The following is a 57,671-nucleotide window of genomic DNA, read 5'->3' as shown; positions in this document are numbered from 1 at the left end:
CCAGTTCTGCTGCATGAACTACCCCGAAGGCATGTCAATGCTCAGCCAGGAAGGCATGCCGCTGTTCACCCTCAACGGCATCCAGACGATGTCCGGCGAGGCCAGCAACCTGCTGGCGGACTACGCCTCGCTGCGTGACTGCGGTGCCGATCTGCTGCGCCTGAGCCCCCGTGCCGAAGGCATGGTGGAAGTGGTGCGAGCCTTCGACCGCGTGCGCAAGGGCGCCACGCCGCCGCTGGCGGTGGAGGGTTGCAACGGATACTGGCATGGCCGCCCAGGCATGCTGCGCAGCGAAGAGGTGAACCTGTGCTGACACTCGAAACCGGCGCCCTGCGCGTCGCCGACCGCCTGCTGCCCCTGGCCGCGCGCGTCCCCTCGGGGCTGCAGCGCGCGGTACTGCAGCGCGCCGCCAACCGCCTGTTCGCCGATCCGCTGGCGGACGGTGCCTTCGACATCCTCGACGGCCACTGGCTGCGCCTGGAAGTCAGCGATCTCGGTCTGGCCTGGAGCTTCACCCACGACCGTAATGGCCTGCGCTTTGCCGATGCCTGCACGCCGAGCGTGACCATCCGTGGCAGCTGGCGCGACTTCCTGCTGCTGGCGGGGAGGCAGGAGGACCCGGACACGCTGTTCTTCCGGCGTCGTCTGGTGATCGAGGGCGATACCGAGCTGGGCCTGGCGGTGAAGAACCTGATCGACAGCCTCGACCCGGACAGCCTGCCGGCGTGGTTGTGGAGCGCCATGCGCCGCGCCAGCCGGGTGGTGCAGGAGAGCGCCTGAGTCGCTCACCCTCTGCGATATCCATGCTGTTTTGGGGCGCCAATCGATGGGTATCGCTTCGCTCCACGCCATCCTACGCTGGAGCCGTCCTTCGGCTTTGAGCCGGGTCTGGGCGACTGACTAAGGCTCAGGCCGGGACGCGGACGAGGAACTGCAATTCCTCGTAGAGCATCTCGAAGTCCTGCACCGGCGCGTCCTGGCCGTAGCGCTTCTTCAGGCCGTACTCGGTCAGGGTGATCTCGTGCTCGGCCTTCACCCCGTGGCGCGCCAGGCAGTTCTGCACGCAGTGCAGGTGGCAACCGTCCACGGCGATGATCGGCCGGCCGGAGCAGGCCTTCTTCACCAGCGCCGGCACGTCGCCGCCCACTCCCGCGATGCAGGACATCTCCGCCAGGCCGTCACGGTCCAGGCGCAGGGCGAGGTCGTTGGCCAGCTGCGCGAGGTTCGAGCAGCCGGAACAGGAATAGACAAGGGGCAGGTGCGGCGAGGGCGGCATGGGGACCTCCAGGGTGAGTCCCGCAGTGTCCTGCCGCGACGGCTTGTCGCGACATGATCTGAATCAAGTCGGCGAGTGGACTACTACCTGGTAGGTAGGGCGAATAAAGCGGAACGCTTTATTCGCCGTCGCAGGCAGTTGGCGGATACCGCCTGGGGCGTTATCCGCCCTACGTACGGGATCAGCTTTTCGTAGGGGGGGAAGTGTGGTCAGACGAGGTGGTTCTCCACCGCCCACACCGCCGCCTCGACGCGCGAACGCATGCCCAGCTTGTGCAGCACGCGCTTGACGTGGACCTTCACGGTGCCTTCGGTGATGTCGAGTTTGCGCGCGATCATCTTGTTGCTGTAGCCGTGGGCGAGCTGGCGGAGGATCTGCCGCTCGCGATCGGTGAGCTCCTCGATGCCCTTGGGGCGGTCGTCGCCGCGCAGGGCCTGGGCCAGTACCTGGGTCAGCTGCGGGCTGATGGTGAGCTGGCCGGTGGCGGCCTGGCGGATGTGCTCGAGCAGGCGCTCGGGCTCCATGTCCTTGAGCAGGTAGCCGTCGGCGCCGGCGCGCAGCACGTTGATCACGTCGTTGCGGTCGTCGGAGACGGTGAACACCACGATGCGCGCATCTTCGCCGTTCTCGCGCATGGCGCGCAGGGTATCCAGACCGGTCATGCCCTTCATGTTGAGGTCGAGCAGGATCATGTCCGGCTCCAGCTCCGCGGCCATGCGCAGCGCTTCCTCACCGCTGCCGGCTTCGCCCACCACTTGCAGGTCCTCTTCGAACTCCAGCAACTGGACGACACCCTTGCGCATCATCGGGTGGTCGTCGACGAGCAGGATGCGTGCGCGGTCATCGGTGGGGGTGGCCGTCATGGGTGGGTCTCCGGGTGTTGCGACAGGGGTTTGTGGGTGAAGCGCACGCTGACACGGGTGCCCTTGGGCTCGCGCGGGGCGATGTTGAAGGTGGCTTCCAGGGTCTGACTGCGCTCCCGCATGATGCTAAGCCCATAGTGCCCATTGCGGCTCTGCGCTGGGTCAAAGCCGACTCCATCATCGTCCACGGTGATGCACACCTGGTCCTCGGCGTCCTCGAACAGGATGACCTTCGCGTGATGTGCCTGGGCGTGGCGCACCACATTGGACAGCGCCTCGCGGACGATCTGCAGGATGTGGATTTCCTCGTTGGGGTTGAGCGGGATGTGCGCCAGGCGGTTGTCCAGCTCGATGGACAGGTCGCCGCGCTCGCCGAACTCCTCCACGGTTTTCACCAGTGCCGCTTCCAGGCTGGATTGCTCCAGGCTCAGGCGGAAGGTGGTGAGCAGCTCGCGCAGCTGGCGGTAGGCGCTGTTGAGGCCCTCGCGCAGCTCGTCGATTGTCTCGTCGATCTTCTCTGCTGGCACGTCTCGCTTGAGCAGGGTGGCCAGCCGGCTGACCTGGATCTTCAGGTAGGACAGCGACTGCGCCAGCGAATCGTGCAGTTCGCGGGCGATGGTGCTGCGCTCGGCGAACAGCGCCAGGCGGTTCTCCTGTTCCTGCTGCAGTGACAGGGCGAAGGTGCGCGCGATGTTGTCGCAGAAGCCTTCGACGAACTGCTGCTGCCAGTCTTCCAGGTGGCCGTCGGGGGTCTCGATGAACAGCTCGCCGAAACGGTGCTCGCCGATGGACAGCGGCTGCATCAGCAGCGGGTTGATGCCGCGGATCGGGTTGTTGCAGTGGTCGGCCTGGGCGCGGCACTCGCCGCAGTTGCCCTGCAGGCAGAAACTGCCGGTGATGCCGTCGGTGGTCAGCGAGGAGTAAGCGCGCTCGACGCCGTCCTTGTTCAGGCACAGCGTCACCTTGCCGGCCTGCAGTACCCGTTCGAGCTGGTTCAGCAGCGGCTGCAGCGAGCGCTCGTCGTACGGATCCTGGCCCAGGCGGCGGGCGCTGTCGTAGAGCAGCTCCAGGCGCTGGTGGCTGTTGGAGAGGTCGCGGGTCTTGTCCTCCACCCGCGCTTCCAGTTCGCGGTAGCTGGTCTGCAGTTCCGCGGCCATCTGGTTGAAGCGCTCGCCAAGCTGGCTCAGCTCGTCTTCGCCGCTGCTGCTGACGCGCGCGTCGAGGTCGCCTTCGCCCAGGCGGCGCGCGGTGGTGGTCAGTTCGCGCAGCGGGCCGACCACGTGGTAGCTCAGGTCGTAGAGGCTGATGAACACCACCAGCAGGCTGAGGAACAGGCACAGGCCCTGCACCGTGCTGAGCATCTGCGAACGGTACTCGGCGTTGCGTTGCAGGGTGCCGACGAAGCCGTCGATGTGCCCGACGAAGGTGTCCAGCGTCGCCAGGGCCGGGGCTTCGGAGAGGTCGAGGTTCTGCAGTTCCTCGCGCAAGCGGTCGTGCTGCTGGCGGATCGGCGCGTCGGCGTCGGAGCGGCGCAGCAGACGGGTGATCTCGTCGTTGTCCAGGCGCGCGGCGAGGGTCGATTGCAGGGCCTGGCGGTTGATCGGCGACGGGTCCAGCGCCAGGCGGTAGGTGAGCATCCGCAGCGAGCCGGCCTGGTTGATCACCGCCGCATCCTGGTGTGAATAGTCGGCGAACAGCAGGGCGCTGAACATCCCGGCCAGGGCCAGCGATACCAGTAGCGTGAGGTAGCAGCCGAAGCGCACGACGATGGATTTGCGCAGGGAAGGGCGTCCGGCAGGGGGACTACCCACAAAGAGTCGGTCGTTGCCGGCAGGGTCGGCAGTGCGTGCCGTATTCATAGAAAATGCCTTTTAAAACAATAAGTTAAGCATTCATTTCGGTGATACCCACAAGGAGGTAGCGGCGCGCATCTGCTCATGAATCGCCGTTTGGCTCATTGATGGCGATCAAGAGAAGGCGGCTAGTCCTTACCTAACGTGCGGGCAAAGGCCGTCAGGAAGTGAGCTTAGCCATGTTGTCCCACCGTCAGAAACAGTACTCCGTGCTCGGCATGAGCACACTGGCGTTCGCCGTGAACTTCGCGGTCTGGACGATGTTTTCGATCATCGGTATCCGCATCAAGGAAGAGCTGGGCCTGTCCGAGGCGCAGTTCGGCCTGATGGTGGCGCTGCCGATTCTGACCGGTTCGCTGGTGCGTCTGCCGCTGGGGCTGATCACCGACCGCTTCGGCGGTCGCATCGTGTTCTTCATCCATATGCTGCTGGTGGCCATCCCGATCTACGGCCTGGCCTTCGCCACCCTCTACTGGCACTACCTGGTGCTGGGCCTGTTCGTCGGCCTGGCCGGCGGCTCCTTCGCGGTGGGCATCGCCTACACCTCCTCGTGGTTCGAGAAGGAACGCCAGGGCACTGCCATGGGCATCTTCGGCGCCGGTAACGCGGGCGCGGCGATCACCAACCTGGTGGCGCCGATGATCGTGGTCGCCTTCGGCTGGCGCATGGTTCCGCAGATCTACTCGGTGGCCATGCTGGTGACCGCGCTGCTGTTCTGGTTCTGTACCTGGACCGACCCCGCCCACACCAAGGGCGGCGACGCCGACCCGAGCCGTCCGCGCCCGACCCTGGCCAAGCAGCTGGCGCCGCTGGGCGAGCTGCGCGTGTGGCGCTTCGGTCTGTACTACTTCTTCGTCTTCGGCGGCTTCGTCGCCCTGGCCCTGTGGCTGCCCAAGTACTACATCGCCGAGTACGGCCTGGACCTGCGCACCGCCTCCTTCATCACCATGCTGTTCACCCTGCCGTCGGGCCTGATCCGCGCCCTGGGCGGCTGGTTCAGCGACAACTACGGCGCCCGTGCGGTGAACTGGGGCGTGTTCTGGATCTGCCTGGTCTGCCTGTTCTTCCTCTCGTATCCGCCGACCACCATGACCATTCATGGCATCAAGGGCGACGTCAGCCTCGGCATCGGCCTGAACGTCTGGCTGTTCACCTTCCTGGTGTTCGTCGTGGGCATCGCCCAGGGCTTCGGCAAGGCCAGCGTGTACCGGATCATCCACGACTACTACCCGCAGAACATGGGCACCGTTGGCGGCATGGTCGGGGTCATCGGCGGCCTCGGCGGCTTCTGCCTGCCCATCCTGTTCGGCTACGCCGCCGACCACATCGGCGTGCGCTCCTCCTGCTTCATGTTGCTGTTCGGCCTGACCGTGATCTGCATGGTCTGGATGCACTACGCGATCAAACAGCAGCAACGCCTCGATGGCCAGGCTCACGCGGCTGACGTCGACGCTACCCCCATTCCTTCTCGTCAATCCTGAGGTAGTGCCGTCATGGGCATGATCAACTCCCAACTCAAAGCCGCCAGCGGTCCGCTGCTGATCGACTGGCGCCCCGAGGACTCCGAGTTCTGGGCGCGCAACGGCAAGCGCATTGCCGCGCGCAACCTGTGGATCTCGATCCCCGCGCTGCTGCTCGCCTTCGCCGTCTGGATGATCTGGAGCACCGTCACCGTGCGCCTGAACGCCGCCGGCTTCAGCTTCAGCAACGAGCAACTGTTCCTGCTTGCCGCGCTGCCGTCGATCTCCGGCGCCACGCTGCGGGTGTTCTACTCCTTCATGGTACCGATGGTCGGTGGTCGTCGCTGGACGGCGCTGTCCACCGCGTCCCTGCTGATCCCCTGCCTCTGGCTGGGTTTCGCCGTGCAGGACCCGACCACCCCGTACTGGGTGTTCGCGACCATCGCTCTGCTGTGCGGTTTCGGTGGCGGCAACTTCGCATCGAGCATGTCCAACATCAGCTTCTTCTACCCGAAGAACCAGCAGGGAACCGCCCTGGGCCTGAATGCCGGCCTGGGTAACCTGGGCGTCTCGGTGATGCAGTTCGCCGTCCCCCTGGCCGTGGCCGGCGGCCTGTTCGGCGCCTTCGGTGGCGAGCCGCAGCAGCTGTCCGACGGTGGTCGGCTGTTCCTGCAGAACGCCGGCTGGATCTGGGTGCCCTTCATCGCCGTGGTGGCCATCGCTGCCTGGTTCGGCATGAACGATATCGCTGACTGCAAAGCCTCGTTCCGCGAGCAATCGGTGATCTTCAAGCGCAAGCACAACTGGCTGATGTGCTGGCTGTACGTGGCCACCTTCGGCTCGTTCATCGGCTTCTCCGCCGGCTTCGCCATGCTCAGCAAGACCCAGTTCCCGGACATCAACCCGCTGCAGTACGCCTTCCTCGGCCCGCTGGTGGGCGCCCTGAGCCGGCCGCTGGGCGGCTGGCTGGCAGACAAGTTCGGCGGCGCGCGCATCACCCTGTGGAACTACGCGGCGATGATCGCCGGCGTATTCGCAGTGATCAGCTTCCTGCCGGGTGCGAATGGCACGGGCAGCTTCTTCGGCTTCCTCGGCTCCTTCATCGGCCTGTTCTTCTTCGCCGGCATCGGCAACGGCAGCACCTTCCGCATGATCCCGGTGATCTTCCGCAACGAGTGGGCCGCACGCCTGAAGCAAGGCGGCTTCACCGAGGCCCAGGCGACCAAGAACGCCAGCATGGAATCGGCCGCGGTGATCGGCTTCTCCGCCGCCATCGGCGCCTTCGGCGGCTTCTTCATTCCCAAGGCGTTCGGCACCTCGCTGGCCATGACCGGCAGTGCCGAGGGCGCCCTCTACGTCTTCGTCGCGTACTACCTGAGCTGCATCGTCGCCACCTGGTGGTGGTACGCCCGCAAGGGCGCTGAAAGCCCCTGTTGATTGCTGCGGCGGGGCGCCCTGCGCCCGCCGCCAAACCGTTCCGCGAGCTTGATTAGCGTTTGAACGCCCGGCGCAGACCGGGTGAGGAGATACAGATGAGTTACCTGCTCGACCGCCTGCAATTCTTCAAGAAGAAGCAGGGTGAATTCGCCGATGGTCATGGCGAGGTCACCAACGAAAGCCGTGCCTGGGAAAACAGTTACCGGCAGCGCTGGCAGCACGACAAGATCGTTCGCTCTACCCACGGGGTGAACTGCACCGGCTCGTGCTCCTGGAAGATCTACGTGAAGAACGGCCTGATCACCTGGGAAACCCAGCAGACCGACTACCCGCGTACCCGCCCGGATCTGCCCAACCACGAGCCGCGCGGCTGCCCCCGTGGCGCCAGCTACTCTTGGTACATGTACAGCGCCAACCGCCTGAAGTACCCCAAGGTGCGCAAGCCCCTGCTCAAGCTCTGGCGTGAAGCCCGCGCCACCCACAACGACCCGGTGGACGCCTGGGCCAGCATCGTCGAGGACAAGGCCAAGGCCAAAAGCTACAAGAGCGAACGCGGCCTGGGCGGCTTCATCCGTTCGAGCTGGAGCGAGGTCACCGAGATCATCGCCGCGTCCAATGTCTACACCGCCAAGGTCTACGGCCCGGACCGCGTGGTCGGCTTCTCGCCGATCCCGGCCATGTCGATGGTCAGCTACGCCGCTGGCGCCCGTTACCTGTCGCTGATCGGCGGCGTGTGCCTGTCCTTCTACGACTGGTACTGCGACCTGCCGCCGGCCAGCCCGCAAATCTGGGGCGAGCAGACCGACGTGCCGGAGTCGGCCGACTGGTACAACTCCAGCTACATCATCGCCTGGGGCTCGAACGTCCCGCAGACCCGTACCCCCGACGCGCACTTCTTCACCGAAGTCCGCTACAAGGGCACCAAGACCGTGGCCGTTACCCCGGATTATTCCGAAGTGGCCAAGCTCACCGACCTCTGGCTCAACCCCAAGCAGGGCACCGACGCTGCGCTGGGCATGGCCTTTGGTCATGTCATCCTCAAGGAATTCCACCTCGAGAAACCCAGCGCTTACTTCGTCGACTACTGCCGCCAGTACACCGACATGCCGATGCTGGTGCTGCTCGAACCGCACACCGACGGCGTACTCAAGCCGACCCGCTACCTGCGCGCGGCAGACCTGGCGAACAACCTCGGCCAGGACAACAACCCCGAGTGGAAGACCATCGGCCTGGACGAAATCTCCGGCGAGCTGGTCTCCCCCACCGGCGCCATCGGCTATCGCTGGGGCGAGTCGGGCAAGTGGAACATCGAGGAAACCGAAGGCGGCGAGAAGCGTGAGACCCGCCTGGCCCTGACCCTCATCGACGGCCCGGAAAAAGCCTGCGACGTCGGCTTCCCGTACTTCGCCGGCCAGGAACACCCGCACTTCAAGGGCGTGGAGAACGACGAGGTGCTGGTGCGCCGCGTACCCTTCCGCGAAGTGACCGGTGCCGAGGGCCAGACCCTGCGCGTCGCCACCGTGTATGACCTGCAGATGGCCAACTACAGCGTCGACCGTGGCCTGGGTGGCCGCAACGTCGCTGCCTCCTACACCGACGCCGACGTGCCCTACACCCCGGCCTGGCAGGCCCGCATCACCGGCGTACCGGCTGCCCGCGCCATCCAGGTGGCCCGCGAGTTCGCCGACAGCGCCGACAAGACCCACGGCAAGGCCATGGTCATTATCGGCGCGGCGATGAACCACTGGTACCACATGGACATGAACTACCGCGCGGTCATCAACATGCTGATGATGTGCGGCTGCATCGGCCAGAGCGGTGGTGGCTGGGCGCACTACGTGGGCCAGGAGAAACTCCGCCCACAGACCGGCTGGGTCCCGCTGGCCTTCGGCACCGACTGGAGCCGTCCGCCGCGCCAGATGAACGGCACCAGCTTCTTCTACCTGCACAGCTCGCAGTGGCGCCACGAGAAGATCTCGATGCACGAGGTGCTGTCGCCGCTGGCCGACACCAGGCAGTTCCCCGAGCACGCGCTGGACTACAACATCCGCGCCGAACGCATGGGCTGGCTGCCGTCCGCCCCTCAGCTCAACCGCAACCCGCTGCACATCGCTGCCGACGCCGAGCGTGCCGGCATCCCGGTACAGGACTACGTGGTCCGCGAGCTCAAGTCCGGCAACCTGCGTATCGCCAGCGAGCAGCCGGATGATCCGCAGAACTTCCCGCGCAACATGTTCATCTGGCGTTCCAACCTGCTCGGCTCCTCGGGCAAGGGCCACGAGTACATGCTCAAGTACCTGCTGGGTGCTAAGAACGGCGTGATGAACGCCGACATCGGCAAGGACGGCGGTCCCTGCCCGGGCGAAGTGGACTGGGTCGACGAAGGCGCCGAAGGCAAGCTGGACCTGGTCACTACCCTGGACTTCCGCATGTCCTCCACCTGCATGTACTCGGACATCGTCCTGCCGACCGCGACCTGGTACGAGAAGGACGACCTCAACACCTCCGACATGCACCCCTTCATCCACCCGCTGTCGGCCGCCACTGACCCGGCCTGGGAAGCCAAGAGCGACTGGGAGATCTACAAGGCGATTGCCAAGAAGTTCTCCGAGGTCTCCGTCGGCCACCTGGGCGTGGAGAAGGACCTGGTCACCGTACCGCTGTTGCACGACACCGCCAACGAACTCGCGCAGCCGTTCGGCGGCAGCGACTGGAAGAAGGGCGAGTGCGAACCGGTTCCCGGCCGCACCATGCCGACCCTGCACGTGGTCGAGCGTGACTATCCCAACACCTACAAGAAGTTCACTTCCCTCGGCCCGCTGCTGGACAAGCTCGGCAACGGCGGCAAGGGCATCGGCTGGAACACCGACAAGGAAATCAAGCTGCTCGGCGAGCTGAACCACAAGGTTACCGAGACCGGCATCAGCGAAGGCCGCCCGCGTATCGAAAGCGCCATCGACGCCGCCGAGGTGATCCTCGCCCTGGCACCGGAAACCAATGGCCAAGTGGCCGTGAAGGCCTGGGATGCGCTGTCGAAGTTCACCGGTCGCGACCACACCCACCTGGCGCTGCCCAAGGAAGAAGAGAAGATCCGCTTCCGCGATGTCCAGGCGCAGCCGCGCAAGATCATCTCCAGCCCCACCTGGTCGGGCCTGGAAGATGAGCACGTGAGCTACAACGCCGGCTATACCAACGTCCACGAGATGATCCCGTGGCGCACCATCACCGGTCGCCAGCAGTTCTACCAGGATCACCCCTGGATGCAGGCCTTCGGCGAAGGCTTCGTCAGCTACCGGCCGCCGGTCAACACCCGCAGCACCGACAAACTGTTCAACAAGAAGCCCAACGGCCACGCCGAGATCACCCTGAACTGGATCACCCCGCACCAGAAGTGGGGCATCCACTCCACCTACAGCGACAACCTGCTGATGCTCACCCTGTCGCGCGGTGGCCCGATCATCTGGATGAGCGAGCACGACGCGAAAAGCGTAGGCATCGAGGACAACGACTGGGTCGAGGTCTTCAACGCCAACGGCGCCGCCACCTGCCGCGCGGTGGTCAGCCAGCGCGTGAAGGACGGCATGGTGATGATGTACCACGCCCAGGAACGCATCGTGAACCTGCCGGGCAGCGAGACCACCGGCACCCGCGGCGGCCACCACAATTCGGTGACCCGCGTGGTCCTCAAGCCCACCCACATGATCGGCGGCTACGCCCAGCAGGCGTGGGGCTTCAACTACTACGGCACCGTCGGCTGCAACCGCGACGAATTCGTCGTGGTGCGCAAGATGAACAAGGTCGACTGGCTCGACGAGCCGGAGCAGGGCGGACTGGGCGGTGACGCTCTGCCGCAACCGCTGCCCCAGGACATTTGAGGATTACTGCCATGAAAATTCGTTCGCAAGTCGGCATGGTGCTGAACCTCGACAAATGCATCGGTTGCCACACCTGCTCCATCACCTGCAAGAACGTCTGGACCAGCCGCGAAGGCGTCGAGTACGCCTGGTTCAACAACGTCGAAACCAAGCCCGGCATCGGTTACCCGAAAGAGTGGGAGAACCAGGAGAAGTGGAAAGGCGGCTGGAAGCGTAACGCCGACGGCTCCATCGTCCCGCGCATCGGCGGCAAGTTCCGCGTGCTGGCGAACATCTTCGCCAACCCGGACCTGCCGGAAATCGATGACTACTACGAGCCCTTCGACTTCGACTACCAGCACCTGCACACCGCGCCCAAGGCCCAGCACCAACCGGTTGCCCGTCCGCGCTCGCTGGTCTCCGGCCAGCGCATGCAGAAGATCGAGTGGGGCCCCAACTGGGAAGAAATCCTCGGCACCGAGTTCGCCAAGCGCCGCAAGGACAAGAACTTCGACCAGGTCCAGGCGGACATCTATGGTGAGTACGAAAACACCTTCATGATGTACCTGCCGCGCCTGTGCGAGCACTGCCTGAACCCGGCGTGCGTGGCGTCGTGCCCGAGCGGCGCGATCTACAAGCGCGAGGAAGACGGCATCGTCCTGATCGACCAGGACAAGTGCCGCGGCTGGCGCATGTGCATCAGCGGCTGCCCGTACAAGAAGATCTACTTCAACTGGAAGAGCGGCAAATCCGAGAAGTGCATCTTCTGCTACCCGCGCATCGAGGCCGGCCAGCCGACCGTCTGCTCGGAAACCTGCGTGGGCCGTATCCGCTACCTCGGCGTGCTGCTGTATGACGCCGACCGCATCCACGAAGTGGCCACCTGCGAGAACGAGCGCGACCTTTACCAGAAGCAGCTGGAGATCTTCCTCGATCCGTTCGACCCGAAAGTGATCGAGCAGGCCCGCAAGGACGGCGTACCGGACAGCGTCATCGAGTCCGCGCAGAAGTCGCCGGTGTACAAGCTGGCCATGGACTGGAAACTGGCCCTGCCGCTGCACCCGGAATACCGCACGCTGCCGATGGTGTGGTACGTGCCGCCGCTGTCGCCGATCCAGAACGCCGCTTCCGAAGGCCACATCGGCAACGACGGAGTGATCCCGGATGTCGAGTCCCTGCGCATTCCCGTGCAGTACCTGGCCAACCTGCTGACCGCCGGCGACACCGCCCCGGTGTTGCTGGCCCTCAAGCGCCTGCTGGCCATGCGTGCCTACAAGCGCTCCGAACACGTGGAAGGCAAGCAGGACCTGGAAGTGCTGAAGAAGGTCGGCCTGACCGTGAACCAGGTGGAAGAGATGTACCGCTACCTGGCGATCGCCAACTACGAAGACCGCTTCGTCATCCCCACTGCGCACCGTGAAGAGGCGCTGTCGGATGCCTTCGCCGAGCGTTCGGGTTGTGGCTTCAGCTTCGGCAACGGTTGCTCCAGCAACTCCGGCGTGAACCTGTTCGGCGGCAAGGCCGTGGACAAGCGCAACGTCATCCAGACCGTGCAGATACAGGAGTGATCGATATGGACACTCACAGCCAACTGCTCAAGCTCAGCGCGCTGATGCTCGACTATCCGCGCGTCGAACTGCGCGAGGAAAGCCTGGCGCTGCATGCCCTGATCCGCACCTGCGACCTGCCGGAAAAGCAGCGCGACGGCCTCGCCGCGCTGCTCAACGAGCTGTGCAAGGGCGACATCCTCGATGTCCAGGCCCGTTACGACGGGCTGTTCGAGCGCGGCCGCTCGGTCTCCCTGCTGCTGTTCGAACACGTGCACGGCGAAAGCCGTGACCGTGGCCAGGCGATGGTCGACCTGATGGACCGCTACACCCAGGCGGGCCTGGTCATCGACGTCAACGAGCTGCCGGACTACCTGCCGCTGTACCTGGAGTTTCTCGCTCTGCAGGACGCCGATTCGGCCCGCGTGGGCCTCGCCGAAGTCGCCCACATCCTCGCGCTGATCGCCCTGCGCCTGGAAGAGCGCGGCAGCAGCTATGCGGCGATCTTCAACAGCCTGCTGGAGCTGTCCGGCGAGCAGCCCGACCTCGGCGCGCTCAAGCGTGACCGTGAGCAGGAAGTGCGCGACGACAGCCTGGAAGCCATCGACAAGGCCTGGGAAGAAACCCCGGTGAGCTTTACCGAGCCCGCCGCCGGTTGCCCGTCCACCAGCGCCCGGCGGATTTCCTCCGCCGCAGAACAACCCATGCAGTGGGTCGCCCAGCCGGTGCCGCAGATGCAGTACCGGGCGGCCAGAGAAGGAGTCTGAACATGTCCCTCGATCTTCTAGCGTTCGGGATCTATCCCTACGTCGCGCTCGCCATCTGCCTGATCGGCAGCTGGGCGCGCTTCGACCTCTCGCAATACACCTGGAAAGCCGGCTCCAGCCAGATGCTGAGCAAGAAGGGCATGCGCGTCTACAGCAACCTGTTCCACGTCGGTGTGCTGTTCATCCTCGCCGGTCACTTCGTTGGCCTGCTGACCCCGCACTCGGTCTACGAGCACCTGATCAGCACCGAGCAGAAGCAACTGCTGGCGATGGTCTCCGGTGGCTTCTTCGGCATCCTCTGCTTCATCGGCCTGACCGGCCTGATCCTGCGCCGCCTGACCAATGAGCGCGTGCGCGCCACCGGCAATGCGTCGGACCTGATGATCCTGCTGGTGCTCTACGTCCAGCTGATCCTCGGCCTGTCCACCATCGTCGCCTCCACCCATCACCTGGATGGTTCGGTGATGGTCATGCTCGCCAACTGGGCGCAGTCCATCGTCACCTTCCAGCCGCTGGCCGCCGCCGAAGCGATCGCGCCGGTCTCGCTGGTCTACAAGCTGCACGTGACCCTCGGCCTGACCCTGTTCGTGCTGTTCCCCTTCACCCGCCTGGTGCACATCGTCAGCGCCCCGGTGTGGTACTTCGGCCGCCGCTACCAGGTGGTCCGCACCAAGCGTCGCGCAGCGTGATGAAGCGGCGGATGGCGCTGGTGCGTTATTCGCCCAACCCAACCTCGAACCCGTGGGGCGGATAACGCCATCGGCGTTATCCGCCATCCGGAGGTGATCGAAATGAGTTGCTCCCACTACGAAGCCAAGGTCGAACACGTCGACCTGCCGAAAATCGAAGTCAACGGCGTCGCCATCGCCGAGGACGAACTGGCCCGCGAGCTGCAATACCATCCCGCGTCCAGCCACGCCGAGGCGCTTTACTCCGCCTGCCGCGCGCTGGTGGTACGCCAGCTGCTGGTGCAGCGCGCCGATGCGCTGGGCCTTGAGGCTGAAGCGGAAGAGGGCGAGGCCCTGGAAGAAGCGCGCATCCGCACCCTGATCGACCGTGAAGTCGGCGTGCCCGAAGCCGACGAAGCCAGTTGCCGCCAATGGTACAAAGCCAATCCCACCCGCCTGACCGCACCCTGGCGCATGCGCCTGCGCCATGTCCTGCTGGGCTGCGCGCCGGACGATCTGGAAGGCCGCGCCAAGGCCCGCGAACAGGCCGAGGAGCTGCTGGCCGAACTGCGTGAACATCCCGAACGTTTCGCCGAGAAGGCGATGCGCTTCTCCGACTGCCCGTCCAAGGACGACGGCGGTGAACTGGGCTGGATCGAACCGGGGCAGACCGTCCCCGAGTTCGAGAAACGCCTGCTGCAACAGCAACCCGGCCTGCTCGGCCATCCGCTGGAAAGTCGCTACGGCCTGCATGTGGTAGAGCTGATCGAGCGTGATGGCGGTGAGCCGCTGGACTTCGCGCAGGCGCGCCCGCGCATCGCCGCCTACCTGCGCGCCCAGGTGCTGCAGCGCGCGGTCAGCCAGTACATCAGCGTGCTGGCCGGCGAGGCCCGGATCGACGGCTTCGTCTTCGACGGGGCGGAGTCGCCGCTGGTGCAGTGAACCGGTTCCGGGCCCCTCTCTCCCAATTCCTCCCCCAGAGGAGGGAGGGGCTTCGGAAACGGCCATGAATTTCGGCTTTCACCGTGGATAGTGAAGGCCGGCCGGAGTGAAACACCATGTCCGAATGGATCGACGGCCAGGGCCGCAAGATCGACTACCTGCGCCTGTCCGTAACCGACCGCTGCGACTTCCGCTGCGTCTACTGCATGTCGGAGAACATGCGCTTCCTGCCGCGTCAGCAGGTGCTGACCCTGGAAGAGATCGAGCGGGTAGCGCGCCTCTTCGTCGAACGCGGCGTGAAGAAGCTGCGCCTCACCGGCGGCGAACCACTGGTGCGCCCCGGCATCGTCCATCTCTGTGAACGCCTCGCGGAGCTGCCCGGCCTGCGCGAACTGTGCATGACCAGCAACGGCTCGCAGCTTGGCAAACTGGCCGGCGACCTGCACGCCGCTGGCCTGACCCGCCTGAACATCAGCCTCGATACCCTCGATGCGCAGCGCTTCGCCGCCATCACCCGCACCGGGCGCCTGGAGCAAGTGCTGCGTGGAATAGACGCCGCCCAGCAAGCCGGGTTCGAGCACATCAAGCTGAACTGCGTGGTGATGAAGGGCCGCAATGCCGACGAAGTGCCGGCGCTGGTGGATTACGCCATCGCCCACGGGCTGGACATCAGCTTCATCGAGGAGATGCCGCTGGGGCAGGTCGGCCGCGAGCGCGAGGAGAGCTTCTGCTCCAGCGACGAAGTCCGCGCGCTGATCGCCGAGCACCACGAGCTGCTGGACAGCACCGAATACAGTGGCGGTCCGGCGCGCTACGTGCGTCTGGCGCAGCATCCGGGCACGCGCATCGGCTTCATCTCGCCGCACTCGCACAACTTCTGCTCCACCTGCAATCGCCTGCGCCTGACTGCCGAAGGCCGCCTGCTGCTGTGCCTGGGCCACGAGAACTCCCTGGACCTGCGCGGGCTGCTGCGCCGCCATCCGCTGCACGACGAACCCATCCTCGAAGCTCTGCGCGGCGCCCTGCAGCGCAAGCCGGCGCGCCACGAGTTCACCGTCGGCGACGTACAGGTGCTGCGCTTCATGAACCTCAGCGGCGGCTGAAGCCGACCTCCCTCGGCGGGCCTCGCGCCCGCCCTTTGCCTTGCCTGCCTTGCTCCCGGAAGCGGCAGATGATGCCCAGCGTCATCTGCCGCTTTCGCATCTTTCGCCAGGCAAAAGAAAAGCCCCTGCGACATGAGCGTATCGCGGGGGCTTCGGGCATCTGCCAAAGGTATAACCGTGGAAGCTACGGTAAATCATGCGAAAGAATCGTTTCGAATCCTCCTCGGATCGCTTCGGAACGCTTCCAGACTAAGGCGCCAGCCCGGTGCGAGACATTCCTCCGAAGGAGTAGCGCAGGGCGCGCAAAGGGGAGTGTGCCGTGCGGTCGCAGGGCGATTGACGTTGTGTACTTTTTAGTCCAGATTGGATTTTAAGTTTACGCGCGCCCGCGTGTGGACGGACCAGAACAAGCCAGAACAAGCCAGAACAAGAAGTCGTTCGCCTGGGTCAGGGCAAGGCAATGCCGCCGCAACCTCCCGCGTTGCGCCCCGGACGAACCCAGACATGCCGTACTCACTGCCAGGACGTACCGGCCGGCGCTCGCCCCGGCGACCACACAACGGAGTTCATCGATGAATCGCAAAGCCCTGCTGGGCGGCCTGATGCTGGCCGCCTTCGCCACCTTCTCCCACGCCGACGACAAGCCGCTGCGCATCGGCATCGAGGCGGCCTACCCGCCCTTCGCCTACAAGACCCCGGAAGGCGGCATCGCCGGCTTCGACTACGACATCGGCAATGCGCTGTGCGAAGAGATGAAGCGCAAGTGCCAGTGGGTCGAGCAGGAATACGATGGCCTGATCCCCTCGCTGAAGGTGCGCAAGATCGACGCCGCGCTGTCCTCCATCACCATCACCGAAGAGCGCAAGCACTCGGTGGACTTCACCCACAAGTACTACTTCACCCCAGGCCGCCTGGTGATGAAGGAAGGCTCGCAACTGGACGAGCAGTTCAGCCAGCTCAAGGGCAAGAACATCGGCGTGCAGCGCGGCTCCACGGCTGACCGCTTCGCCACCGAGGTGCTGGGCAAGGCCGGCGCCAACGTGGTGCGTTACACCAGCCAGGACGAGATCTATCTGGACCTGCTGGCGGGCCGCCTGGACGGCACCTTCGCCGACTCCATCCCGCTGGAGATCGGTTTCCTGGAAACCCCGCGCGGCAAGGGCTTCGCCTTCATCGGGCCGGAGTTCAAGGACCCGAAATACTTCGGCGAGGGCGCCGGGATCGCGGTACGCAAGGGCAATACCGAGCTGGTCGGCCAGCTCAACGCCGCCATCGACGCGCTGCGCGCCAATGGCAAGTACAAAGCCATCGAGGGCAAGTACTTCAAGAGTGATATCTACGGCGATTGATCTTCCGCCGAGTCGTCGAAAAGGCCGCCTTCGGGCGGCCTTTTTCGTTGGCGCTGGCGTCTTCCTGTAGGAGCGAACCATGCTCGCGAACCGAGCTCCCACCCACGCTAACCTCACGGCGGAGCACGAACGTAGGATGGTGTAGAGCGAAGCGATACCCATCATTTCCCCTGCCACGTCTGCATGGGTATCGCTGCGCTCCACCCATCCTGCGCAAGCGTTCGCCGGGGACGTCGGCAGGATGCGTTCCGCGAGCATCGCCAAGCTTCCTTGTAGGGGCGAACCCTGCACCCGATCCGCCAGCAGGGCCGGCGTTTCAGGTGAGTTCGGAGGCGGGGAGCGCCGTCCGCGATTGCGCGAGAAAGCAGAAGAAGAGAGTCCCCTCAGACCTCCTCCTTCAACTCCTTCAGGTGCTTGTACACCGTCGCGCGGCCCATGTTCAGCACGTTGGCCACATAGTTCGCCGCGCTCTTGCCCTTGAACGCGCCCTCGGCGTGCAGCGCCAGGACCAGTTCGCGCTTGTGGTCGCGGCTGAGGGTGGAGAGGCTCAGCTGGCGCTGCTGCAGCCAGCCGTGCAGGAAGGTGTTGATGCGCTCCTGCCAGTCGTCGCGGAACAGTGCGTCCGGTTGCGGGATGACCTTGCTGGAGGAGAGGAACAGGTCGAGCGCCGCCTTGGCGGTCTCGAACAGGGTGATGTTGAGGTTGATGCACAACACCGCCAGGGGGTCGCCCTTGCCGTCGCGCAGCACGGTGCTGATGGAGCGGATCTTCTGGCCGTCCCAGTTGAGTTTCTCGTAGGGACCGATGTTGCGCTCCTCGCTGCCGCCTTCGAGCATGTCTTCCAGCGCCGAGTCGTCGCCGATCTCGCGTTTGGAGATGTTGTTCGCCAGGTAGGCCACGCGCTGGTTGCGCAGGTCGTGGATGACCACTTCGGCGTGGGGGAAGAACAGCGCGGCGATGGCGTCGGCGATGGCCTTGTAGTTGTCCAGCGGATCAGCGGCGGTCATGGGCAAGGCTCTCGGGGCGATTAGGCGGGCGATGGCACGGGCGCTGGCGAGTGTGCCGCAAGCGCCCGCAGGCTGTCACGAACGACGGCTCACTCGGCCAGCAGGCGCGCGGGGGACAGCATTTCGGCGGTGAGGCCATGGCGGGTGAGGTGCTCGGGCAGGGCCTCGCGGCGGATCAGCGCGGCACTGGCCTCGCCCATCGCCGCCGAAGTCTGGATGCCATAACCGCCTTGCCCTGCGACCCAGTACAGGTCGGGCGTGGCCGGGTCATAGCCGGACACCAGGTCGCCATCGGCGAAGAACGAACGCAGGCCCGCCCAGGTGTGGCTCGGGCGGCGGATGCTGAGGGTGGTGTGCTCCTCGATCTGGTAGATGCCCAGGGCGATGTCCAGCTCTTCGGGCTGCACGTCGTGGGGCTCCACCGGGTCGGCGTTGGCCGGCGAGCCGAGCAGCAGGCCGGCATCGGGCTTGAAGTAGAAGGATTCATCCAGGCTCACCAGCACCGGCCAGGCGTGGCTGTCGACACCCTCCGGCGGGCTGAACAGGAAGGCGGCGCGACGCTTGGGCGTGAGGCCCAGGGGAGTGGCGCCGGCCAGTTCGGCGATCTTGTCGGACCAGCTGCCGGCGGCGTTGACCAGCACCGGCGCACGGTAGGTCTGCTGTGCGCAGCGTACTTCCCAGGCGTCATCGATGCGGCGGATTTCCAGCGCTTCGCTGTCCAGCTGCACGCTGCCGCCGTTTCGCCGGATGCCGCGTAGGTAGCCCTGCAGCAGGCCGTCGGTGTCGATGTCGGCCGCGCTGGGGTCGAGCATCGCGCCGTGGACTTTCTCGCGGCGCAGCACCGGGACGATGGCGCAGGCTTCGTCGGCATCCAGCAGGCGCATTTCCGGCACGCTGTCGCGGGCGCTGGCGAACTGGCGCTGGAGTTCTTCCGGGTTGCCTTCGAAGTCCACGGTCATCTCACCGCGCGGGGTGAGGATCGGGTGCTCGACGAAGCCCTCCGGAGGGTTGTCGAAGAAGGCGCGGCTGGCGGCGGTCAGGGCGCGCACCTGCGGCGTGCCATAGGCGACGGTGTAGAGCGCTGCCGAGCGTCCGGTGGAGTGGTAGCCGGCGTGGGACTCGCGCTCGAGCACGGCGACCTTGCCGTGGCGGGACAGAAAGTAGCCGGTGGAGGCGCCGGCAATACCGCCGCCAATGATGAGGAAGTCGACTTCGATCATGTTCGTCTCCGGCTCAGGCGTTGTCGCGTTGCAGATGGTAGAGCGCATTGGCCAGGGCGACGTCTTCCAGGCCCAGGCCGATGGAGCGGAAGAAGGCGTGGCGCTGGTAGTCCGGTTTGGCGGCCTGCCCGCTGACCAGCTCCGGCAGGTCACCGCGGATGGCGCCGTCCCAGCCGTGCTCGTCGCGGGCCAGGCGCATCTCGCCGGCGGAGGCCGGGGTGGTGGCGCGGTAGTCGCAGTACACGTCCATCTGCGCCAGCCACTGCGGCGGAACTTCGTGGGCGCGGGCGACGTTGGTGCTGATGGAGGTGATCAGCGCCGGTTTGGTCAGGATCGCCGGATCGAGCACCGGGGTGCCGGACGAGGTACACAGCAGCACCACATCGGCGTCTGCCACGGCGGCTTCGACACTGGTGGCCGGTTCGGCGCGGGAATCGATGGCGCCGAACTGGGCCAGTACGCCAGCGCTCAGGTTCGGCGAGTAGACGCGGATGCTCTGCCAGTCACGCAGGCCGGCTGCGTAGCGCAGGTGTGCACGGGCGATCGGGCCGCTGCCGACGATGGCCAGACGCCTGGCGTCCGGGCGGGCCAGCTCCTGCACAGCCAGGGCGGTGGTGGCGGCGGTGCGCGCGGTGGTCAGACTGCCGGCGTCGCACAGCAGCAGCGGTTGGCCGCTGTCCATGGACATCAGCAGGCTCCACGCGGTGACCAGCGACTTGGGCTGGCGCACGATGTACGGCGAGGTCTTGACGCCGTAGACCTTCTGCGAGGCCAGCACGCCCAGGTAGTTGATGAAGTCGCCACCGCCGTTGGGGAATTCCACCAGTTGCTGTGCCGGCTGCACGGCGCTGCCAGCGGCCAGCTCGACGAACATGTCGCGCATCGCCTGGAGCACGTCGACCTGTGCCAGCAGGCGTTCGGCGTCAGCCTGATTGAGGGTGAAAGGCGTGGCGGCGGACATGGTGAGACTCCAAGTATGGATTTATTTTTCCATTCTGGACTCGATTGTCTTGATCGGCAAGGGTAGGTGGTCGGGTGGTGTATGTGTTTTCGCAGGGCTCAAACCGGTAGCGCTGGCCTGTAGGAGCGCCCCATGGGCGCGATCGCGGGCATGGCCCGCTCCTACAGGGAATGACGCAACTTACAGCTTGAACTGCGCCACCAGTTCTTCCTGGCTGCCGGCCACGCGGCGCAGGTGCTCGCCGCAGTCGCGGGTGTGCGCGGCGGTCTTGCGGTTTTCCACGGTCATGTCGCTCAGGCGGTGCATGTGCTGGTTCACTTCCTGGGTCGTGGCGGCCTGCTGTTCGGCGGCGGCGGCGATCTGGAAAGCCATGGCGTGTACGCCCTGCAGCGAATCGTCCAGCGCGCCGAGGGCTTCCAGCACGGCCTGGGTGTCCTGCTCCAGGGTATGGGCCTGTTCGCTGGCACCACTCATGCTCGACTGCGCCTGGACGGAGGAGTCGCCCAGGCTGCCAACGATGGCGACGATCTCGTCGGTGGCGCTGCGGGTGCGCTGGGCCAGACTGCGCACCTCGTCGGCGACTACGGCGAAACCACGGCCCGCCTCACCGGCGCGGGCGGCTTCGATGGCGGCGTTGAGGGCGAGCAGGTTGGTCTGTTCGGCGATGGAGCGGATCACGTCCAGCACCGAGCCGATCTGCTGGCTCTCGCCGGCCAGGGTCTGCACCACGCCGTCGGCCTGGCGCAGGCCGACCAGCAGTTGGTCCTGGCGGCCGATCATGTGCTGCAGGGTGCCCTGCATGGCGACGAAGGCTTGCCGCGCGGCGGCGCTGCCATCGGCGCTGCGGCTGGCGCTGCCGGCAATTTCCTGCACGGTGGCGGCCATCTGGTCGACGGCGCTGACCACCATTTCCAGTGCTTCCTGCTGCTGGTCGAGGTGGTGGCTGGTGCGCCCGGCGGCGTCGAGAATGTCGCCGCTGGCATCACCTACAGCCTCGCTGGCCTGGCGCAGGCGCTCGACCACCTGGCGCCAGGCCGTGGTCATCTCGCGCAGGGCCTGCATCAGGCCGCTGCTGGCGCTGGCGTCGTCGCTCAGGCGCAGCTCGCCGCTGGCCAGGCGCTGGGCCAGGGCGGCCATGCTGGCCGGCTCGCCACCCAGCGGGCGCATCACGCTGCGGCTGACCAGCCAGGTGCCGGCGGCGACGCCGAGCAGGGTCAGCACGCCGAGCACGAGGATCTGCCACATCAGCTTGCGCACCGGGGCGAAGGCCTGGGCCTGGTCCATTTCCGCCACCAGCGCCCAGTGCAGGCCGTCCAGGTTCAGCGGGACGAAGGACTTGAGCGCCGGCTCGTTGCTCAGGCCCGTCTCGGAGAGACGACCCTGCTCGCCGGCCAGGGCTTTCTCGATGGCCTGGCCGGGCAGGGCGGTGGGGCTTTCCTTGTCGCGGCGCACGTGGTGATCGGCAAAGCGCACCGAGTCCGAGCGCAGGCTGCCGTCGCCGCCGACCAGGTAGGTCTCGCCGTCGTCGCCCAGGCCCTGGCGGTTCTGCATCACTTCGTTGATCGAGGCGAGCGGCAGTTCCAGCACCAGCAGCAGTTGCAGCTTGCCATTGTCCTTGATCGGCGCGGCCAGCCATTGCACCGGTTGCTGGTCGTTGGGCGCCTGCTCCAGGTCGCTGATGCTGGCCTTGCCGCTGTCCAGAGCCTTGCGGATGAACTGGCCGAACGGCGTGTCGCGCCACTGCGGATCGCCGATGTTCTGCTGGTAGTCGACGCCACGGCCGAGGCTGAACACCACCTTGCCGTCGCCGGCCACCAGGCGCAGTTCGCGGTAGCCGAAGGTCTTGATGAAGTTCTCGAACACCGGGCGGTCGTAGTTGGCGGTGGTCACCAGGGATTCGCTGTCCAACCCGGCGTAGTTGCTGCCCAGGTTGGTGGCGAGGCTGCTGAGCTGGTCGTTACGGGCCTTCCAGGCGTCCATCAGCTGCCGCTGCTTGATGCTGGCGACCGCCTCTAGGGCGTTCAGGCTTTGTTCTTCGAGGGCACGGCTGGCCTGGAGATAGACCACGATGGCCATCACCAGCACGGGAATCAGGCCGACCGAGAGGAAACTCAGAGCAAGTTTGGCGCGCAAGGGCATGGGAGGATTCCGACGAGTTCTTGGAATTGTTCTCGCGTGCTTTGCAAGAAGCGTGCGAATTTTTTTACGTCTGTAAATAAAACTGAGCAGAAACGGCCGGGGGCAGGCCTATTGCGCGGATAATGGCGCGTGGCCATTGTTTGCGGGGGGATGCCGCACGGTCGTCCCAGCGGGTCCGGCAGGAGGAATGGCAGGCTCTAGGAAAGGGAATTCGTCACCCGCGGTAACGCCGGTGGAAACAAAAAAGGCGAAGCCATGTGGCTTCGCCTTCTTCTGGTGCAACAAGCGATCAGTGCTTGCGCGGTACCGGCTTGAGCAGCTCGGTGGGCGGCATTTCGCAGTTGATCTTGCGGCCCAGCAGTTCCTCGATCGGCGGCAGGGCAAAGGCATCGTCCTCGCCGGCGAAGCTGATGGAGGTGCCGGTACTGCCGGCGCGGCCGGTACGGCCGATGCGGTGCACGTAGTCGTCCGGGTCTTCGGGCAGGGTGAAGTTGATCACGTGGCTGATGCCGTCAACGTGGATGCCGCGGCCGGCGACGTCGGTGGCGACCAGGACGCGGATCTTGCCTTCACGGAAGCCTTCCAGGACCTTGATGCGCTTGTGCTGCGGCACGTCGCCGGACATCTGGGCGGCACTGATGCCGTCCTTGGTCAGGCGTTCCTCGATGCGACGCACCTCGTCCTTGCGGTTGGCGAAGACCATCACGCGGGTCCAGTCGTTCTGCGCGATCAGGTTGTACAGCAGCTTGTACTTGTCGCTGCCGGCAACGGCATAGACGTGCTGCTCGACGGTATCGCTGGCAACGTTTTCCGGCTCGATCTCGACGATGGCCGGGTCGACGGTCCACTGCTTGGCCAGGTTCATCACGTCGTCGGTGAAGGTGGCGGAGAACAGCAGGGTCTGGCGCTCGCCCTTGTACGGGGTCTGGCGGATGATCTGGCGGACCTGCGGGATGAAGCCCATGTCGAGCATGCGGTCGGCTTCGTCCAGCACCATCACCTCGACCATGTCCAGGTGCACCTCGCCGCGCTGGTTGAAGTCCAGCAGGCGGCCGGGGGTGGCGACCAGGATGTCGCAGAAGCGCGATTCCAGGGTCTTGAGCTGCTTGTCGAAGTCCATGCCGCCGACGAAGCTCATGACGTTCAGGCCGGTGTACTTGGCCAGGCCCAGGGCGTCGTTGGCGATCTGCACCACCAGCTCGCGGGTCGGCGCGATGATCAGCGCACGCGGTTCGCCCATGTAGCGCTCTTTGGGCGGCGGGGTCTGCAGCAGCTGGGTGATGATCGAGATGAGGAACGCGGCGGTCTTGCCGGTGCCGGTCTGGGCGCGGCCGATGGCGTCCTGGCCACGCAGGGTGAAGCCCAGTACCTGTGCCTGGATCGGCGTGCAGTACGGGAAGCCCAGGTCATGGATGGCATGCATCAGGCGCGGGTCGAGGTTGAAGTCGTGGAAGCGCGTCTTGCCTTCGGCCGGTTCGACCACGAAGTCTTCCAGCTTCCAGTTGTCCACCACCGGCGGGCGCGGCTTGCGCTCGCGGCGCGGTTTCGGCTCGCGGGGCTTGTCGGCCCCCTCGGCCTTGGCATGCTCCTGCTTCGGCGCGTGCTCGCGTTTTTCGCCGCGTTCGCCTTTGTCGGAACGCTCGGTGCGGGGTTTGTCGCTTTTCGGACCGCGGGCCGGCTTCTCGCCGTTGTCGCCTTCGGGGCGCGGATTGCGCGGTTTGCGCGGACGCTTTTCGCCGCTCGGGGCGGGCTGGGAGGCAGCGGGTGCGGGGGCTGCCGGCGTGGTGACGGGCTGCTCGCCATCACCCTTGCTGAAGATTTTCTTGAGTGCTTTGAGCACGTTGGTCTCGTACTGGTTAAGGAATGAACGGCCGCCAGTGTAATGCAAGATGCCCGCAGGGCGAAGTGCCACGGGCATTCTGCCTATTGACTTGGGCTACGGAAGGTTCTCCAGCAGCAGCCGGCGGACGTTTCCGCCCATGATGGCGGCGATGTCCTGGTCGCTGAAGCCGGCTTTCGCCAGGCCCTGGGTCAGTTGCGCGAGGCCGGTGGTGTCGAAGGGCGCATTCACCGCGCCGTCGAAGTCCGAACCCAGCGCCACGTGCTCGACGCCTACCTTGTCGGCGGCGTAGCGCATGGCCTTGACGATGGCCTCCATCGAGGTTTCGCAGACCGCGCCGTCCCAGTAACCGATGCCGATCACCCCACCCGTGTTGGCGATGCCCCGCAGGTGGGCGTCGGTCAGGTTGCGCGGGCCGGGGCAGGTGCCGGCGACGCCGGTGTGGGAAACGATCACCGGGCGCCTGGCGATGGCCAGCACGTCGTCGATCAGCGGGCGAGAGGCGTGGGCCAGGTCGATCAGCATTTTCTTGTCTTCCAGGCGCGGGATGACCCCGCGGCCGAACGCGGTCAGGCCGCCTTTCTTCAGACCGTGGGCGGAGCCGCCGACCTCGTTGTCGAAGAAATGGGTCAGCCCCATGATGCGGAAGCCTGCGTCGTACATGCGGTCGATGTTCCCGAGCTTGCCTTCGAGCGGATGCAGGCCTTCGGTGGCGAGCACGGCGGCGAGCTGCTTCGGGTCTTTCTGCCAGGCGGCGAGGTAGCGGGTAAGGTCGTCGCGGCTGCGCACCAGGGTGAGCTTGCCCTGGCTGTCGGCGGCGGCCTTGTCCAGCAGTTCGCCCTGGTAGAGCGCGCGTTCGAGCAGGCTGTTCCAGGTGCGTGCCGGCCAGCGCTGGGCAATGACCAGCGGGGTGATGTTGTCGCTGTCGGCGCTGTTGCTTTCGTAGTTCAGGCCGCGCGGGGTCTTGGTGACGGTGGAGAAAACCTGCAGGCCGACATGGCCTTCGAGCAGACGCGGCAGGTCGGTGTGGCCGTGGTCGTGGCGTTCCAGCAGGTTGCGGTCCCAGAGCAGGGCGTCGTCATGAAGGTCGGCGACGAACAGGGTCTGATGTAGCGCCTGGGCCTGCGGCGAGGCGGGGTAGGGCGGCGGGCTGGCCACGGTGTTCATCTTGCGGTCCATGTAGCCCGGCAGGTTGAAGAAGATCCCCAGGCCAACGGCCAGCAGGACGAGCAGGATGATCAGCAGTTTGCGCATGTCAGCTTCCCAGCTTTGTTATTGGTTTTCTTGCTGGGGCGCAATCTAACAGAAGGGCAGGTGAAGGGAAGCGGCCTCAGCCGCAGAGGCAGTTGCGGCCCTTCTGCTTGGCTTGGTAGAGGGCGCCGTCTGCCCGCAGGATCAGGCTCGGCAGGTTTTCCTGGATGTCCATCTCGGCCAGCCCCAGGGACACGGTGACGCCGGGCAGCACGCCCACCGGCGAGTAGAAGGAGGCGACCTGCTCCAGGCTCTGGCGCAGGCGATTGCCGATGCGCCGGGCTTCATCGATGGCGATTTCCGGCAGCAGGATGACGAACTCCTCGCCACCATAGCGCGCCATGCTGTCCTTGGGCCGCAGCTGGCTGCGCAGGGTGTGGGCGACCAGGCACAGCGCGTAGTCGCCGGCCAGGTGGCCGTGCTCGTCGTTGTAGTTCTTGAAGTGGTCGACATCGAGCATGAGCATGCACATGGGCTGCTCGTTGAAGGCACAGCGCGTGCTCTCGCGGTCGTAGATGTGCTCCAGCCAGCGCCGGTTGAACAGCCCGGTGAGGGTGTCGATGTTGGCGTTCTGCTCGGTGTCGAGAATGATCCGGTTGCCTTCGCGCACCCGTTCGCAAAGCACCGAGAGGAGGTTCTGCATCACCTGCGGGGAGTGCTCGAACAGGCCGATCAGCGCTTCGCGGTGCAGACGCAGGACGGTGGTCGGTTCACTGGCGACGACATAGGCAGAAGGATGGTCGCTGTCGATGAAGCTGATCTCGCCGGCGCAATCACCCGGATGCAGGGTGCTCACCGGCTGGTTGTCCAGCGACCCCAGGTACACCGTCAGGTGCCCGGAAAGGACCATATAAAGGAAGTGGTTGCGGTTGAAGGGCGACAGCAGGATTTCGCCGCGCTCCAGTTCGCAGGCGCGGAAATCCTTGAGCAACTGCTGCAGGTTGGCCGCGGCCACGTTCTGGAACAGGCGCAAGTGCTGGAGTTGGCGGATGTCCTCTTTCCACTGCGCGGCTTTCATGGCACAGCGGACGTCGGGTGGCGGCTGATGATGTGCACGACTGACTCTCCCTGTAGTCCTCTTCGCACATTGAGCCATCAGTATTAGTCAGATTTGACTACTGGCAATTCGCGGTCAGACCCGGCCGACCGGCGGTCGGCCGGGTGTTTCATCAGCTTTCCAGCAGCTCCACGTGCACGGCATAACCGCCCAGGCGCTCGGCCAGTGCGGCGCGTGAGTCTAGGTCGAGGCCGCCAACGAAAAGACGCGCTTTCTGACCAACGCGGTCATCGGCGATCACCTCGATACGCGGTGCCGGGGACAGGTGCCGGGTCTCGTCCTCGAACACACGACGAATGGCATCCAGGCGCAGTGCCGGCTTGAAGGTCTTGCCCACTGCTGTGACCGGGATGGCGTCCAGCAGCCAGACGTCCTTGGGCACCGCCGCGCGTTCGGGTACATGTTGCGCGGCGTGCTCCAGCAGCTCCGCCTCGCTCGCCTGCATGCCTGGCTTGAGCTGGATGTACACCACCGGCAGCTCGCCGGCCTTCAGGCACGGCTTGCCCACGGCGGCGGCCATGGCCACGGCGGGGTGGCGGTGCAGGGCTTCCTCGATCATCTGCGGGTCGATGTTGTGGCCGCCGCGGATGATCAGGTCCTTGCTGCGGCCGGTGAGCCAGATGTAGCCGTCGGCGTCGATGCGGCCCAGGTCGCCGGTGTTGAACCAGTCGCCGTCGACCCAGATGTCCTTGTTCTTGCTGGCCTGCAGGTAGCCCTTGAAGACAGTGGGGCCGCGCAGGCAGATGTTGCCGATCTCGTCCACGGCGGCGTCGCGCAGGTACTGGCCGTCACCGTTGAGAACCACCGATTTCAGCTCGCAGTAGGGCAGGCGCAGACCGATGGAGCCGGGCCGGCGCTCGCCGCCGCGCGGGTTGCAGCTGGTGCCGCAGGTGCCTTCGGTCATGCCATAGCCTTCGATGACCGTGAGGCCGGTCTTGGCTTCGAACTGACGGATCAGCTCCACCGGCATCGGCGCCGCGCCGCACAGGGCGAAGCGCAGGCTGGAAAGGTCGCGGCCCTCGCTGGGTACCTGCAGCAGGGCTGCGTAGATGGTCGGCACGCCGCTGAAACTGGTGACCTTGTAGCGCTCCACCAGCTTCCAGAAGTCCTGGATCAGCGTCGGGTTGCGATAGCCCTGGGTGCCGGCCAGCAGCACCTCGCCGCCGCGCATGAAGGGCGCAAGGCCGGTGACCATCACGCCATTGACGTGGAACAGCGGCAGGCCGCAGAGCAGCACGTCGTTGCCGTCATAGTCGGAGTTCAGGCCCATGATCTCGGCCATCGCCACTTCGTTGAAATGGCTGTGCGGCGCGAGTTTGGGCGTACCGGTGGTGCCACCGGTGTGGAAGTAGGAGGCGACTTCGTCCGGGCCGATCACCCGGCCGCTTTCCAGGTGGTCCGCCGGGCACTGGGCGAGCAGTTCGTCGAAGTCCAGCACGCCTTCGGGCAGTGCGCCGCGGGCGGTCTTGATCGCCGAGCGCTGCGGCTCGGGCAGCAGGTTGGCGATGTCGACGGTGACGATGGCGTTCAGTTCGGGCAGGTGCTCGCGCAGGCCGGCGACCTTGTCCCACAGGTCCGTCCCGGGGAAGGGCGCCAGCGTGACCAGCACGCGGGAATCTGCGGCGCGCACCAGTTCGGCGATGTGCTCGGGATCGAGCAGCGGGTTGATCGCGTTGACGATCCCCGCCGCTTCGCCGCCCCAGATCACGTAGTGGGTCTGCGGCAGGTTGGGAAGCAGGAACGACACCGAAGTGCCCGGCCGCACGCCCAGGCGGTGGAAGGCATTCGCCGCCTGGGTGACGCGGGCGAACAACTGCTCGTAGCTGACCTTGACCGGTTCCTCGGCCGCCGAACCCTGTAGCAGGAAGCTCAGGGCGGTGGACGGGCCGTACTGCTGCGCCGAACGACGCAGCAGTTCATAGGTGTTGGGCGGCAGGTCGCGGTCTTGCAGGGGGACCTGTTCCAGGGCTTCGACGTCACGCAGGCTGCTGATCGGGGCGTTCATGCTTCTTCTTGTTCTCCGCAGGGTCAGGGGATCACAGGCGCTCCCGCAGCCAGGCGCCGATATCGCCAAGTTCCTCGTTGCTCACTTCGTGGCTCATCGGGTAGGTGCGCCACTGGGCGGGCACCTCGTTGGCCTGCAGGAAGTCGTAGGCGGCGCGACCCATGGCCGGCGCCACCACGTCATCGAAAGTGCCATGCAGGCAGAGGGCGGACAGTTGTCTTTTTGTAGCCGGCAGGCTTATGCCTTCGCTGAATGTCGGGCCATAGGTGGAGAGGGCCATGACCCCGCCCAGTTCGCCGTCCCAGCGCAGGTAGCCGGTGTGCAGCACCACGGCGCCGCCCTGGGAGAAGCCGGCGAGGATGATGCGTTTGGGTGCGATGCCCTGGTCGATCTGCCCCTGGATGAGTGCGATCACGCTGTCGGCCGAGGCTTCCAGCTGCGCTTCGTCGATGGCGCGGGCCGGGGCCATGGCGAGGATGTCGTACCAGCTGGGGGCGGGCATGCCGTTGAACACGGTGACCGGGCGGGTCGGCGCCTGGGGCAGGATGAAGCGCGTAGAGGTGAAGCTGCGCTGCAGCAACTGTGCTACCGGTTCGAAGTCGTAACGGTCGGCGCCCAGGCCATGCAACCAAATGACGCAGGAGTCGACGCTCTGGCTGGGTTCGAGGATCAGGGGCTGGGTCATGGAGGCTCCAGGATGGGGCAGGCGCTCTAGGAAGGGGCGCTGCGCGGGAAAAAGGGTAGAGGGGCGATGCAAGAAGATGTCGCATGGCCATAACTTGTGGGACTTGACTGCACGAATTTGCACGAACGTTCCTAGGCTGGTACGCCCCTTGCTATCGCTACTGACAGGCTGTGCGGCCCCACTTCCGGTAACACTCTACCGACCCCATCCGGAAAGCTGTACCGGAAGTGGTGCCGCGACAACCTTGGGCTGCTTCAGGGCCCGCCGCGCCGGCTGCGGTCAACAGCCGGCGCGGCGGGCCTTCGCCTTCACGCAATGATCCCTTGATGACCCGTTCCAGCGTGCAAGACCTGCGCGCTCGAAGGTGTGTTCGTGGCTTGCCGAAGGAAATTTCGCAAGCCGTCTAGACTCACTTTCAGGTCTCCATCCCGTTTGTTGTCTTGCTGGTGCCTCACGAGGGTACGGCGGTGGAACCGGGACTCCAAAACACTAAAAAAGCAACGGAGAAGATCGATGAAGATGGTGAAATCCACCCTGGCAGTGCTGACCACCGCCGCCGTGTTCGGCATCAGCGGCCTCGCGCATGCCGGCGCCACCCTGGATGCAGTGAAGAAGAAAGGCTACGTGCAGTGCGGTATCAGTGACGGTCTTCCCGGCTTCTCGTATGCCGACGCCAAGGGCCAGTACAAGGGCATCGACGTGGATGTCTGCCGCGCCGTGGCGGCGGCCGTGTTCGGCGACTCGACCAAGGTCAAGTACAGCCCGCTGACGGCCAAGGAGCGCTTCACCGCGCTGCAGTCCGGCGAGATCGACATCCTCTCGCGCAACACCACCTGGACCAGCTCCCGCGACAGCGCGATGGGCCTGAACTTCGTCGGCGTGACCTACTACGACGGCCAGGGCTTCCTGGTGAACAAGAAGCTCGGCGTCTCCAGCGCCAAGGAACTCGACGGCGCCACCGTGTGCATCCAGGCCGGCACCACCACCGAGCTCAACCTGTCCGACTACTTCCGCTCCAACAACCTCAAATACACCCCCATCACCTACGACACCTCCGACGAGAGCGCCAAGTCGCTGGAGTCCGGCCGTTGCGACGTGCTGACCTCCGACCAGTCGCAGCTCTATGCCCAGCGCATCAAGCTGGCGGCGCCGGATGACTACGTAGTGCTGCCCGAAGTGATCTCCAAGGAGCCCCTCGGCCCGGCCGTGCGCCAGGGTGACGAGGAGTGGTTCGACATCGCCCGCTGGACGCTCTTCGCGATGCTCAACGCCGAGGAACTGGGCATCAACTCGAAGAACGTCGAGGAACAGGCCAAGAGCACCAAGAACCCGGACGTCGCGCGCCTGCTCGGCGCCGAGGGTGACTACGGCAAGGACCTCAAGCTGCCCAAGGACTGGGCGGTACAGATCGTCAAGCAAGTGGGTAACTACGGCGAGATCTTTGACCGCAACGTCGGCGACGGCAGCGACCTGAAGATCAAGCGTGGCCTCAACGCCCAGTGGAACAAGGGTGGTCTGCAGTACGCACCGCCGGTGCGCTGACCTGACCCGCTCCGGCGCCCGGAGTGTGGGCGCCGGACTGTTTCGAACGACGTGAAGCCTTCCGGGCGATCTCGGGCGTAGCCCCCTGGTCGCCCGGCGGCCTTCCGAGAGGGCTTACATGCAGAATTCCGTCAAGGCCCAGCGTCCGCGGGGGGTATCGCTCAACGATCCCGTCGTGCGCGGCTGGGCATTCCAGGTCATCGCCGTCATCCTCGTCGTGGCGGTCGGCTGGTTCCTCTTCGACAACACCCAGACCAACCTCGCCCACCGTGGCATCCAGTCCGGTTTCGGCTTCCTCGACCATAGCGCCGGCTTCGGCATCTCCCAGCACCTGATCGACTACAGCGAAAGCGACACCTACGGACGGGTGTTCATGGTCGGCCTGCTGAACACCCTGCTGGTCACGGTGATCGGCATTGTCTTCGCCACCATCCTTGGCTTCATCCTCGGCGTGGCGCGGTTGTCGCCCAACTGGCTGATCCGCAAGCTGGCGACCCTGTACATCGAGACCTTTCGCAACATCCCGCCGCTGCTGCAGATCTTCTTCTGGTACTTCGCCGTGCTCGGCCCCCTGCCGAACCCGCGGCAGAGCATCAGCTTCGGCGACCTGTTCTTCATTAACAACCGCGGCCTGCAGATGCCCGCGCCGATCGCCGCCGACGGCCTCGGCCCGTTCATCGTCGCGGTGATCCTGGCGCTGGTCGGCTGGGCGGTGATCTGGAAGTGGGCCAAGGCCCGTCGCCATGCCACCGGAAAGGCCTTCCCGGTGTTCCTCAGTGGCCTGGCGTTGCTGGTCGTGCTGCCGGGCCTGGTGTCGCTGGTGGCCGGCGCGCCGTTCCACTGGGACATGCCGGTGCTGCAGGGCTTCAACTTCCGTGGCGGCTGGGTGGTGATCCCGGAGCTGGTGTCCATCGTGCTCGCGCTGTCGGTCTACACCGCCGCCTTCATCGGTGAGACGGTGCGCGCCGGCATTCAGGCGGTCAGCCACGGCCAGACCGAGGCCGCGGGCTCCCTGGGCCTGCGTCCGGGACAGACGCTGCGCCTGGTGATCATCCCGCAGGCGCTGCGGGTGATCATTCCGCCGCTGACCAGCCAGTACCTGAACCTGGCGAAGAACTCCTCGCTGGCCGCCGCCATCGGCTACCCGGACATGGTCTCGCTGTTCGCCGGCACGGTGCTCAACCAGACCGGCCAGGCTATCGAGACCATGGCCATCACCATGAGCGTGTACCTGGCCATCAGCATCAGCATTTCGCTGCTGATGAACTGGTACAACAAGCACATCGCGCTGGTCGAGCGGTAAGGGGATATCCATGACAACTCATACCTTCAAGCCCGACCTGCCGCCCCCCGCGCGCAGCGTCGGCGTGCTCGCCTGGCTGCGCGGCAACCTGTTTTCCAGCTGGTTCAACACCCTGCTGACGCTGGTCGGCCTCTACCTGGTCTGGCTGATCCTGCCGCCGCTGCTGGAGTGGGCGATCATCAAGGCCGACTGGAGCGGTACCACCCGTGCCGACTGCTCCCGCGAGGGCGCCTGCTGGGTGTTCATCGGCTCGCGCTTCGGCCAGTTCATGTACGGCTTCTACCCCGAGGAACTGCGCTGGCGCGTGGACCTCACCGTGCTGTTCGTGGTGTTCGGCGCAGCGCCGCTGTTCCTCAAGCGCTTCGCCTACAAGGTGAAGTACGGCCTGGGCTTCCTCGTGGCGCTGCCGATCGTGGCCTACTGGCTGCTGCACGGCGGTTTCCTCGGCCTGGAAAGCGTGCCGACCAGTTCCTGGGGCGGACTGATGCTCACCGTGGTGATCGCCGCGGTCGGCATCTGCGGGGCGATGCCGCTGGGCATCCTGCTGGCGCTCGGGCGGCGTTCTAAGATGCCGGCGATCAAGGTCATCTGCGTCACCACCATCGAGTTCTGGCGCGGTGTGCCGCTGATCACCGTGCTATTCATGTCCTCGGTGATGCTGCCGCTGTTCCTCCCTGAGGGGATGAACCTGGACAAGCTGCTGCGCGCGATGGTGATGGTGGTGCTGTTCGAGGCCGCGTACATCGCCGAGGTGGTGCGCGGCGGCATGCAGGCCATTCCGAAGGGGCAGTACGAAGCCGCGGCCGCCATGGGCCTGGGCTACTGGCGGACCATGGGCCTGGTGATCCTGCCACAGGCGCTCAAGCTGGTGATCCCCGGCATCGTCAACACCTTCATCGCGCTGTTCAAGGACACGAGCCTGGTGATCATCATCGGCCTGTTCGACTTCCTCAATAGCATCAAGCGCGCCACCGCGGACCCGGCCTGGCTGGGCATGGCCACCGAAGGCTATGTGTTCGCCGCGGTCGTCTACTGGATTTTCTGTTTCGGCATGTCCCGCTACTCCATGCACCTGGAGCACAAGCTGGACACGGGCCACAAGCGTTAGGAGCGATTCATCATGTCTGAAGCCACCAACAAGACCGCACAGCCGGCCATCGGCGATCACGTGATGATCACCATGAAGGGTGTGAACAAGTGGTACGGCCAGTTCCACGTGCTCAAGGACATCAACCTGGAGGTCAAGCAGGGCGAGCGTATCGTGCTCTGCGGGCCCTCCGGCTCGGGCAAGTCCACCACCATCCGCTGCATCAACCGCCTGGAGGAACACCAACAGGGCAGCATCGTGGTCGATGGCACCGAGCTGACCAACGACCTCAAGCAGATCGAGGCGATCCGCAGCGAAGTCGGCATGGTGTTCCAGCACTTCAACCTGTTCCCCCACCTGACCGTGCTGCAGAACTGCATCCTGGCGCCCATGTGGGTGCGCAAGATGCCCAAGCGCCAGGCCGAGGAAGTCGCCATGCATTACCTGGAGCGCGTGCGCATCCCGGAGCAGGCCAACAAGTTCCCCGGCCAGCTCTCCGGCGGTCAGCAGCAGCGGGTGGCGATCGCCCGCGCGCTGTGCATGAAGCCGAAGATCATGCTGTTCGACGAACCCACCTCGGCGCTCGATCCGGAAATGGTCAAGGAGGTGCTCGACACCATGATCGGCCTGGCGCAGAGCGGCATGACCATGCTCTGTGTGACCCACGAGATGGGGTTTGCGCGCACCGTGGCGAACCGGGTGATCTTCATGGACAAGGGCGAGATCGTCGAGCAGGCGCCGCCGGACCAGTTCTTCGACAACCCACAGTCGGACCGCACCAAGCTGTTCCTCAGCCAGATCCTGCACTGATATCCGAACCTGCCCCTCTCCTTGGGGAGAGGGGCAGGTGATCGCTTGCAACGCTCGTCTCCCCCGATGGCAAGCCAGCGCCGCAACGGCGTATGCTGCCGATTCCACCGCAACAAGGTGCGCATCGGGAAAACCGGCTGAACTCGGCCGCCCCATCGGTGTTCCCATGTGCAGTGGTTTGCCAGGGATGGACTACCGTTTCAGGTAGCTCCCCTGCATCCGCCGTCCAAAGGAAGAGAGCCGACGTGAACCTGATCCTATCGCCATTGAACCTCAGCAAAGCCAAGGCCTGGGGCGCCCACGCGGTGACCTCCAGCGGTGTCATCCTCGCGCTGCTCGCGCTTCTCGCGCTGGTCGACAACAAGCCGCAGGCCTGCCTGCTGTGGTTGGGAGCAGCCTTGCTGGTGGACGGCCTGGACGGCACCCTGGCGCGCAAGTTCGACGTCAAGGCGGTGCTGCCGCACTTCGATGGCTCCACCCTGGACCTGGTGATCGACTACCTCACCTACGTCTTCATCCCCGCGATCTTCATCTACCGCTACGTGCCGCTTCCGGTGCACACCGAGCTGCTGGCGGTGGGGGTGATCCTGGTGTCCTCGCTGTTCTGCTTCTGCAACGTCAACATGAAGAGCAAGGACAACTACTTCGTCGGTTTCCCGGCCGCCTGGAACGTAGTGGCGGTGTATTTCTTCGTGCTCGACCTGAACCCCTGGGTGAGCTTCGTCACCGTGCTGGTGCTGGCAGCGCTGACCCTGACCCGCATGAAGTTCCTGCACCCCTTCCGCGTACGCCAGTTCATGCCGCTGAACATCGCCGTCACCTTCGTCTGGATGCTCAGCAGCGCGCTGCTGATCCTCCAGCACCCGGTGGACCAGCCCTGGCTGCTCGGCCTGTGGTTCGTGGCTTCGGCCTACTTCGTCGGCGTCTGCGTGTGGCGCACGGCGATGGAGTGGTTCAGCTGACCGAGCCGGAATCGCGGTTTGCTTCCACGTAGGATGGTGTGGAGCGAAGCGATACCCATCGATACCCATGCATCCAGCAGCATGGGTATCGCAAGCTCCACCCTTCCTACGTTCCTGCACCTCTCAGACGTCTTACGCCTGCCGCCCCATCAGCCGCTGCCGGAAAGCCCCCGGCGTCTCCCCGCACACCTGCTTGAACAAGCGCGCGAAGCTGGCCCGGTCGGCATAGCCGACATCGCTGGCGATGCGCTCCAGTGAACGCCCCGGATCACCCAGTGCCTCCTGCGCCGAAGCGATGCGCAGGCGTTGCACGTAATCGTTCGGCGACATCCCGACCTGCTCGCGGAAGCGCCGCAATAGCGTGCGCGTGGAGCAATGCACGCGCTGTGCCAGGCTGGCGAGGTCGAAGGGCTGCGCGTAGTTGTCCTCCAGCCAGGCCAGCAGTGGTTCCAGTGGCGAGCCAGCGGGCAGCGGGTCGGGCAGCAGCGGGGTGAAGCGCCGCTGGCGGCCGCGCCCGTGCTCGAACACCAGGGTCGCCGCCGCGCGACGCGCCAGTGCCGCGCCGGCATGGCGCTCGATCAGGTACAGGCACAGGTCCAGCCCGGCCTGAGCGCCGCCGGAGCAGAGCCGGCCATGGTCGTCGGTGCAAAGGGCGTCGATGTCCAGCCGTACCTGGGGATAACGTTCGCGGAACGCCGTTTCCAGCGCCCAGTGCGTGGTGGCGCGGCGGTCGTCGAGCACGCCGGCTTCGGCCAGCAGGAAGGCGCTGCTGCACAGGCTGCCCAGTTGCACGCTGGGGGGGGCGCGGCGCAACCAGTCCAGCAGCGGTTGATTGGCGGCGAAGGTGGTGTCGATATCCGCGCCCGTGGCGGGAATCAACAGCAGGTCGCAGCGCGCGGCGAGGTCGAGCCCGCCTTCCACTGCCACGTGGCCGAAGGGCAGCGCCACCGGCCGGCCGTCGGCGCTGACCCGCAGCACCTCGAAGCGTCGCTCACCGGCCAGGCGGTTGGCGAGGTGGAAACTGTCCATGGCCAGGCCAAGGCTGGAACACAGGGTTTGCGGGCAGACGAACAGGGCTATCCTGAACATGGCGTCTCGCTTTGCTCTGTCGATGGAAGTGGCGCTATTGATCATAATGTTGTCGATATTGCCAATCGTGTCCAGCCGATCCATCCCCGATACTGCGTCATCTCTCCTGACACGAGCTCCACCATGGCCCACCCCAACGCCCAGCTGATCGAACGTTTCTACCAGGCTTTCCAGCGTCGCGATGGCGAGGCCATGGCCGCTTGCTACAGCGCCGATGTGCAGTTCAGCGACCCGGTCTTCACCGACCTGCGCGGCGCCGAGGCGGGCGACATGTGGCGCATGCTCACCGCCCGCGCCCAGGATTTCTCGCTGACCTACGAAGGCGTCGAGGCCGATGAGACGCGCGGTTCGGCACGCTGGGTGGCGTCGTACACCTTCACCCAGACTGGTCGGAAAGTGATCAATCACATCCGGGCACATTTCCACTTCCGCGACGGATTGATCTGTCAGCACGTGGACAGCTTCGACCTGTGGAAATGGTCGCGCCAGGCCCTCGGCGCCAAGGGCGCCCTGTTGGGCTGGGCGCCGCCGGTGCAGGGTGCGATCCGTGCCCAGGCCGCCAAAGGCCTCGCGGCGTACCGCGCACAACGGGTGGCGAAGGCCTGATCGCGGGCTTTCGGGCTCGCCCGTAGCGGCCGGATAGGCTTAAATGACAGGCGACTGAGAGCCGGACGCCGCCATGATCACACTTTTCCAGTTCCCGCCCGCCTTCAACGTACCCAACGTCAGCCCCTTCTGCCTGAAGCTGGAGACCTTCCTGCGCCTCGCCGGGCTGGAGTATCAGATCAAGCACGTGATGGACCCCCGCAAGGGCCCCAAGGGCAAGCTGCCGTTCATTACGCTGGACGGCAAGTCCGTTGCCGATACAGCGATCATCATGCGCACGCTGCAGCAGTACTACGAATTCGACCTCGACGCCGGCCTCGATGCCCGCGGCCGTGGCTGGGCGGTGTCGATCACCCGCCTGTGCGACGAGCACCTGGTGCCGCTGCTGGTGTACTTCCGCTGGCTCGACGAGCAGGGCTTCCGCCAGGTGAAGGACGTGATGTTCCGCGGCGTGCCCGGGCCGCTGCGGCCGGTGGTAGGCGCGATGCTGCAGCGCAAGATTCGCGGCGACCTCAAGGGCCGCGGCCTGCTGCGCCACAGCCGCGACGAGCTGCTGAGTTTCGCCCGCGACGATCTCGAAGCCCTGGACGGCATGCTCGGCGACCTGCCGTACTTCGGCGGCGCCCAGCCGTGCAGCGCCGATGCGGCGACCTACGGCGTGCTGGCCAACCTGATCCTCAGCACCCTGGAAACCCCGCTCAACGATATGGCGCGCAGCTACGAGCGTCTGGTCGCCTATTGCGACCGCATGCAGGCGCGAGTCTGGGCGTCGTGACCGCCGCCGAGCCCAAACCCTGGTTCGTCTACCTGGTGCGCGCCGAGAACGGCGCGCTGTACTGCGGCATCAGCGACGACGCGCAACGGCGCTTCGAAACCCATCGCACCGGCAAGGGCGCGCGCTTCTTCCATTCCAGCCCGGCCCAGGCGCTGGTCTATGTGGAAGCCTGCCCCGGCAAGGGCGACGCCCTGCGCCGCGAGCGCGCAATCAAGGCGCTGACCAAGAAGGCCAAGGAGCGCCTGGTGCTGGCCAATCCCTTCACCATCAGCGCCGTGGATGTCGTCCTATCCGAGGGATGAGGTAGGACTCGTCCTACGTAAGGGTTAAGCTGCCGGACCACCTTCCGGCCGCTGGAGCCCACCATGTCCGAGCTGATCCTGCACCACTACCCGACTTCGCCCTTCGCCGAAAAGGCGCGTCTGATGCTGGGCTTCAAGCAGCTGTCCTGGCGCTCGGTGACCATTCCGCCGCTGATGCCCAAGCCGGACCTCATGGCCCTCACCGGTGGTTACCGCAAGACTCCGGTGCTGCAGGTCGGCGCCGACATCTACTGCGACACCGCGCTGATCGCCCGCCGTCTGGAGCAGGAAAAGGCCGTGCCGGCACTGTTCCCCGAAGGCCACGAATTCACCTCGGCCAGCTTCGCCCTGTGGGCCGACTCGGTAATCTTCCAGCATGCCGTCAGCCTGGTGTTCCAGCCCGAATCCATCGCCATGCGCTTCGGCAAGCTGCCGCCGCAGTTCCTCCAGGCCTTCGTCGCCGACCGCAGCCAGCTGTTCAGCGGCGGCACCGCCAGCAAGCTGCCGGCCGAGCAGGCCAAACACCAGTGGCCGGCCTTCATGGCTCGCGTCGAGGAGCAACTGGCCCGAGAAGAGGGCGACTTCCTGTTCGGCGAACCCTCCATCGCCGATTTCGCCCTGGCGCACTGCCTGTGGTTCCTCAAAGGCACGCCGGTCACCGCGCCGCTGGTGGACGATTACCCGTCGGTCGCTGCCTGGCTCGGCCGCGTCCTGGGCTTCGGCCACGGTGCCGCCAGCGAGATGAGTGCCGAGGAAGCCATCGCCGTGGCTCGAGACAGCCAACCGGCGGCACTGCCGGAAGAGGCCTTCGTCGATCCCAACGGCTTCAAGGCCGGCCAGCGCGTGGTAATCGCCGCCACCGACTACGGCTGCGACCCGGTGGAAGGCGAGCTGCTGCACGCCGGGCTGGAAAGCCTGATCCTGCGCCGCGAAGACCCGCGCGCCGGGACCGTCCACGTGCACTTCCCGCGTATCGGCTTCAGCATCCGCCCGGCCTGAGTCCTGCCGGGCCGGGGCACTGCCGCGTCACCGGCGTACGCAGACGCGGCAGGTTTTCGGCCATTTCGCGGAAGTGCTGCAGGCGCTCGTAACAGAGCGCCATTTCCCCGCTGTTGCTGTTGTACCACGCGTCCGGTGCGCCACAGCTGACCAGCCGCAGGTTCAGCGGGCGCGGCGGGTGAAACAGGCGGAAGACCTCGTTGACCATCAGCTGCAGGTGATCGCCGTCGCGCAGCAGGGCGATCAGCGGCCCGACTTGCTCCAGGTTCATCGAGGGCGTGTCCCAGCTCAGGCGCCAGGCCGTGTGGTGCTGGATCGAGGACGTGCGCCGGGTGTGCCGGATCCATTCGAACGCCTTGCTCGCCTGGCGGAACTCCCGGTCGCAGTAAACCGCCCGCTCGTAAGGCAGGCCGGTGAGCGGCGGCAGCCAGTCCAGCCGCGCCATGTCGCTGCCATAAAGCAGGCAGGCGATGTTGTAGTAGCGCTGCTCGTCCAGCGGGTGGCTGTCCCAGGCCAGCACCTGGTCCGGCGGCAGCTTGGGCGTCTGCCATTCCAGCCGCCAGTAGTCGGCGATATCCAGCAGGCGTGCGTCCACCTCGTCGCGCGGCAACCGGGCGTAGAGGTGGAACAGCAGGATAAAGCCGAGCTGGTCCGCCGCATCTTCCTCACGCCCGAGCACCGGCAGGTCGTACTCGGCGATCAGTACATGCCCCATCTCGTGCATCACGCTGAACTCGGCGTTGGCCAGCACGAAGCGCGCGACGTTCGGTGTAAGTGCGGCGGACGGGGGGCCAGCGCCAGCGAAGTTGAAGCACAGCAGCAACAGAAGTGCGAGATACGAGAGGTGTGTCCGGAGGATCCCGGGGAGTGTTTCTGCGGCTCTTGCTGGGAATGGGCCGGACATAGCGGCCACCAAGAAGTGGGGCGGTTCTTTTGACTCTAGCATTCCGTTGCGGGGCAACCTGCGTTGAACCGACGGGGTTACTGTATGCCGTTGATTATATGCCTGTCTGATTGAGCGCTGAGGTGTATAAAACATCTGAGCCACCCCTGAAGCAGCTCATTTACTACGAAGAGACTCCCGGTCTTAGTAGCAATCGATTCCTGTTGTCGTTGATGCTGCGCTTATGAATCGGCACAGGGTTGCCGGTGATCACTTTGATCGCCGAGGCGAACCGCCGCTTCCTCTCTTTTGGCTGCTAGCAATGAAATTGATAGTTCATCGTGAAGGAGCGGCCCGCCTCAAGCAGGTCAATGGGTAAAAGAACGCCTCGTGATTAATTGCTTAGCCAGCTAAATAAAAAGGTGGAAAATTTCCGAGGTCGTCCGTGGCTTTGGTTGAGTGTGGGAAACGAGAGCACCGCCGAAAACTCGAATAATAGGATTTGCTTTTTTATCAGGAATAAAGAAAATCTCAAGGTTGCGAACAGGGTAAGTGGGCTTCTGGCTGCTGCTATTCTTGTAGTAAGAGCGCGTTCCTTGGGCAGTGGGTGCGTGTCGCTACGGGCAAAGGCGGAAATGGAAGGGTTGTTGATTAGGATGATTGTATAATGATTTGTATTAACTTAATGGAAGGCTCCTTTGTGCCTTTGCCGGAGTTGGAGTAGGGGCGGAGGAGGCCGGATTGGCTCAAATAAAGATTTTGGCGGATTTATGAACGATTATCTCCAGGGGTGACCTGGTAGAGAGATTTAACCTGCCTTGTTGGGGTGTGTGCCAAGAATGTCCGTTTCCTTTTCTAAAAGTTGGCCGGAAATAGTGCGTCAGCTTGGTATTTCGACTGCTATTTTTCTGATGGTTCCGCTGCTTTTTCTCTTGGTGTATTTTGAGTGGCTACATGCGCCTTTGAGTGTGTTTGGTATTCATGTGCGCGTGGTCGCCTGGTTTGCAATGGCCTTGGCGGGGGTCCGCATTTTAATAAGCCTGTTACCAATTGAAACGGCTCTGAGGCGAATGTTGTCATCTTTGGCAGTCGGTTGCGTGTTTTTCGGATTTGTCGCTCTGTACAGTGGCGTTGTCGTCGGGGTGAAGCTATGGGGAAGGCCAGCTTCGTTGCAACTCGTTTCCATCTACTTTTCACAGGCTGCAGCTACTTTAAGGGTGATGGATATAAGTATTTACTGGGTGGTCGGTGTCGCCGGTTTGTTTGCTTTGATCGTTGTGGGTTCAGCATATTCTTATCTTAAAAAATATGATTGGGCTCTGAGATTTCGCGAGAGTATGTCACCTATTACTAGTGGGGTAGTGGCTGCCAGCCTTTTGTGTCTGTTCTCGGTTTATGCACTTTCCTTCGAGAACAGGGAGTGGGGGGCTCAAGGAGAACCACTGAGCCTTGCCCTTTTTCCTAATCAGGGTGACCTGGTGGCTCAGAGTCATCATGTTGGACTTTTACGCATGGCAGAGTTGCAGAGCAAGCACGATGCTGCTCGAGCTTCATACGTTCCCAGCGCAGGTGTGCACAAGAGCAACATTATTTTCATAGTCGTTGATGCATTGCGTGCGGACCATCTTTCCTTGTTCGGGTATAACCGAAAGACATCCCCGGGCCTGGAGCGCATCAGATCTGAAGGCGCCATGAGTGTGGCGACATCAGCGGTAGCAGTTTGCAATGAGTCATTTTGTGGCTTACGTGGGTTGGCAAGCTCTCAAACTGTAGCTAACCAGGCGGAGCACCCGTTCTCCATATATGATGTTGTAAGAAAGTACGGGTACAAGGTCAACCTCGTCCTGTCTGGTGATCATACAAATTTCTACGGATTGGCGAATATGTATGGCCGGGTGGATAGCTATTTTGATGGTGCCAGCCAGAAGGGTCGCTATATAAATGATGATCGGATCCTGCTTGATCGTTTGAATGCTCAGCCGAAGTGGGATGGTACTCCCACAATGTTTCAGTTTCACCTGATGTCAGCGCATTTTCTTGGGCTGCGTTTAGATGAGACACCAGAGTTTGGTCCCGGGCGCCCTTATGGGGTGATTCGAGACTGGTCGACGAGTACAGTTGAATCAGCAAATAATTATTACGATAGAGGTGTACTCCAGGCTGACGCAGTTATTGGGAGTTTATTGGAAAGATTAAAGGCGCTTGGATATCTTGAGGACGCTCTGGTGGTCGTTACCGGGGATCACGGTGAGTCTTTGGGGGAGCGTGGTTTGTATGGCCATGTTCGAGGTGTTTGGGAAGAGTCTCTACGAGTTCCTTTTATAGTGATTGCCTTTGGCAAGGCTGATCCGGTTTTGCTTCGATCTTCCGAGGTAATCTCGCAGATTGATATTGCACCAACAGTGCTTCAGGCTCTTGGTATGAAGGTTCCAGATGTCTGGATGGGGGCTGCGCTGCAAACACCGTACAGTCGTCGATATATAGATTTTCAACAGGCAAAACTGCTGGGTTTGATAGATACTCAATCGCGTGAGCAATATAAGTTCTGGGTCGATACTCAGTCTGGTAATACTTTTACATATAGTCTTTTATCTGATCGCAAGGAGGAGTTTGATATTTCCGGTAAAATCGCGCCGGAGCTCATGAATGAGTGGCGTGAACATTTGAAGCAGCAGTCGGGGGCACTGCCTGCGGGTGTTCAGTATCGCTGAAGATGTCGTTGACAGGCGCCGTACAACGTCTTGGGAGAGCGTCGGTGATGTTGGACATTGTACGGCAGGCGTCACCCAATACGACTGGTAATGCCGGGATTTTGTACCTGTATCGGGTGAGACCCATACTGGGGATGCCCATTTCTCCAGGGGCATTCCCGTGGTAGCAGGCATTTAGTCCTTGCGGCGCTTGAGCTGGTCCTGCAACTGAGTCGGCAGGCCGCGGATGATCAGCATGTCGCGGGCCTCGTCGTACTCCACCTTGCTGCCCAGCAGGTGCGCCTCGAAACTGATCGACAGCCCCTCGGCGCGGCCGGTGAAACGGCGGAACTGGTTGAGGGTGCGCTTGTCCGCCGGGATCTCCGGCGACAGGCCGTAGTCCTTGTTGCGGATGTAGTCGTAGAAGGCGCGCGGCGCCTGGTCGTCCATCAGCTCGGAGAGCGCGTCCAGGGCCATCGGCTCGCCGATCTTGGCCTGGCTGGTGGCGTAGTCCACCAGCACGTCGGTCTTCTCGCGGGCCTGTTCTTCGGGCAGGTCTTCGCTCTCCACGAAGTCGCTGAAGGCCTTGAGCAGGGTGCGGGTTTCGCTCGGGCCGTCGACGCCCTCGGTGCAGCCGATGAAGTCGCGGAAGTAGTCGGAGACCTTCTTGCCGCCCTTGCCCTTGATGAACGAGATGTACTGCTTGGACGTCTTGTTGTTCTGCCACTCCGAGATATTGATCCGAGCGGCCATGTGCAGCTGGCCCAGGTCCAGGTGGCGCGACGGGGTCACTTCCAGCGCGTCGGTCACCGCCACACCTTCGCTGTGGTGCAGCAGGGCGATGGACAGGTAATCGGTCATGCCCTGCTGGTAATGGCAGAACAGCACGTGGCCGCCGGTGGAGAGGTTGGATTCTTCCATCAGCGTCTTCAGGTGCTCCACCGCCTGCTTGGAGAACGCGACGAAGTCCTTGCCGTTGTCCAGGTACTCGCTCAGCCAGCCGCTGAACGGGTAGGCGCCTGACTCGCTCTGGAACAGGCCCCAGGCCTTGTTCGGCTTGGCGTTGTAGCTCTCGTTGAGGTCGGCCATCAGGTTCTCGATGGCCTGGGAGTCGCCCAGCTCGGCGTCGCGCGCGTGCAGCGTCGCGGGATTGCCGTCGGGCTTCTTGTCGATCAGGTGGACGATGGCGTGACGAATCGGCATGGCGGACCCGGAAGTTCAGTGCCGGCGGCGCCGCAGGCATCGAAGCGGCGGCGGGGCGGGCGGATTGGAAAACGCCAGAGTTTACCCGACCCGGCGCCGGGATGCGCGACGCCGATCAGTCCGCCGCCGGCACCAGCCCCTCGTCGCGCTCGCGGCGGTTGCGGCGCAGCTGGCGCAGTCGGCGGATCACGTAGTTCAGGTGCAGGTGCAGTTCGTATAGCTCGTTGTAGTAGGAGAGCGGCACCTCGACCTTGGCCAGTTCGGCCTCCAGCTGCTCCAGGCGTTCAATCTCGGTGCTCAGCTCGGCGCTGCCGGTGCGCTCGTCCAGGCGCCGGTCGATCTCGCGCAGGTAGCGGTACCAGCGGTAGATGCGCGCACGGATGCGCCAGCGATACAGCGGGCCAATGGACTTGAGCAGCGGGATGAGGATGGCGATGAAGGGGATCAGCAGGATGATGTAGCGGTCCGCCAGCGAGGCGATGCGGAACGGCAGGAAGCGCTGCAGCAGCGGCGGGCCGCTCTTGTAGTAGCGCTCGGCGTCTTCCTGCAGGGCCAGTGTGCGCGGCTCGGCGCTGGGGAAGGCGCCGGCTGCGTCGAGCAGGGTGCCGCTCTTCATCACCGCACGCGCGGCTTCGAGGATCAGCGGGGTGAGCGCCGGATGGAAGTCGCCGTTGACCACCAGGGTGGCGACCGGCGAGAGGGTCGCAAGGTCCTCGTCCGGCACGTTCTGCGCCAGGTTCAGCAGGCCCTCGCTGACCTCCACGCGCTTGAGGAAGGGAATCCGCGCCTCGTAGGCATGGGCGCGGCGAAATCCGGTGAGCTTGAGCTCGGGGCTCGCCGCCAGGCGCTGGATCAGCGGGTTCTCCGCCGGGCCGACGAAGAAGGCGGCGTCCAGTTCGCCGGCCAGCAACTGGTTGGCCACCGCGTTGCCGCCGTGCGCTTGCCAGCCGGCGGGCAGGGGATCGGTGGGAATCTCGTTGGCCTTGAGGATGGCCTCGGTCACCGCCTCGGTGCCGCTGCCGGAACCACCGATGGCGACGCGCAGGGCGAGCAGGTCGGCCAGTCGGTCGATCTTCGCTTCGCGGCGCTGAAACAGCCACAGCGGCTCCTGGAACACGGCGCCCAGTGTCTGCAGGTGCGCGCGTTGCTTGGGTTCGAGCTGTTGCTCCTGGCCGCTCTGCACCAGCGCCAGGTCCACGCCGCTCTTGCCGTCCAGCAGCTTGCCGAGGTTGTCGCGGGAACCTGCGGTGCGTACCAGCTGCAGGTCGAAGCCCTGCTTGGCCAGTTCCTCCTTCAGCCGTTGGCCGAACACCGCATAGCCGCCACCCGGCGCGCCGGTGGCCAAGGTGGCGCTCATCGGCGGCGGCGGCGCGACGAAGTAGAAGACCGCGGCGACCAGCGCGGCCAGCACCGGCACCAGCCAGAGGTTGGCGCGGACCAGGATGGCGAGGTCCTTGAGCATGTTCAGAAGGCGTTGCATGGGGAGTCCTTGTGACGACGTGCTGTCCTGAAAAGATAGCCAGCCTGCGCGACGGCGGCCGGCGAATCCGCCATCGGCAAGGCGCAAACCGCTATCATCGCAAGCCTCGAAACACGGCTGCGGACTTCACGGCATGCGCATTCTCCACACCTCCGACTGGCACCTGGGCCAGCATTTCATGGGCAAGAGCCGCGAGGCCGAGCACCAGGCGTTCTGCGCTTGGCTGGTCGAACAGGTGCGCGAGCAGGCCGTGGACGCGGTGATCATCGCCGGCGACGTGTTCGATACCGGCGCGCCGCCCAGCTACGCCCGCGAGCAGTACAACCGCTTCATCGTCGAGCTGCGCAGCACCGGCGCGCGCCTGGTGGTGCTGGGCGGCAACCACGACTCGGTGGCGATGCTGGAGGAGTCCCGCGACCTGCTGGCCTGCCTGGATACCCAGGTGATCGCCGCCGTCGGCACCGACCTCGACCGCCAGTTGCTGGTGCTGCCGCAACGTGACGGCCAGCCCGGCGCCATCCTCTGCGCGATCCCCTTCATTCGTCCGCGCGATGTGCTCACCAGCCAGGCCGGGCAGAGCGCGCAGGACAAGCAGCTGGCCCTGCAGCAGGCGATCCAGACACACTACCGCGAGCTGTTCGAGCGCGCCGAGGCACAACGTGCAGCCCTCGGCCGACACCTGCCGATCATCGCCACCGGCCATCTCACTACCGTCGGCGCCAGCGCCAGCGAGTCGGTGCGGGAAATCTACGTCGGCACCCTGGAAGCCTTCCCCACCAGCGCCTTCCCGGCGGCGGACTACATCGCCCTCGGCCATATCCATCGGCCGCAGAAGGTCGGCGGCCTGGAGCACATCCGCTACTGCGGCTCGCCCATCGCGCTGAGCTTCGACGAGGCGACCCAGGGCAAGGAAGTGCTGCTGGTGGACCTGGATGACGGTGGCCTGCGCAGCGTCACCGCACTGCCGGTGCCGCGCTTCCAGCCGCTGAAGTCGGTGTCCGGCAGCCTCGCCGAGCTGCCCGCCGAACTGGCCCGCGTCGCCCGCGAAGGCAGCGCGGAGCAGCCGGTCTGGCTGGAAGTCATGGTGCACACCGACGACTACCTGACCGACATCCAGCTGCGCGTCGAGAAGCTCTGCGAGGCGCTGCCGGTGATCGTCCTGCGCACCCGTCGCGAGCGCGGCACCACGCAGGCGGCGCTGTTCAGCGAAGCCAGGGAAACCCTCGACGAACTCAGCCCTGAAGACGTGTTTCGCCAGCGCCTGGACGCCGAGGACCTGGAGGCGCCGCTGCGCGAGCGACTCACCGGGCTCTACCGACAGGTCGTGGCCGATCTGCAGGAGGAGCACCCGTGAGAATCCTCAGCCTGCGCCTGAAGAACCTCAACTCGCTCAAGGGTGAATGGAAGATCGACTTCACCGCCGAGCCCTTCGCCGGCAACGGCCTGTTCGCCATCACCGGGCCGACCGGGGCGGGCAAGACCACGCTGCTCGATGCCATCTGCCTCGCCCTGTACCACCGCACGCCGCGCATGAGCGTGCTGTCGCAGAGCGGCAACGAACTGATGACCCGGCACACCGCCGACTGCCTTGCCGAAGTGGAATTCGAGGTGAAGGGCCAGCCTTACCGCGCCTTCTGGAGCCAGCGCCGCGCCCGCGACAAGGCCGAGGGCGCATTGCAGGCGCCGAAGGTCGAACTGGTGCGTATCGACCGCGCCACCGGTGAAGGGCAGATTCTCACCGACAAGATCAACGACAAGCTGAAGCAGACCGAGACGCTCACCGGCCTCGACTTCGAGCGCTTCACCAAATCCATGCTGCTGGCCCAGGGCGGTTTCGCCGCCTTCCTCGAAGCCAACGCCAACCAGCGCGCGGAGCTGCTGGAGGAGCTCACCGGTACCGAAATCTACGGGCTGATTTCCCAGCGTGTATTCGAGCGCACTCGTGAAGTACGCGGCGCGCTGGACCAGTTGCGCGCCCGCGCCGAAGGCTTCGAGCTGCTCAGCGCCGAACAACGCGGCGAACTGGAACAGCAGGGCCGCGACGCCGCCGTGCAGGAAACCGCCTGGCAAGCACAGCACGCAGCACTCCAGGCACAACGCCGCTGGCGCGAAGACCTGACCCGCGCGCAGCAGCAGGTCGAGCAGGCCGGTGCGAAAGAGGCAGGCGCGCGCCAGGCGCTGGAGCAGGCGCAACCCGATCTGCAACGTCTGGCGGACAGCGAGCCCGCCGCACGACTGCAACCGTTGCACCACGCCTGGCGCAGCACCCACGAGAGCGTTGAACAGGGCCGCGCGGCGCTGGAGGACAACCGCACGCAGCAGGCGTCCAACCGCGAAGCGGTCGCCCAGGCGCTGTGGGCGGCCAGCCAATACGCGCAGCAGATGCTGGCTGCGCGCGAGGGCGAGCGCAAGGCTGTCAGCGAACAACACCAGGAGCTGCAGGCGCGTCTGGCGCAGCATCCGCAGCGCGCGAAACTGGGAGAACTGCTCGGCGGCTGGCGCGCGCTATTCGCCCAGCGCTCGCGTCTGGCCCAGACCATTGCCGATCTGCAGCGGCAGGCGCAGGCAGCCGACCAGGCATTGCAGAACGCGACCGCGCAGCGCCAGACGCTGCAGGGCACCGTCGCCTTCATGCAGCAGCAATTCGACGCGGCCGGTGCGCAGGAGCGTCAGCACGAGCAGCAGCTCGATGCCTTGCTGGGCGGCGCAACTGAAACGGGCCTGCGTGAACGTCTGCAACAGGCGCAACTGCAAAGCCGGGGGCTGGACCGTCTGGAGCAACTGGCTCAGGCCCGCGCTCAAGCGACTGCGCAGCTGTCACGCTGGCAGCCCGAACGGGATGCGCTGCGCCAGAAAAAAACCGAGCGCGACACGGCCATCGTCGCGCTGCGCGAGCGTTATCAGGTGACCAAGCAGCGGGTCGCCGACAAGGAAAAACTCCTGCAGCAGGAGCAGCGCATCCACCAGCTGGAGCATCTGCGCGCGCAGTTGCAGCCCGGCGAGGCCTGCCCGCTGTGCGGCTCGCCGGAGCACCCGGCGGTGGCGGCCTACCAGGCGCTGGATGTGTCCACTACTCAGCAGGCGCTGGAGCAGGCGCGCCAGCATTTGGCCGAGCTGGAAAGCCAGGGCATCGCCCTGCGTGGCGAGCTGGCAGAACTGGATGCGCAACTGCAGCAGGGTCAGCGTCAGCTGGACGAAGCCCAGGCCGCGCTGGCACAGCACCAGCAGGCTTGGCAGCAACAGTGTGCAGCGCAGGGCATTGTGCTGAAGGACGATCAGCAGCTCAGCGCCGAGCGCGAGCGCCATGAGTCGTCGCTGGATGCCTTGCAGCAGCAACTGAAGGCGCTGGAAGCGCTTCGGGTTCAGCTCCAGCAGGCGCAGCAGCAACGCCAGCGCGCCGAGCGCGATCACGCCGAAGCCGCACAGCAGCTGGCGCTCTTCGAGCAGCAACAGACCCACGAACACCAGCGCCAGGAAGAGCGCGCGCAGCAACTCGCGGTTCAGCGTACTGACCTGCAACAGCAGGACCAGACACTGGCCACCACGCTGGGCGAACTGGGCTACAGCGTGCCGGACGACGGAGAGCAATGGCTTGCCGAGCGCACCGCGCAATGGCAGCAATGGCAGCAGGACCAGCAGCGTGGCCAGGAACTGGCTGCGGCCGAGCGCGACGCCGAACAGGCTGCCCGCGCGGCGCAACAGATTGCCGCGCAATGGCAGCAGCGTTGGCAGACGGCTGGCTTCGATGCGCGCCAGCCGCTGGCGATTCACGCAACTCCGCAACAGGCATTGGTACAGGCCGAGGAGCAGCTTGCTGCCGCCCAGCGTCAGGCCGATGCCTTGCAAGGGCGCGAGCAGTCGCTGGCGGAACGGCTGGAGCAGGAGCAGGCGCGCCTTGCCGAGCGCCTGGCGAGTTGGCAGCAGGCGCTGGCGGTGAGCCCGTTCGCCGATGAGGCGACCTACCTCGCCGCGCTGCTGGATGATGTGCGGCGCAGCGAACTCAGTGAACTGCGCCAGCGTCTGGAAACGGCCATCACCGAAGCCGTTACCCTGCGCACGGCCGCGAATCAGGACGTCGAGCGCCTGCAGGCCGAGCCCCATGGCGAACACGCGCTGGAAGAACTCGACCAGCAGTTGCAGGCACTCGCCACGCAGCTGCGCGAACTCGGCCAGCGCCAGGGCGAGATTCGTGCCCAGCTGCAAGGCGACGACAGCCGTCGCGCCAGCCAGCAGAGCCTGTTTGCGGAAATCGCCCGGCAAGAGGAAGAACACGATCTCTGGCAGCGCCTCAACAGCCTGATCGGCGCCTCCGACGGCGCGCGCTACCGACGCTTCGCCCAGGGCCTGACCCTCGACCACCTGGTGCACCTCGCCAACCGCCAGCTGCAGCGCCTGCACGGTCGCTACCAGCTGGCCCGACGCAGCGACGGCGAGCTGGAACTGGAAGTGGTGGACACCTGGCAGGGCGACACCGCGCGTGACTGCAAGACGCTGTCGGGCGGCGAGAGCTTCCTGGTCAGCCTGGCTTTGGCGCTGGCGCTGTCCGACCTGGTCAGCCACAAGACCAGCATCGATTCGCTGTTCCTCGACGAAGGCTTCGGTACCCTCGATGGCGAGACGCTGGAGGTTGCGCTGGACGCCCTCGACAGCCTCAACGCCACGGGCAAGACCATCGGCGTGATCAGCCACGTCGAGGCGCTGAAGGAGCGTATCCCGGTGCAGCTCAAAGTGCACAAGGGCGTCGGCATGGGCTACAGCCAGCTCGACGCACGCTTCCGCTTCAACCCGGAACGATTCGAGCCGGAGTAAGCCTGATGGACATGCCCGTGCGCCACTGCGAAGAGAACGATCTGGCCGACTGGATCGACCTGCGCCTGCAACTCTGGCCGGGCGACCACGCGGAAGCATTCTTCGAGGAAGCGCGCGACATACTTGCGCAGCCGCATCGCTTCGGCGCGTGGTTGGCTCGCGATGAACAGGGCAGGGCGCTCGGGTTGGCGGAAGCCTCGGTGCGCAGCGACTACGTGAATGGCACGGAAGGATCGCCCGTGCTGTTTCTCGAAGGCATCTACGTGCGTGAGGACGCACGCCGGCAAGGCGTGGCGCGGGCGCTGGTGCGTGCGGTGCAGGCCTGGGGTCTTGCGCGCGGCTGCGTGGATTTCGCCTCCGATGCGGCGCTGGACAACAGCGTCAGCCATGCCTTGCATCGTGCGCTGGGCTTCGTCGAAACCGAGCGGGTCGTGTACTTCCGCAAACCCCTCAACGATTGATTCACATCAGTCGGAACGCGTGCGCGGCACTGCGGTCAACTTGCAATCGACGTCAGGCGAGATAGGCTCAAGACCGCGTAAGTCAGCCGTTCCCGCCCGGGTCGGCATCCACAGGTATCGTGATCTTTCGTAGAGGTGATTTGTGATGAAGCAATCCGCATCGGCTCCGAAGAAACCCGCAGCGGCCAAACCCGCCGCGAAGCCGGCTGCGAAAGCGGCCAGCAAACCTGCCGCAAAACCTGCCGCTGCCAAGCCGGCCGCCAAGCCTGCTGCCAGCAAACCCGCTGCCGCCAAGACTGCCGCGGCCAAGCCCGCTACCAAGGCCGCTGCTGCCAAGCCAGCCGCTGCCAAACCGGCTGCCGCCAAGGCCGCGCCGCGCCGCGCCCCTGCGCTGGCCACGCCGTCGGACCTGAGCAAGAACGCCACCCGCGATCTGTCCGCGGCGCTGAACCGCCTGCTGGCGGATGTCTTCGCGCTGTACCTGAAGACCAAGAACTTCCACTGGCACGTGAGCGGTCCGCACTTCCGCGACTACCACCTGCTGCTGGATGACCACGCCACCGAAATCTTCGCGATGACCGACGCCATCGCCGAGCGCAACCGCAAGATCGGCGGCAATACCATCCGTTCCATCGGCCATATCTCGCGACTGAAGCGCATCCTCGACAACGATGCCGAGTTCGTCCAGCCGCTGGACATGCTGGCCGAGCTGCAGGAGGACAACAAATCGCTGACCTCCTACATGCGCGAGGTCCATGACCTGTGCGACGAGTACCACGACATCGCCACCGCCAGCCTGATCGAGAACTGGATCGACGAGACCGAGCAGCGCACCTGGTTCCTCTTCGAGACCAGTCGCCGGGGTGACAACACCGGTCACTGATCCTGGTGCCGGCAATAGAAAAAGGCCCCGCGAGGGGCCTTTTTCGTTACTGCGCCGCCGCGGGCTGGCTCTGCCAGAAGGTGGAGAACTCCTCGAACGGATAGCGCGTGCCGTCGTAGCTGACGGTCTTGCGCACGGTCTTGGGCGCGCCGACGTTGTCGCCTTCGTGCTCGCGCTGCACCTTCGAAGTCACGATCAGGTCGGCATAGCCGTGATGACTGTCCTTGCCCATGGCCAGGGTGAGTTGCGAGCGCTCGATGACCAGCTTGTCGGCGCCCCCGCAGACCACACCCTCGAGCGTCGTCCACTGCCGCAGGTAGGTGCGGAACACTTCCCTGAGCTGGTCGCCCTGCGGCGCGTAGAGGCTGAAGTCGTCATAGGACCAGGCGTCCGGGCAGCTTGCGCCGCGCGCCACGCTGCCGATGATCAGGCCGAAGCCGCGCACCTCCGGCGCCAGGCGATAGCGTGCGGTGTCGAGCCACAGGCTGGAGCTGTCGATCTCCACCAGGGCGTCCTCGCCGATGCTGTCGTCGCTGCGCGTCACCAGCTTGCCGCTTTGTGTGTCGAGCTGGCCGACCAGCAGGTTCAGGTTGCGCTCGCCCGGTTCGGCCTTTTCGCCCGCCGCGCTGTAGGCGACCGCAACCACCTTCAGCTTCGGGTCGTCCGGCCAGGGCTTACACGCAGCGGCTACCACGGGTGTTGCCGCTCCTGACTCCGGTGCCTGCCAGCCCTGCTGGCCGAGCAGCCCCGCCAGCGTCTGCAGGGTGGCTGCGTCGCAGGGCTGCGCGGTGCGCTCCGCTGCGCCGGCGCTGGCGGCAAGGGCCAGCAGCGCGGCGCAGGTCCATTTCCCTATGGGGTACATCGGGTGCTCCTTGGGTTCTTCGAGGAGGATCAGCGGCCTTCGCTGTCCTTCCACTTGGTCATCAGGGTGTTCGACTCCAGGCTCTCATCGAGCAGCTTCTTCGCTGTCTCCACGCCGGCCACCGGCAGCCCGGCGGGGTCGAGCAGGCCGATTTGCACCAGCACGCTGGCCTGGTCCCAGTAGATGTGCTCGTGGCACAGCTTGTCGCCACGGAAGCGGATCACGCCGAGCATGGGGATCTCCACGTACTTGCCGGTGGGCGGCACGCCGGGAAGCATCCAGTCGATCTCGCTGGTGTGGGTGAAGCACATGACGAATTCGTCCACCACCTGCAGCGCGCCGACGGTGCGGGAGATCGGCACCAGCTTCATGTCCGGCGGGTTGCCGTGGACGAAGTGGTTGCGGTAGAAGCGCGCCAGTTCATCCTGGCCGACGCCGCCGGTCATGGTCGGGATGTGGTTGACGTAGGGCTGGGCGACCATGGTCGCCATGGTGGCGGGCACGTCGCGGGCAGCGAACTCGTGGTGGATGTGGTCTTCCCACAGCTGCGACAGGTCGAAGTCCGGGCCGATCTCGCGTTTCAGCGCGCCGATGCTGCGCTCGTGGGCCATCAGCGCGGCGGGCTTGTCGAAGTGCATGCCGTTGGGGCGGGCGAAGGCGTGGTCGACGCCGGGGTAGCTGTAGATTTCCGCCTTCGGCAGTTTGCCGAGGACTTCGCCGATGGCGTCGCGGGCGCTGGCGTCGCAGTACACGTCCTGCTCGGCGAAGTGCAGCACCAGGCGGCCCCGGATGTTCTGCGCCTCGTCGAGCATCTGCTCGATGCCCATGCCGTAGTAGCCCACCGAGCAGGCCGCGTCGGTACGCGCGGCGGTCAGGTAGGCGAGCTTGCCGCCCAGGCAGAAACCGACGTAGCCGATGCCGCGCTCCTCAACCTCCGAAAGGGCACGTAGCGCGTCCATGGCAGCGGCGATGTCATCCACGCCCTTGTCCACGTCGAAGCGCTGGAACAGGCCGATGGCCTGGCCGAACTCGGCTTCGCTGTAGCCCAGTTCCAGGTTCGGCTGCAGGCGCCAGAACAGGTCGGGCACCAGGGCGACATAGCCTTCCTCGGCATAGCTGTCGGCGATGCTGCGCATGTTGGCGTTGACGCCGAAGATCTCCTGGCCGATCACCACGCCGGGGCCGTGCCCGCTGGCCGGTACCGCGAGATAACCGCTGAAGCTGCCGCTGCCGTCGCGTGCGGCGATGCTGATGTTCTTGCCCATGTTCCCTTTTCTCCCAGGCTCGTTGTTGTGTTGTTCTGGCGCCGCATAGGGTGCGTGCTGGAGCAGCGCCTGCCAAGTGGCCGATGGTGCGATGGCGGTTGACAGTGCGTCGCCGCGGGACCACAACTCGGGTTTGAATTCCCGCTCTCGAACGCAAGGAGGACACCCCGATGCTGCTGCGCGCCCAGGCCTCGACCCTGCTGATCATCGACATCCAGGAACGCCTGTTCCCGGCCATTCACGACAACGAGGCAGTGCTGGAGCACAGCGCCTGGCTGCTGGCGATCGCGCGGCGGCTGGGTGTGCCGGTGCTGGCCAGCGAGCAGTACCCCAAGGGCCTCGGCCCGACGTTACCGGCGCTGCGCGACGAGCTGGCCGAAGGCGAGGTGCTGGAGAAGATTGCCTTCTCGGCCGTCACCGATCCCGGCCTGTCACAGTTGCCCGGCGGTGATCGCCGGCAGTTCGTGGTGTGCGGCACCGAGGCCCATGTGTGCGTGCTGCAGACGGTATTGGGCCTGTTGGCGGAGGACCGCGAGGTGTTCGTGGTGGCGGAGGCCGTCGGCTCGCGCTGCCCGCAGGACAAGGAGCTGGCGCTGGAGCGGATGCGCCAGGCCGGCGCGGTGATCGTCTCGCGGGAGATGGTCGCCTTCGAGTGGATGGAGCGCGCCGGGACGGAAGTCTTCCGCGAGATCAGCAAGCAGTTCATCCGCTGAACCGCCCGTGAGTGCCCCTCAACGGGTGACGAACAGGCGGTCGCCGAGGAAGTCGAGGAACACCCGCAGCTTCAGCGGCATGCGCCGGCCCGCCGGCCACAGCGCGTGGAAGCTGCCCCGGTGCGTGGTGTGTTCGCTCAGCACCTGCACCAGCCGGCCGTCGTTGAGTGCGCTGCGCACTGCGAAATCCGGCAGGCAGGCGATGCCCATGCCCTGGCTGGCGACGTTGATCAGCATGTCGGCGGTGTTGCAGATCAGCCCGCCGTCCAGGCGTGGCTCCGTTTCGCCGGGTGCCAGCTTGAGCGGCCAGCGCTGCACCAGCCCGCTGCTCGGGTAGCGGTAGTGCAGGCACAGGTGCTGGTTGAGGTCCGCCGGCCGCCGCGGCGTGCCGTACTGCCTCAGGTAGCCGGGCGAGGCCACCAGCAGCAGGCTGAAGTCGCCCAGCTTGCGCGCCTTCAGCCGTGAGTCGCGCAGATCGCCACCGCGCACCACGAGGTCGAAGCCCTCTTCGATGACGTCCACCAGGCGGTCGGTGAAGTCGATGTCCAGCTGGATGCGCGGATAGCAGCGGAGGAACTCCGGCAGCACCTGCGGCAGCAGCCCGGCCACCAGCGGCATGCTGATCTTCAGCCGGCCGCGAGCCTGCTGGGTCGACAGCGCCAGTTCCTGCTCCGCTGCTTCCAGCTCGTCGAGGATGCGTCGGCAGCGTTCGAGGAACAGCTGGCCTTCGTTGGACAGGCTCAGGCTGCGCGTGCTGCGGTGGAACAGGCGCACGCCCAGGCGCTCTTCGAGGCGCGCGATGCTCTTGCCCACCGCCGAGGCGGAAAGGCCGAGCAGGCGCGCGGCCTGGGCGAAGCTCAGGGAGTCGGCGACCTGGAGGAAGACGCGCAGGCCGTTGAGGCTGTCCATGGAAAGGTGTCCGTGCGAGCGGGCAGCCATTGTGCCGCGCGATGGGGGGGCGATTGCGGACTCAAGCGTCCGTTTTGTTCGGAATCCTAGCCTGTTTTTCCGTAATGCCGGGTTGATTAGCTTTGGGCAGATCTTCCTCGACTCCTTGCGGACCCACCATGAAGTCTTCCCACGGCACCCCTGAGAACCGATCCGAGGCCTCACGCTGGCTGCTATTGCTCGCTGCCAGCCTGACGGCGGTGCTGATTCCCCTGTGCTTCACCGGCCCGGCCGTGGTGCTGCCGGCCATTGCCCATGAGCTGGGCGGGTCGGCTGTGGCGCTGAACTGGATCGTCAACGGTTACGTGCTGGCCTACGGCGCGGCAATGATGGCGGCGGGCAGCCTGGCGGATGTCTACGGGCGCAAACGCGTCTGGCTGGTCGGCCTGGCGCTGTTCTGCGTGACCACCCTGGCGATCCCGCTGGCCGGCTCGGTGGCGGCCATCGATGTGTTGCGCCTGGTCCAGGGCGCGGGCGGTTCGGCCGCCTTCGCTGCTGCCATGGCGGCGCTGGCGCAGGAATTCGACGGGCCGATCCGCACACGGGTGTTCAGCCTGCTGGGCACTACTTTCGGCGTCGGCCTGGCGTTCGGCCCGCTGCTCGCCGGCTGGCTCACCGACGGGCCGGGTTGGCGTTGGGTGTTCCTGGTGCCGGCGGTGTGCGCGCTGGCCTCGGTGCCGGTGGTGGTGCGCTTCTGCCGCGAAACCCGTGACCCGCAGGCGTGCGGCCTGGACTGGCCCGGCGCGCTGAGCTTCACCGCCGCTCTCAGCCTGTTCACCTACGGCCTGCTGCTGGCGCCCGAGCAGGGCTGGGCAAGCGTCCCGGTAATCGCGACGCTGGTGCTGAGCGGCGTGTTGCTGGTTGTGTTCATTGCCGTCGAGCGCCGAGTGGAGCGGCCGTTGCTGGACCTGTCGCTGTTCCGTCAGTGGCGCTTCGTCGGCGTGCAGTTGCTGGGCGCGTCGCCGGCGTTCGCCTATGTGGTGCTGATCGTGCTGTTGCCGGGGCGCTTCATCGGCATCGAGGGGCAGGGCGCGCTGCAGGCGGGCTGGACCATGCTGGCGCTGTCGGCGCCGCTGCTGGTGGTGCCTTTCCTGGCGTCACTGCTGGCGAAGCACTTCAGTGCTGGCAGCCTGTCTGCCATTGGCCTGCTGATCGTCGCGGGTGGCTTGCTCTGGCTGGCGCGCAACCTGGCGGAAGGTGTCGCGCCGGATATTCCGCTGCTGGTGATCGGCATCGGTATCGGTCTGCCGTGGGGGTTGATGGACGGCCTGGCGGTAAGCGTGGTCGAGCGCGAACGCGCCGGTATGGCGACGGGCATCTTCAACACGGTGCGGGTGTCCGCCGATGCGGTGGCCATCGCCGTGGTCGGCGCCTTGCTGGCGACCCTGCTCGCGGCGCAACTGCAGCCGCTGGGCCTGGCCGCGGCGGAGCGCCTGATGAGTGCGAACCAGCTGGCCATCGGCAACCTGGCGGTGGTGGTCGAGCAACTGCCGCAGCTGGCGCCCGAGCAACTGCGCAGCGACTACGTGGCGGTGTTCAGCCGGGTGCTGGAGCTGCTGGCGGGGGTGACCTTTGTGGTCGCTGGGCTGGTATTCCTGCTGCTGGGTCGGGAACGCGCGCCGGTGCTCGCCGCCGAAGCGTAGGTCGAACAACAGCTTGCGGTTATCCGCCGAGCCGTTGTGCGCGGTGTGTGGCGGCTTGATTCAGTAGCGGCGGTGTTCCGGCTCGAAGAAGGTCCAGGCGACGAAGCGGCTCTGCTTCTGCCCCTGGGCCATGTCCACGGTGCGGATGGAAATGGCGCCGGCCTTTTTCAGCGCGCGGCGGAAGTCGTCCAGGTTGCCGGCCTTGGACACCAGCGAGCTGAACCAGCGGACCTGCTGGCCGACCTCGGCGCTTTCCATCGCCAGCTTGCGCAGGAAGGCGATCTCGCCGCCTTCGCACCACAGCTCGTTGCTCTGCCCGCCGAAGTTCAGCTTGGGCAGCTGGCGCGACGGGTCGAGCTTGCCGAGGTTCTTCCATTTGCGCCGGCTGCCACTGCTGGCTTCCTCGGGCGAGGAGTGGAAGGGCGGGTTGCACAGGGTCGCGTCGAAGCGCTCGTCGGTACTGAGCAGGCCGCGGAAGATGTGTTTCGGATCGTGCTGCTGGCGCAGTTCGATGGCATCGCTCAGGCCCGGATTGCCGTTGACGATGGCGTGGGCGGAGGCCAGGGCAGCGGGTTCGATGTCCGAGCCGAGGAAGCGCCAGCCGTAGTCGCGGTGGCCGATCAACGGGTAGATGCAGTTGGCGCCGACGCCGATATCCAGCATGCGCACGTCCGGCCCGCGCGGCACGCTGCCGCCGTTTTCCTCGGCGAGCAGGTCGGCGAGGTAGTGCACGTAGTCCGCCCGGCCGGGGATCGGCGGGCAGAGGAAGCCGGCGGGGATGTCCCACTGGCCGATGCCGTACTGCGCTTTCAGCAGCGCGCGGTTGAACACCCGCACCGCCTCCGGGCTGGCGAAATCGATGCTCGGCTTGCCGTAGGGATTGGTGATGACGAAGCGACCCAGCTCCGGGCAGCCCTCGATCAGCGCGGGGAAGTCGTAGTGCCCCTGGTGGCGGTTGCGCGGGTGCAGCAGGTTCGGCCGCTTGGCGGCAGGGTCGCGCAGCGGTTGGGCAGGCTTTGCCGGGGCGGCGGGGCGTTTGGGCGGTCTGGGTGCTTTCGACATGAGGGCGCGC

The 57,671-nt window shown here is 65.3% G+C and carries 47 protein-coding genes (1 of these 47 running past the window's edge); 27 read left to right on the top strand and 20 right to left on the bottom strand.

Features of this window, described 5'->3' with window-relative positions; all coding sequences use genetic code 11:
• Window positions 1-313 carry the 3' portion of a U32 family peptidase gene (locus tag IB275_RS24535; protein WP_192291870.1) on the top strand. 578 nt of this gene lie to the left of the window's left edge, so only the last 313 of its 891 coding nucleotides appear in the window; its start codon lies beyond the left edge, outside the window; it ends in the stop codon at window positions 311-313.
• Window positions 307-780: a ubiquinone anaerobic biosynthesis accessory factor UbiT gene (gene ubiT, locus IB275_RS24530; RefSeq protein ID WP_192291867.1), complete on the top strand. Its 474-nt coding sequence runs from the start codon at window positions 307-309 to the stop codon at window positions 778-780. The genes IB275_RS24535 and ubiT overlap by 7 nt, the downstream gene beginning before the upstream one ends.
• Window positions 781-907: 127 nt before the next feature.
• Here ubiT and IB275_RS24525 read toward each other — a convergent pair whose 3' ends face one another.
• The 3 genes from IB275_RS24525 to IB275_RS24515 form a co-directional block, all read right to left on the bottom strand.
• Window positions 908-1,276: a putative zinc-binding protein gene (locus IB275_RS24525; protein ID WP_015478588.1), complete on the bottom strand. Its 369-nt coding sequence runs from the start codon at window positions 1,274-1,276 to the stop codon at window positions 908-910.
• Window positions 1,277-1,485: 209 nt separating this feature from the next.
• Complete coding sequence (narL, locus tag IB275_RS24520) at window positions 1,486-2,139, bottom strand: two-component system response regulator NarL (protein ID WP_081516145.1); 654 nt, start codon at window positions 2,137-2,139, stop codon at window positions 1,486-1,488.
• A complete protein-coding gene (locus IB275_RS24515; RefSeq protein WP_192291864.1) occupies window positions 2,136-3,998 on the bottom strand; it encodes a histidine kinase in 1,863 nt (620 codons plus the stop codon). The genes narL and IB275_RS24515 overlap by 4 nt, the downstream gene beginning before the upstream one ends.
• Window positions 3,999-4,171: 173 nt before the next feature.
• Between IB275_RS24515 and IB275_RS24510 the strand changes: the two genes are divergently transcribed.
• From IB275_RS24510 to IB275_RS24470, 9 genes are all read left to right on the top strand, one after another.
• Window positions 4,172-5,473 carry a nitrate/nitrite transporter gene (locus IB275_RS24510; RefSeq protein ID WP_081516141.1) on the top strand — a complete coding sequence of 434 codons (1,302 nt, stop codon included), beginning with the start codon at window positions 4,172-4,174 and terminating at the stop codon, window positions 5,471-5,473.
• Window positions 5,474-5,485: 12 nt separating this feature from the next.
• A complete protein-coding gene (locus IB275_RS24505; RefSeq protein ID WP_192291861.1) occupies window positions 5,486-6,889 on the top strand; it encodes a NarK family nitrate/nitrite MFS transporter in 1,404 nt (467 codons plus the stop codon).
• A gap of 95 nt (window positions 6,890-6,984) precedes the next feature.
• Window positions 6,985-10,764 (top strand): nitrate reductase subunit alpha, encoded by a 3,780-nt coding sequence (locus tag IB275_RS24500; RefSeq protein WP_192291858.1) that lies wholly within the window; start codon window positions 6,985-6,987, stop codon window positions 10,762-10,764.
• 11 nt (window positions 10,765-10,775) lie between these two features.
• A complete protein-coding gene (gene narH, locus IB275_RS24495; protein ID WP_138216141.1) occupies window positions 10,776-12,311 on the top strand; it encodes a nitrate reductase subunit beta in 1,536 nt (511 codons plus the stop codon).
• A gap of 5 nt (window positions 12,312-12,316) precedes the next feature.
• Window positions 12,317-13,057, top strand: a complete 741-nt coding sequence (gene narJ, locus IB275_RS24490; protein WP_192291855.1) for a nitrate reductase molybdenum cofactor assembly chaperone — start codon at window positions 12,317-12,319, stop codon at window positions 13,055-13,057.
• 2 nt (window positions 13,058-13,059) lie between these two features.
• Complete coding sequence (gene narI, locus IB275_RS24485) at window positions 13,060-13,746, top strand: respiratory nitrate reductase subunit gamma (protein ID WP_024765823.1); 687 nt, start codon at window positions 13,060-13,062, stop codon at window positions 13,744-13,746.
• Window positions 13,747-13,848: 102 nt separating this feature from the next.
• A complete protein-coding gene (locus IB275_RS24480) occupies window positions 13,849-14,667 on the top strand; it encodes a peptidylprolyl isomerase (RefSeq protein WP_192291851.1) in 819 nt (272 codons plus the stop codon).
• 116 nt (window positions 14,668-14,783) lie between these two features.
• Window positions 14,784-15,770, top strand: coding sequence for a GTP 3',8-cyclase MoaA (moaA, locus tag IB275_RS24475; RefSeq protein ID WP_192291848.1), 987 nt, complete (start codon window positions 14,784-14,786; stop codon window positions 15,768-15,770).
• Between the two features lie 572 nt (window positions 15,771-16,342).
• On the top strand, window positions 16,343-17,119 hold the full coding sequence (locus IB275_RS24470; RefSeq protein WP_081516127.1) for an ABC transporter substrate-binding protein: 777 nt from the start codon (window positions 16,343-16,345) through the stop codon (window positions 17,117-17,119).
• A gap of 383 nt (window positions 17,120-17,502) precedes the next feature.
• Here IB275_RS24470 and IB275_RS24465 read toward each other — a convergent pair whose 3' ends face one another.
• The 9 genes from IB275_RS24465 to IB275_RS24425 all read right to left on the bottom strand — a co-directional run bounded on the left by IB275_RS24465 (window position 17,503) and on the right by IB275_RS24425 (window position 29,284).
• Window positions 17,503-18,126 (bottom strand): helix-turn-helix transcriptional regulator, encoded by a 624-nt coding sequence (locus IB275_RS24465; protein WP_192291845.1) that lies wholly within the window; start codon window positions 18,124-18,126, stop codon window positions 17,503-17,505.
• Between the two features lie 89 nt (window positions 18,127-18,215).
• Window positions 18,216-19,346: an NAD(P)/FAD-dependent oxidoreductase gene (locus tag IB275_RS24460; RefSeq protein WP_192291842.1), complete on the bottom strand. Its 1,131-nt coding sequence runs from the start codon at window positions 19,344-19,346 to the stop codon at window positions 18,216-18,218.
• 13 nt (window positions 19,347-19,359) lie between these two features.
• Window positions 19,360-20,307, bottom strand: coding sequence for an ornithine cyclodeaminase family protein (locus IB275_RS24455; RefSeq protein WP_192291839.1), 948 nt, complete (start codon window positions 20,305-20,307; stop codon window positions 19,360-19,362).
• A gap of 180 nt (window positions 20,308-20,487) precedes the next feature.
• Entirely contained in the window at window positions 20,488-22,446 is a 1,959-nt protein-coding gene (locus tag IB275_RS24450) for a methyl-accepting chemotaxis protein (RefSeq protein WP_192318810.1), read from the bottom strand.
• A 289-nt stretch (window positions 22,447-22,735) separates the two neighbouring features.
• Entirely contained in the window at window positions 22,736-24,286 is a 1,551-nt protein-coding gene (rhlB, locus tag IB275_RS24445; RefSeq protein WP_285886913.1) for an ATP-dependent RNA helicase RhlB, read from the bottom strand.
• Window positions 24,287-24,382: 96 nt separating this feature from the next.
• Window positions 24,383-25,540, bottom strand: a complete 1,158-nt coding sequence (locus tag IB275_RS24440) for a dipeptidase (protein ID WP_192318813.1) — start codon at window positions 25,538-25,540, stop codon at window positions 24,383-24,385.
• Window positions 25,541-25,616: 76 nt separating this feature from the next.
• Complete coding sequence (locus tag IB275_RS24435) at window positions 25,617-26,555, bottom strand: GGDEF domain-containing protein (protein ID WP_081516115.1); 939 nt, start codon at window positions 26,553-26,555, stop codon at window positions 25,617-25,619.
• A gap of 151 nt (window positions 26,556-26,706) precedes the next feature.
• The gene (locus tag IB275_RS24430; RefSeq protein ID WP_192291794.1) at window positions 26,707-28,599 is read right to left on the bottom strand and encodes an acyl-CoA synthetase; all 1,893 of its coding nucleotides are present in this window, start codon (window positions 28,597-28,599) and stop codon (window positions 26,707-26,709) included.
• A 31-nt stretch (window positions 28,600-28,630) separates the two neighbouring features.
• On the bottom strand, window positions 28,631-29,284 hold the full coding sequence (locus tag IB275_RS24425) for an alpha/beta hydrolase (RefSeq protein ID WP_192291792.1): 654 nt from the start codon (window positions 29,282-29,284) through the stop codon (window positions 28,631-28,633).
• 513 nt (window positions 29,285-29,797) lie between these two features.
• Between IB275_RS24425 and IB275_RS24420 the strand changes: the two genes are divergently transcribed.
• The 5 genes from IB275_RS24420 to pcsA all read left to right on the top strand — a co-directional run bounded on the left by IB275_RS24420 (window position 29,798) and on the right by pcsA (window position 34,988).
• Window positions 29,798-30,826: an amino acid ABC transporter substrate-binding protein gene (locus IB275_RS24420; RefSeq protein ID WP_081516109.1), complete on the top strand. Its 1,029-nt coding sequence runs from the start codon at window positions 29,798-29,800 to the stop codon at window positions 30,824-30,826.
• 118 nt (window positions 30,827-30,944) lie between these two features.
• Window positions 30,945-32,129, top strand: coding sequence for an amino acid ABC transporter permease (locus tag IB275_RS24415; RefSeq protein WP_192291791.1), 1,185 nt, complete (start codon window positions 30,945-30,947; stop codon window positions 32,127-32,129).
• Between the two features lie 10 nt (window positions 32,130-32,139).
• Entirely contained in the window at window positions 32,140-33,237 is a 1,098-nt protein-coding gene (locus tag IB275_RS24410) for an amino acid ABC transporter permease (protein ID WP_192291789.1), read from the top strand.
• 12 nt (window positions 33,238-33,249) lie between these two features.
• The gene (locus IB275_RS24405) at window positions 33,250-34,026 is read left to right on the top strand and encodes an amino acid ABC transporter ATP-binding protein (protein WP_024767156.1); all 777 of its coding nucleotides are present in this window, start codon (window positions 33,250-33,252) and stop codon (window positions 34,024-34,026) included.
• Window positions 34,027-34,271: 245 nt separating this feature from the next.
• Entirely contained in the window at window positions 34,272-34,988 is a 717-nt protein-coding gene (pcsA, locus tag IB275_RS24400; RefSeq protein WP_081516103.1) for a phosphatidylcholine synthase, read from the top strand.
• 132 nt (window positions 34,989-35,120) lie between these two features.
• On the opposite strand, the gene IB275_RS24395 is transcribed toward pcsA, so the two are convergent.
• Entirely contained in the window at window positions 35,121-36,077 is a 957-nt protein-coding gene (locus IB275_RS24395; protein ID WP_192291787.1) for a GlxA family transcriptional regulator, read from the bottom strand.
• Between the two features lie 123 nt (window positions 36,078-36,200).
• On the opposite strand from IB275_RS24395, the gene IB275_RS24390 reads away from it, so the two are divergent.
• From IB275_RS24390 to IB275_RS24375, 4 genes are all read left to right on the top strand, one after another.
• A complete protein-coding gene (locus IB275_RS24390; protein ID WP_192291786.1) occupies window positions 36,201-36,683 on the top strand; it encodes a nuclear transport factor 2 family protein in 483 nt (160 codons plus the stop codon).
• Window positions 36,684-36,756: 73 nt separating this feature from the next.
• Window positions 36,757-37,458 carry a glutathione S-transferase C-terminal domain-containing protein gene (locus tag IB275_RS24385; RefSeq protein WP_192291784.1) on the top strand — a complete coding sequence of 234 codons (702 nt, stop codon included), beginning with the start codon at window positions 36,757-36,759 and terminating at the stop codon, window positions 37,456-37,458.
• Complete coding sequence (locus IB275_RS24380) at window positions 37,455-37,760, top strand: GIY-YIG nuclease family protein (RefSeq protein WP_192291782.1); 306 nt, start codon at window positions 37,455-37,457, stop codon at window positions 37,758-37,760. The genes IB275_RS24385 and IB275_RS24380 overlap by 4 nt, the downstream gene beginning before the upstream one ends.
• A 63-nt stretch (window positions 37,761-37,823) precedes the next feature.
• On the top strand, window positions 37,824-38,759 hold the full coding sequence (locus IB275_RS24375) for a glutathione S-transferase family protein (protein WP_192291747.1): 936 nt from the start codon (window positions 37,824-37,826) through the stop codon (window positions 38,757-38,759).
• On the opposite strand, the gene IB275_RS24370 is transcribed toward IB275_RS24375, so the two are convergent.
• Window positions 38,740-39,510, bottom strand: coding sequence for a DUF4344 domain-containing metallopeptidase (locus IB275_RS24370; protein WP_192291744.1), 771 nt, complete (start codon window positions 39,508-39,510; stop codon window positions 38,740-38,742). The genes IB275_RS24375 and IB275_RS24370 overlap by 20 nt on opposite strands.
• A 971-nt stretch (window positions 39,511-40,481) precedes the next feature.
• Here IB275_RS24370 and IB275_RS24365 point away from each other — a divergent pair.
• Complete coding sequence (locus tag IB275_RS24365) at window positions 40,482-42,353, top strand: sulfatase-like hydrolase/transferase (RefSeq protein ID WP_192291742.1); 1,872 nt, start codon at window positions 40,482-40,484, stop codon at window positions 42,351-42,353.
• A gap of 174 nt (window positions 42,354-42,527) precedes the next feature.
• On the opposite strand, the gene yejK is transcribed toward IB275_RS24365, so the two are convergent.
• Both yejK and IB275_RS24355 read right to left on the bottom strand, forming a co-directional pair.
• Window positions 42,528-43,535: a nucleoid-associated protein YejK gene (gene yejK / locus IB275_RS24360; RefSeq protein ID WP_192291739.1), complete on the bottom strand. Its 1,008-nt coding sequence runs from the start codon at window positions 43,533-43,535 to the stop codon at window positions 42,528-42,530.
• 115 nt (window positions 43,536-43,650) lie between these two features.
• Complete coding sequence (locus IB275_RS24355; RefSeq protein ID WP_192291736.1) at window positions 43,651-45,015, bottom strand: TAXI family TRAP transporter solute-binding subunit; 1,365 nt, start codon at window positions 45,013-45,015, stop codon at window positions 43,651-43,653.
• Between the two features lie 133 nt (window positions 45,016-45,148).
• On the opposite strand from IB275_RS24355, the gene sbcD reads away from it, so the two are divergent.
• The 4 genes from sbcD (at window position 45,149) to IB275_RS24335 (ending at window position 51,168) form a co-directional block, all read left to right on the top strand.
• Window positions 45,149-46,369 carry an exonuclease subunit SbcD gene (gene sbcD, locus IB275_RS24350; RefSeq protein WP_192291733.1) on the top strand — a complete coding sequence of 407 codons (1,221 nt, stop codon included), beginning with the start codon at window positions 45,149-45,151 and terminating at the stop codon, window positions 46,367-46,369.
• The gene (locus tag IB275_RS24345) at window positions 46,366-49,824 is read left to right on the top strand and encodes an AAA family ATPase (protein ID WP_192291730.1); all 3,459 of its coding nucleotides are present in this window, start codon (window positions 46,366-46,368) and stop codon (window positions 49,822-49,824) included. Before sbcD ends, IB275_RS24345 begins: the two co-directional genes overlap by 4 nt.
• Before the next feature lie 11 nt (window positions 49,825-49,835).
• Window positions 49,836-50,285: an aminoglycoside 6'-N-acetyltransferase gene (gene aac(6') / locus IB275_RS24340; protein ID WP_405307223.1), complete on the top strand. Its 450-nt coding sequence runs from the start codon at window positions 49,836-49,838 to the stop codon at window positions 50,283-50,285.
• A gap of 145 nt (window positions 50,286-50,430) precedes the next feature.
• Window positions 50,431-51,168, top strand: a complete 738-nt coding sequence (locus IB275_RS24335; RefSeq protein WP_192291724.1) for a Dps family protein — start codon at window positions 50,431-50,433, stop codon at window positions 51,166-51,168.
• A gap of 46 nt (window positions 51,169-51,214) precedes the next feature.
• Here IB275_RS24335 and IB275_RS24330 read toward each other — a convergent pair whose 3' ends face one another.
• Window positions 51,215-52,030: a PA3715 family protein gene (locus IB275_RS24330; RefSeq protein WP_192291722.1), complete on the bottom strand. Its 816-nt coding sequence runs from the start codon at window positions 52,028-52,030 to the stop codon at window positions 51,215-51,217.
• A 29-nt stretch (window positions 52,031-52,059) separates the two neighbouring features.
• Window positions 52,060-53,295, bottom strand: coding sequence for a dienelactone hydrolase family protein (locus IB275_RS24325; RefSeq protein WP_192291714.1), 1,236 nt, complete (start codon window positions 53,293-53,295; stop codon window positions 52,060-52,062).
• 170 nt (window positions 53,296-53,465) lie between these two features.
• Between IB275_RS24325 and IB275_RS24320 the strand changes: the two genes are divergently transcribed.
• On the top strand, window positions 53,466-54,008 hold the full coding sequence (locus IB275_RS24320; protein ID WP_192291707.1) for a hydrolase: 543 nt from the start codon (window positions 53,466-53,468) through the stop codon (window positions 54,006-54,008).
• 18 nt (window positions 54,009-54,026) lie between these two features.
• Here IB275_RS24320 and IB275_RS24315 read toward each other — a convergent pair whose 3' ends face one another.
• Window positions 54,027-54,917 (bottom strand): LysR family transcriptional regulator, encoded by an 891-nt coding sequence (locus IB275_RS24315; protein WP_192291700.1) that lies wholly within the window; start codon window positions 54,915-54,917, stop codon window positions 54,027-54,029.
• A 158-nt stretch (window positions 54,918-55,075) separates the two neighbouring features.
• Here IB275_RS24315 and IB275_RS24310 point away from each other — a divergent pair, with 158 nt between their 5' ends.
• The gene (locus tag IB275_RS24310; RefSeq protein ID WP_192291696.1) at window positions 55,076-56,599 is read left to right on the top strand and encodes an MFS transporter; all 1,524 of its coding nucleotides are present in this window, start codon (window positions 55,076-55,078) and stop codon (window positions 56,597-56,599) included.
• Between the two features lie 60 nt (window positions 56,600-56,659).
• On the opposite strand, the gene rlmF is transcribed toward IB275_RS24310, so the two are convergent.
• Window positions 56,660-57,661: a 23S rRNA (adenine(1618)-N(6))-methyltransferase RlmF gene (gene rlmF, locus IB275_RS24305; protein ID WP_225601575.1), complete on the bottom strand. Its 1,002-nt coding sequence runs from the start codon at window positions 57,659-57,661 to the stop codon at window positions 56,660-56,662.
• Window positions 57,662-57,671 lie beyond the last annotated feature (10 nt).

Source organism: Pseudomonas sp. PDM21, from assembly GCF_014852505.2.
GTDB lineage: Bacteria > Pseudomonadota > Gammaproteobacteria > Pseudomonadales > Pseudomonadaceae > Pseudomonas.
Note: the sequence above shows the minus strand (reverse complement) of the source record. Positions and strands in the feature narration are given on the sequence as shown.

Coding starts and splice junctions, on each gene's coding strand:
- IB275_RS24525 (WP_015478588.1), bottom strand. CDS start 1,276: ATGCCGCCCTCGCCGCACCTGCCCCTTGTCTATTCCTGTTCCGGCTGC.
- narL (WP_081516145.1), bottom strand. CDS start 2,139: ATGACGGCCACCCCCACCGATGACCGCGCACGCATCCTGCTCGTCGAC.
- IB275_RS24515 (WP_192291864.1), bottom strand. CDS start 3,998: ATGAATACGGCACGCACTGCCGACCCTGCCGGCAACGACCGACTCTTT.
- IB275_RS24510 (WP_081516141.1), top strand. CDS start 4,172: ATGTTGTCCCACCGTCAGAAACAGTACTCCGTGCTCGGCATGAGCACA.
- IB275_RS24505 (WP_192291861.1), top strand. CDS start 5,486: ATGGGCATGATCAACTCCCAACTCAAAGCCGCCAGCGGTCCGCTGCTG.
- IB275_RS24500 (WP_192291858.1), top strand. CDS start 6,985: ATGAGTTACCTGCTCGACCGCCTGCAATTCTTCAAGAAGAAGCAGGGT.
- narH (WP_138216141.1), top strand. CDS start 10,776: ATGAAAATTCGTTCGCAAGTCGGCATGGTGCTGAACCTCGACAAATGC.
- narJ (WP_192291855.1), top strand. CDS start 12,317: ATGGACACTCACAGCCAACTGCTCAAGCTCAGCGCGCTGATGCTCGAC.
- narI (WP_024765823.1), top strand. CDS start 13,060: ATGTCCCTCGATCTTCTAGCGTTCGGGATCTATCCCTACGTCGCGCTC.
- IB275_RS24480 (WP_192291851.1), top strand. CDS start 13,849: ATGAGTTGCTCCCACTACGAAGCCAAGGTCGAACACGTCGACCTGCCG.
- moaA (WP_192291848.1), top strand. CDS start 14,784: ATGTCCGAATGGATCGACGGCCAGGGCCGCAAGATCGACTACCTGCGC.
- IB275_RS24470 (WP_081516127.1), top strand. CDS start 16,343: ATGAATCGCAAAGCCCTGCTGGGCGGCCTGATGCTGGCCGCCTTCGCC.
- IB275_RS24465 (WP_192291845.1), bottom strand. CDS start 18,126: ATGACCGCCGCTGATCCGCTGGACAACTACAAGGCCATCGCCGACGCC.
- IB275_RS24460 (WP_192291842.1), bottom strand. CDS start 19,346: ATGATCGAAGTCGACTTCCTCATCATTGGCGGCGGTATTGCCGGCGCC.
- IB275_RS24455 (WP_192291839.1), bottom strand. CDS start 20,307: ATGTCCGCCGCCACGCCTTTCACCCTCAATCAGGCTGACGCCGAACGC.
- IB275_RS24450 (WP_192318810.1), bottom strand. CDS start 22,446: ATGCCCTTGCGCGCCAAACTTGCTCTGAGTTTCCTCTCGGTCGGCCTG.
- IB275_RS24440 (WP_192318813.1), bottom strand. CDS start 25,540: ATGCGCAAACTGCTGATCATCCTGCTCGTCCTGCTGGCCGTTGGCCTG.
- IB275_RS24435 (WP_081516115.1), bottom strand. CDS start 26,555: ATGAAAGCCGCGCAGTGGAAAGAGGACATCCGCCAACTCCAGCACTTG.
- IB275_RS24430 (WP_192291794.1), bottom strand. CDS start 28,599: ATGAACGCCCCGATCAGCAGCCTGCGTGACGTCGAAGCCCTGGAACAG.
- IB275_RS24425 (WP_192291792.1), bottom strand. CDS start 29,284: ATGACCCAGCCCCTGATCCTCGAACCCAGCCAGAGCGTCGACTCCTGC.
- IB275_RS24420 (WP_081516109.1), top strand. CDS start 29,798: ATGAAGATGGTGAAATCCACCCTGGCAGTGCTGACCACCGCCGCCGTG.
- IB275_RS24415 (WP_192291791.1), top strand. CDS start 30,945: ATGCAGAATTCCGTCAAGGCCCAGCGTCCGCGGGGGGTATCGCTCAAC.
- IB275_RS24410 (WP_192291789.1), top strand. CDS start 32,140: ATGACAACTCATACCTTCAAGCCCGACCTGCCGCCCCCCGCGCGCAGC.
- IB275_RS24405 (WP_024767156.1), top strand. CDS start 33,250: ATGTCTGAAGCCACCAACAAGACCGCACAGCCGGCCATCGGCGATCAC.
- IB275_RS24395 (WP_192291787.1), bottom strand. CDS start 36,077: ATGTTCAGGATAGCCCTGTTCGTCTGCCCGCAAACCCTGTGTTCCAGC.
- IB275_RS24390 (WP_192291786.1), top strand. CDS start 36,201: ATGGCCCACCCCAACGCCCAGCTGATCGAACGTTTCTACCAGGCTTTC.
- IB275_RS24385 (WP_192291784.1), top strand. CDS start 36,757: ATGATCACACTTTTCCAGTTCCCGCCCGCCTTCAACGTACCCAACGTC.
- IB275_RS24375 (WP_192291747.1), top strand. CDS start 37,824: ATGTCCGAGCTGATCCTGCACCACTACCCGACTTCGCCCTTCGCCGAA.
- IB275_RS24365 (WP_192291742.1), top strand. CDS start 40,482: ATGTCCGTTTCCTTTTCTAAAAGTTGGCCGGAAATAGTGCGTCAGCTT.
- yejK (WP_192291739.1), bottom strand. CDS start 43,535: ATGCCGATTCGTCACGCCATCGTCCACCTGATCGACAAGAAGCCCGAC.
- IB275_RS24355 (WP_192291736.1), bottom strand. CDS start 45,015: ATGCAACGCCTTCTGAACATGCTCAAGGACCTCGCCATCCTGGTCCGC.
- sbcD (WP_192291733.1), top strand. CDS start 45,149: ATGCGCATTCTCCACACCTCCGACTGGCACCTGGGCCAGCATTTCATG.
- IB275_RS24335 (WP_192291724.1), top strand. CDS start 50,431: ATGAAGCAATCCGCATCGGCTCCGAAGAAACCCGCAGCGGCCAAACCC.
- IB275_RS24330 (WP_192291722.1), bottom strand. CDS start 52,030: ATGTACCCCATAGGGAAATGGACCTGCGCCGCGCTGCTGGCCCTTGCC.
- IB275_RS24325 (WP_192291714.1), bottom strand. CDS start 53,295: ATGGGCAAGAACATCAGCATCGCCGCACGCGACGGCAGCGGCAGCTTC.
- IB275_RS24320 (WP_192291707.1), top strand. CDS start 53,466: ATGCTGCTGCGCGCCCAGGCCTCGACCCTGCTGATCATCGACATCCAG.
- IB275_RS24315 (WP_192291700.1), bottom strand. CDS start 54,917: ATGGACAGCCTCAACGGCCTGCGCGTCTTCCTCCAGGTCGCCGACTCC.
- IB275_RS24310 (WP_192291696.1), top strand. CDS start 55,076: ATGAAGTCTTCCCACGGCACCCCTGAGAACCGATCCGAGGCCTCACGC.
- rlmF (WP_225601575.1), bottom strand. CDS start 57,661: ATGTCGAAAGCACCCAGACCGCCCAAACGCCCCGCCGCCCCGGCAAAG.